Source organism: Vreelandella sp. 162(4c), assembly GCF_058152265.1.
Map to the genome: position 1 here is coordinate 3,324,658 of NZ_CM176981.1, position 56,076 is coordinate 3,380,733.

Annotated in this window: 51 protein-coding genes and 1 riboswitch (2 of these 52 cut by a window edge); of the genes, 26 read left to right on the top strand and 25 right to left on the bottom strand. The window is 54.6% G+C overall.

The window, feature by feature from the left end; all coding sequences use genetic code 11:
* The 3 genes in view from AC4EYZ_RS15280 to AC4EYZ_RS15290 are tightly spaced (at most 22 nt apart) and all read left to right on the top strand, a layout consistent with a single transcriptional unit that may run on beyond the window.
* Positions 1–590, top strand: partial view of an amino acid ABC transporter permease gene (locus AC4EYZ_RS15280; RefSeq protein WP_022521643.1) — the 3' portion only. The gene continues 52 nt to the left of window position 1, outside the view; only the last 590 of its 642 coding nucleotides appear in the window; its start codon lies off the left edge, out of view; the stop codon is at positions 588–590.
* 22 nt (positions 591–612) lie between these two features.
* Complete coding sequence (locus tag AC4EYZ_RS15285; RefSeq protein ID WP_022521644.1) at positions 613–1,278, top strand: amino acid ABC transporter permease; 666 nt, start codon at positions 613–615, stop codon at positions 1,276–1,278.
* The gene (locus tag AC4EYZ_RS15290; RefSeq protein ID WP_180089723.1) at positions 1,271–2,038 is read left to right on the top strand and encodes an amino acid ABC transporter ATP-binding protein; all 768 of its coding nucleotides are present in this window, start codon (positions 1,271–1,273) and stop codon (positions 2,036–2,038) included. The genes AC4EYZ_RS15285 and AC4EYZ_RS15290 overlap by 8 nt, the downstream gene beginning before the upstream one ends.
* 29 nt (positions 2,039–2,067) lie before the next feature.
* Here the strand turns inward: AC4EYZ_RS15290 and AC4EYZ_RS15295 are convergent, their stop codons facing one another.
* The 7 genes from AC4EYZ_RS15295 to AC4EYZ_RS15325 all read right to left on the bottom strand — a co-directional run bounded on the left by AC4EYZ_RS15295 (position 2,068) and on the right by AC4EYZ_RS15325 (position 10,225).
* Positions 2,068–2,829, bottom strand: a complete 762-nt coding sequence (locus AC4EYZ_RS15295; protein ID WP_474191508.1) for a M15 family metallopeptidase — start codon at positions 2,827–2,829, stop codon at positions 2,068–2,070.
* A gap of 49 nt (positions 2,830–2,878) precedes the next feature.
* Positions 2,879–4,153 carry a TRAP transporter large permease gene (locus AC4EYZ_RS15300; protein WP_474191507.1) on the bottom strand — a complete coding sequence of 425 codons (1,275 nt, stop codon included), beginning with the start codon at positions 4,151–4,153 and terminating at the stop codon, positions 2,879–2,881.
* Entirely contained in the window at positions 4,150–4,641 is a 492-nt protein-coding gene (locus AC4EYZ_RS15305; protein WP_051051763.1) for a TRAP transporter small permease, read from the bottom strand. The genes AC4EYZ_RS15300 and AC4EYZ_RS15305 overlap by 4 nt, the downstream gene beginning before the upstream one ends.
* A 113-nt stretch (positions 4,642–4,754) precedes the next feature.
* Positions 4,755–5,789 (bottom strand): TRAP transporter substrate-binding protein DctP, encoded by a 1,035-nt coding sequence (gene dctP, locus AC4EYZ_RS15310; RefSeq protein WP_009285955.1) that lies wholly within the window; start codon positions 5,787–5,789, stop codon positions 4,755–4,757.
* Positions 5,790–5,915: 126 nt separating this feature from the next.
* Positions 5,916–6,842, bottom strand: a complete 927-nt coding sequence (locus tag AC4EYZ_RS15315) for a LysR family transcriptional regulator (protein WP_141440578.1) — start codon at positions 6,840–6,842, stop codon at positions 5,916–5,918.
* Positions 6,843–6,909: 67 nt separating this feature from the next.
* Positions 6,910–8,172, bottom strand: coding sequence for a D-amino acid dehydrogenase (locus tag AC4EYZ_RS15320; protein WP_474191506.1), 1,263 nt, complete (start codon positions 8,170–8,172; stop codon positions 6,910–6,912).
* Positions 8,173–8,333: 161 nt separating this feature from the next.
* Positions 8,334–8,435, bottom strand: a riboswitch (glycine riboswitch).
* 116 nt (positions 8,436–8,551) lie between these two features.
* Positions 8,552–10,225 carry an isovaleryl-CoA dehydrogenase gene (locus AC4EYZ_RS15325; protein WP_474191505.1) on the bottom strand — a complete coding sequence of 558 codons (1,674 nt, stop codon included), beginning with the start codon at positions 10,223–10,225 and terminating at the stop codon, positions 8,552–8,554.
* A gap of 227 nt (positions 10,226–10,452) precedes the next feature.
* Here AC4EYZ_RS15325 and AC4EYZ_RS15330 point away from each other — a divergent pair, with 227 nt between their 5' ends.
* From AC4EYZ_RS15330 to AC4EYZ_RS15340, 3 genes are all read left to right on the top strand, one after another.
* Complete coding sequence (locus tag AC4EYZ_RS15330; protein WP_342584111.1) at positions 10,453–10,746, top strand: hypothetical protein; 294 nt, start codon at positions 10,453–10,455, stop codon at positions 10,744–10,746.
* 21 nt (positions 10,747–10,767) lie between these two features.
* Complete coding sequence (locus AC4EYZ_RS15335; protein WP_474191504.1) at positions 10,768–11,064, top strand: YciI family protein; 297 nt, start codon at positions 10,768–10,770, stop codon at positions 11,062–11,064.
* 203 nt (positions 11,065–11,267) lie between these two features.
* Positions 11,268–11,795 (top strand): HPP family protein, encoded by a 528-nt coding sequence (locus AC4EYZ_RS15340; RefSeq protein WP_474191503.1) that lies wholly within the window; start codon positions 11,268–11,270, stop codon positions 11,793–11,795.
* A gap of 2 nt (positions 11,796–11,797) precedes the next feature.
* Here the strand turns inward: AC4EYZ_RS15340 and AC4EYZ_RS15345 are convergent, their stop codons facing one another.
* Positions 11,798–12,370: a gamma-glutamylcyclotransferase gene (locus AC4EYZ_RS15345; RefSeq protein ID WP_009285951.1), complete on the bottom strand. Its 573-nt coding sequence runs from the start codon at positions 12,368–12,370 to the stop codon at positions 11,798–11,800.
* Positions 12,371–12,500: 130 nt separating this feature from the next.
* On the opposite strand from AC4EYZ_RS15345, the gene AC4EYZ_RS15350 reads away from it, so the two are divergent.
* Positions 12,501–13,355, top strand: coding sequence for a sirohydrochlorin chelatase (locus tag AC4EYZ_RS15350; RefSeq protein WP_474191502.1), 855 nt, complete (start codon positions 12,501–12,503; stop codon positions 13,353–13,355).
* Positions 13,356–13,469: 114 nt separating this feature from the next.
* On the top strand, positions 13,470–15,059 hold the full coding sequence (locus tag AC4EYZ_RS15355) for an ABC-F family ATPase (protein ID WP_022521655.1): 1,590 nt from the start codon (positions 13,470–13,472) through the stop codon (positions 15,057–15,059).
* 30 nt (positions 15,060–15,089) lie between these two features.
* On the opposite strand, the gene AC4EYZ_RS15360 is transcribed toward AC4EYZ_RS15355, so the two are convergent.
* Both AC4EYZ_RS15360 and AC4EYZ_RS15365 read right to left on the bottom strand, forming a co-directional pair.
* Entirely contained in the window at positions 15,090–15,692 is a 603-nt protein-coding gene (locus tag AC4EYZ_RS15360; protein WP_039857361.1) for a cell division protein ZipA C-terminal FtsZ-binding domain-containing protein, read from the bottom strand.
* 40 nt (positions 15,693–15,732) lie between these two features.
* Positions 15,733–15,996 carry a TspO/MBR family protein gene (locus tag AC4EYZ_RS15365; RefSeq protein ID WP_231500588.1) on the bottom strand — a complete coding sequence of 88 codons (264 nt, stop codon included), beginning with the start codon at positions 15,994–15,996 and terminating at the stop codon, positions 15,733–15,735.
* 216 nt (positions 15,997–16,212) lie between these two features.
* Between AC4EYZ_RS15365 and AC4EYZ_RS15370 the strand changes: the two genes are divergently transcribed.
* Positions 16,213–17,058 carry a helix-turn-helix transcriptional regulator gene (locus tag AC4EYZ_RS15370; RefSeq protein WP_022521658.1) on the top strand — a complete coding sequence of 282 codons (846 nt, stop codon included), beginning with the start codon at positions 16,213–16,215 and terminating at the stop codon, positions 17,056–17,058.
* Positions 17,059–17,062: 4 nt separating this feature from the next.
* Here the strand turns inward: AC4EYZ_RS15370 and AC4EYZ_RS15375 are convergent, their stop codons facing one another.
* Positions 17,063–18,562, bottom strand: a complete 1,500-nt coding sequence (locus AC4EYZ_RS15375) for an aldehyde dehydrogenase (RefSeq protein ID WP_474191501.1) — start codon at positions 18,560–18,562, stop codon at positions 17,063–17,065.
* A complete protein-coding gene (locus AC4EYZ_RS15380) occupies positions 18,559–19,806 on the bottom strand; it encodes a M20 family metallo-hydrolase (RefSeq protein WP_490203863.1) in 1,248 nt (415 codons plus the stop codon). Before AC4EYZ_RS15380 ends, AC4EYZ_RS15375 begins: the two co-directional genes overlap by 4 nt.
* Positions 19,807–19,960: 154 nt before the next feature.
* Here AC4EYZ_RS15380 and AC4EYZ_RS15385 point away from each other — a divergent pair, with 154 nt between their 5' ends.
* The 3 genes from AC4EYZ_RS15385 to aguA all read left to right on the top strand — a co-directional run bounded on the left by AC4EYZ_RS15385 (position 19,961) and on the right by aguA (position 23,915).
* Positions 19,961–21,367: an aminotransferase gene (locus AC4EYZ_RS15385; RefSeq protein ID WP_223828091.1), complete on the top strand. Its 1,407-nt coding sequence runs from the start codon at positions 19,961–19,963 to the stop codon at positions 21,365–21,367.
* 74 nt (positions 21,368–21,441) lie between these two features.
* Positions 21,442–22,788, top strand: a complete 1,347-nt coding sequence (locus AC4EYZ_RS15390; RefSeq protein WP_027957093.1) for a Na+/H+ antiporter NhaC family protein — start codon at positions 21,442–21,444, stop codon at positions 22,786–22,788.
* Positions 22,785–23,915: an agmatine deiminase gene (gene aguA / locus AC4EYZ_RS15395; RefSeq protein ID WP_474192427.1), complete on the top strand. Its 1,131-nt coding sequence runs from the start codon at positions 22,785–22,787 to the stop codon at positions 23,913–23,915. The genes AC4EYZ_RS15390 and aguA overlap by 4 nt, the downstream gene beginning before the upstream one ends.
* 69 nt (positions 23,916–23,984) lie before the next feature.
* Here the strand turns inward: aguA and AC4EYZ_RS15400 are convergent, their stop codons facing one another.
* On the bottom strand, positions 23,985–25,103 hold the full coding sequence (locus tag AC4EYZ_RS15400) for an alkene reductase (protein ID WP_474192426.1): 1,119 nt from the start codon (positions 25,101–25,103) through the stop codon (positions 23,985–23,987).
* 182 nt (positions 25,104–25,285) lie between these two features.
* On the opposite strand from AC4EYZ_RS15400, the gene AC4EYZ_RS15405 reads away from it, so the two are divergent.
* Positions 25,286–26,041 carry a FadR/GntR family transcriptional regulator gene (locus tag AC4EYZ_RS15405; protein ID WP_027957091.1) on the top strand — a complete coding sequence of 252 codons (756 nt, stop codon included), beginning with the start codon at positions 25,286–25,288 and terminating at the stop codon, positions 26,039–26,041.
* A 20-nt stretch (positions 26,042–26,061) separates the two neighbouring features.
* Here AC4EYZ_RS15405 and AC4EYZ_RS15410 read toward each other — a convergent pair whose 3' ends face one another.
* The 5 genes from AC4EYZ_RS15410 to AC4EYZ_RS15430 form a co-directional block, all read right to left on the bottom strand.
* A complete protein-coding gene (locus AC4EYZ_RS15410) occupies positions 26,062–27,321 on the bottom strand; it encodes an allantoate amidohydrolase (RefSeq protein ID WP_083868645.1) in 1,260 nt (419 codons plus the stop codon).
* 52 nt (positions 27,322–27,373) lie between these two features.
* On the bottom strand, positions 27,374–28,075 hold the full coding sequence (locus tag AC4EYZ_RS15415) for a DUF1028 domain-containing protein (RefSeq protein WP_027957089.1): 702 nt from the start codon (positions 28,073–28,075) through the stop codon (positions 27,374–27,376).
* Between the two features lie 18 nt (positions 28,076–28,093).
* Positions 28,094–29,488 carry a YfcC family protein gene (locus AC4EYZ_RS15420; RefSeq protein ID WP_022521668.1) on the bottom strand — a complete coding sequence of 465 codons (1,395 nt, stop codon included), beginning with the start codon at positions 29,486–29,488 and terminating at the stop codon, positions 28,094–28,096.
* 172 nt (positions 29,489–29,660) lie between these two features.
* Positions 29,661–30,032, bottom strand: a complete 372-nt coding sequence (locus AC4EYZ_RS15425; RefSeq protein ID WP_027957087.1) for a hypothetical protein — start codon at positions 30,030–30,032, stop codon at positions 29,661–29,663.
* 161 nt (positions 30,033–30,193) lie between these two features.
* Positions 30,194–31,381 (bottom strand): M24 family metallopeptidase, encoded by a 1,188-nt coding sequence (locus AC4EYZ_RS15430; protein ID WP_027957086.1) that lies wholly within the window; start codon positions 31,379–31,381, stop codon positions 30,194–30,196.
* A 366-nt stretch (positions 31,382–31,747) separates the two neighbouring features.
* On the opposite strand from AC4EYZ_RS15430, the gene AC4EYZ_RS15435 reads away from it, so the two are divergent.
* The gene (locus AC4EYZ_RS15435) at positions 31,748–33,040 is read left to right on the top strand and encodes an NAD(P)/FAD-dependent oxidoreductase (RefSeq protein ID WP_009285941.1); all 1,293 of its coding nucleotides are present in this window, start codon (positions 31,748–31,750) and stop codon (positions 33,038–33,040) included.
* A 197-nt stretch (positions 33,041–33,237) separates the two neighbouring features.
* Here the strand turns inward: AC4EYZ_RS15435 and AC4EYZ_RS15440 are convergent, their stop codons facing one another.
* Positions 33,238–34,626 carry a glutamine synthetase family protein gene (locus tag AC4EYZ_RS15440; protein ID WP_027957085.1) on the bottom strand — a complete coding sequence of 463 codons (1,389 nt, stop codon included), beginning with the start codon at positions 34,624–34,626 and terminating at the stop codon, positions 33,238–33,240.
* Between the two features lie 266 nt (positions 34,627–34,892).
* Here AC4EYZ_RS15440 and AC4EYZ_RS15445 point away from each other — a divergent pair, with 266 nt between their 5' ends.
* The 5 genes from AC4EYZ_RS15445 (at position 34,893) to AC4EYZ_RS15465 (ending at position 41,002) form a co-directional block, all read left to right on the top strand.
* The gene (locus AC4EYZ_RS15445) at positions 34,893–35,699 is read left to right on the top strand and encodes a gamma-glutamyl-gamma-aminobutyrate hydrolase family protein (protein ID WP_035538738.1); all 807 of its coding nucleotides are present in this window, start codon (positions 34,893–34,895) and stop codon (positions 35,697–35,699) included.
* A 35-nt stretch (positions 35,700–35,734) separates the two neighbouring features.
* Positions 35,735–37,111: an aspartate aminotransferase family protein gene (locus AC4EYZ_RS15450; RefSeq protein WP_027957084.1), complete on the top strand. Its 1,377-nt coding sequence runs from the start codon at positions 35,735–35,737 to the stop codon at positions 37,109–37,111.
* Positions 37,111–38,610: an aldehyde dehydrogenase gene (locus tag AC4EYZ_RS15455; RefSeq protein ID WP_027957083.1), complete on the top strand. Its 1,500-nt coding sequence runs from the start codon at positions 37,111–37,113 to the stop codon at positions 38,608–38,610. Before AC4EYZ_RS15450 ends, AC4EYZ_RS15455 begins: the two co-directional genes overlap by 1 nt.
* Before the next feature lie 222 nt (positions 38,611–38,832).
* Positions 38,833–40,287 carry a Na+/H+ antiporter NhaC gene (gene nhaC / locus AC4EYZ_RS15460; protein WP_027957082.1) on the top strand — a complete coding sequence of 485 codons (1,455 nt, stop codon included), beginning with the start codon at positions 38,833–38,835 and terminating at the stop codon, positions 40,285–40,287.
* A gap of 163 nt (positions 40,288–40,450) precedes the next feature.
* On the top strand, positions 40,451–41,002 hold the full coding sequence (locus AC4EYZ_RS15465; RefSeq protein ID WP_027957081.1) for a cupin domain-containing protein: 552 nt from the start codon (positions 40,451–40,453) through the stop codon (positions 41,000–41,002).
* Positions 41,003–41,076: 74 nt separating this feature from the next.
* Here the strand turns inward: AC4EYZ_RS15465 and AC4EYZ_RS15470 are convergent, their stop codons facing one another.
* From AC4EYZ_RS15470 to AC4EYZ_RS15480, 3 genes are all read right to left on the bottom strand, one after another.
* Complete coding sequence (locus tag AC4EYZ_RS15470) at positions 41,077–41,817, bottom strand: sulfite exporter TauE/SafE family protein (protein ID WP_027957080.1); 741 nt, start codon at positions 41,815–41,817, stop codon at positions 41,077–41,079.
* Positions 41,818–41,828: 11 nt separating this feature from the next.
* A complete protein-coding gene (locus AC4EYZ_RS15475; protein WP_027957079.1) occupies positions 41,829–42,509 on the bottom strand; it encodes a transglycosylase SLT domain-containing protein in 681 nt (226 codons plus the stop codon).
* Between the two features lie 87 nt (positions 42,510–42,596).
* The gene (locus AC4EYZ_RS15480) at positions 42,597–44,015 is read right to left on the bottom strand and encodes an aminotransferase-like domain-containing protein (protein ID WP_027957078.1); all 1,419 of its coding nucleotides are present in this window, start codon (positions 44,013–44,015) and stop codon (positions 42,597–42,599) included.
* A 278-nt stretch (positions 44,016–44,293) separates the two neighbouring features.
* Here AC4EYZ_RS15480 and AC4EYZ_RS15485 point away from each other — a divergent pair, with 278 nt between their 5' ends.
* From AC4EYZ_RS15485 to gabT, 3 genes are read left to right on the top strand one after another with little or no spacing between them, the layout of a single operon-like run.
* Positions 44,294–45,709: an APC family permease gene (locus AC4EYZ_RS15485; protein WP_474192079.1), complete on the top strand. Its 1,416-nt coding sequence runs from the start codon at positions 44,294–44,296 to the stop codon at positions 45,707–45,709.
* Between the two features lie 45 nt (positions 45,710–45,754).
* Positions 45,755–47,206, top strand: a complete 1,452-nt coding sequence (locus AC4EYZ_RS15490) for an NAD-dependent succinate-semialdehyde dehydrogenase (RefSeq protein ID WP_027957076.1) — start codon at positions 45,755–45,757, stop codon at positions 47,204–47,206.
* A gap of 11 nt (positions 47,207–47,217) precedes the next feature.
* On the top strand, positions 47,218–48,489 hold the full coding sequence (gene gabT, locus AC4EYZ_RS15495; RefSeq protein ID WP_027957075.1) for a 4-aminobutyrate--2-oxoglutarate transaminase: 1,272 nt from the start codon (positions 47,218–47,220) through the stop codon (positions 48,487–48,489).
* Positions 48,490–48,594: 105 nt separating this feature from the next.
* Here gabT and AC4EYZ_RS15500 read toward each other — a convergent pair whose 3' ends face one another.
* Both AC4EYZ_RS15500 and AC4EYZ_RS15505 read right to left on the bottom strand, forming a co-directional pair.
* Positions 48,595–49,395: an AraC family transcriptional regulator gene (locus tag AC4EYZ_RS15500; protein WP_141440580.1), complete on the bottom strand. Its 801-nt coding sequence runs from the start codon at positions 49,393–49,395 to the stop codon at positions 48,595–48,597.
* Positions 49,396–49,834: 439 nt separating this feature from the next.
* Positions 49,835–50,557, bottom strand: a complete 723-nt coding sequence (locus AC4EYZ_RS15505; RefSeq protein WP_051051757.1) for an AzlC family ABC transporter permease — start codon at positions 50,555–50,557, stop codon at positions 49,835–49,837.
* 514 nt (positions 50,558–51,071) lie between these two features.
* On the opposite strand from AC4EYZ_RS15505, the gene hmuQ reads away from it, so the two are divergent.
* Positions 51,072–51,374, top strand: coding sequence for a heme-degrading protein HmuQ (hmuQ, locus tag AC4EYZ_RS15510; protein ID WP_022521683.1), 303 nt, complete (start codon positions 51,072–51,074; stop codon positions 51,372–51,374).
* Positions 51,375–51,433: 59 nt separating this feature from the next.
* Here hmuQ and menA read toward each other — a convergent pair whose 3' ends face one another.
* Positions 51,434–52,360, bottom strand: coding sequence for a 1,4-dihydroxy-2-naphthoate octaprenyltransferase (menA, locus tag AC4EYZ_RS15515; protein WP_027957071.1), 927 nt, complete (start codon positions 52,358–52,360; stop codon positions 51,434–51,436).
* 142 nt (positions 52,361–52,502) lie between these two features.
* Between menA and AC4EYZ_RS15520 the strand changes: the two genes are divergently transcribed.
* The 3 genes in view from AC4EYZ_RS15520 to menD are tightly spaced (at most 28 nt apart) and all read left to right on the top strand, a layout consistent with a single transcriptional unit that may run on beyond the window.
* On the top strand, positions 52,503–52,997 hold the full coding sequence (locus AC4EYZ_RS15520; RefSeq protein ID WP_027957070.1) for a DoxX family protein: 495 nt from the start codon (positions 52,503–52,505) through the stop codon (positions 52,995–52,997).
* A 28-nt stretch (positions 52,998–53,025) separates the two neighbouring features.
* On the top strand, positions 53,026–54,351 hold the full coding sequence (locus AC4EYZ_RS15525; RefSeq protein ID WP_051430585.1) for an isochorismate synthase: 1,326 nt from the start codon (positions 53,026–53,028) through the stop codon (positions 54,349–54,351).
* Positions 54,352–54,356: 5 nt separating this feature from the next.
* Positions 54,357–56,076: the 5' portion of a 2-succinyl-5-enolpyruvyl-6-hydroxy-3-cyclohexene-1-carboxylic-acid synthase gene (menD, locus tag AC4EYZ_RS15530; protein WP_490203864.1), read on the top strand. 29 nt of this gene lie beyond the right edge of the window; the window shows 1,720 of its 1,749 coding nt (coding positions 1–1,720); it begins with the start codon at positions 54,357–54,359; its stop codon lies off the right edge, out of view.

Here is a 56,076-nt window from a genome sequence, read left to right on the forward strand (position 1 = left end):
GGATATCCGGCATCTCCATTGCCATCGGTGTGGTAATGGGGCTTTTGATTGCATTGCTTAGGGTGGCCAAAATTCCCGTTTTGCATCAATTGCTAGGCGTCTACATTAGCTTGGCGCGGGCAACGCCGCTGGTGACGCTGGTGCTGTTTATCTTCTTAACCGCGCCGACCATGGGCGTTAACCTCAACCGCAATGTGGCCGGTATTATCGCGTTAACCCTCAATACCACTGCTTTTAACGCTGAAATCTGGCGCTCTGCCTTTAACAACTTCTCCAAAGAGCAGCGTGAAGCGGCCCTGGCCATCGGTATGACACCGTGGGTCTATTTCCGCCGTATTATGCTGCCGCAAATCACCATTACCAGCCTGCCGGGCTTGGTGAATGAGATGTCGTTTCTGATTAAAGGCAGCCCGGCCATTGCGGTCATCGGAGTCGTCGACCTGACCCGTGTGACCAACCGTATTTCGGCGGTGACCTACGACCCACTGCCACCCATTTTAGCGGCTGCGGCGCTGTATATGCTGATTATCAGTCTGTTGGTGTGGTTTCAACGTGTGGCTGAGCGTAAAGCCAGCCGGCTGGCCGTTTAAGGTGGTCGTTTAGGGAGTCTCTATGAGCAACTGGGAAATTCTTTGGTCGTCGTACGATGTGTTTTTAAGTGGTTTTTATAACACCTTAAAGCTATTTGGTTTATCCGCTGTCTTGGCTTTTTTAATGGGCAGCGCCATGGTGTTTTTATTGGAGGGTTCCCGCCCACGGTTAAAGGTTCCGCTGCGGATTTTTATCGATGGCATGCGTATGCTGCCATTTTTGATCCTGGCCTACCTGCTGTATTACGGCTTACCTAGTGCAGGCATCCGCATGAGTGCCTGGACGGCCGGGATTATCGCCCTGGTGATCTACCATGGCGCATACTTCGCGGAGATTCTGCGCGGCTGCCGCGCTACCTTCGCCCAAGGGCAGGTAGAGGCAGCAATCGCCCAAGGGTTCTCGCAGCCCCAAATGTTTATGCGCATTATCTTGCCGCAGCTGATTTTGAAAACCCGCGGCTTATTGGGTAATCAGTTGATTATCCTACTCAAAGACACCGCCTTTCTGGTGATCATCACCGTGCGCGAACTCACCGCGGCGGCGAGCAGCCTGTCGAGCACCTACTTCATTCCCATGGAAGCGTTCATCGTGGTGATCGGCTTCTACTGGCTGATCAGTATTGGTTTAGAACTATTTATCAAAATGATTGGCCGTTTTGGCGCCAAGCGAGGATTCGAAAATGCCTGAGACCGCCGCTGTTAGTATTCGTAACCTTTCCAAAAGCTTCGATGGCACCGAAGTGCTGCGGGATGTATCGCTGGAAGTTCAGCCCGGCGAAGTGGTGAGTATTTTGGGCTCATCGGGTTCGGGTAAATCTACCCTGCTACGCTGCATCAACTGGCTTGAGCAACCCGACCGGGGCGACATCCGTATTGCCGGTGATCGCATCGGCGTGAGCGACTCAGGAAAACCCATGTCGCGCCGTGAGCTGGCAGGCATGCGCGCGCGCTTGGGCATGGTGTTCCAAGGCTTTAACCTCTGGCCTCATTTAAGCGTGCTGCGCAATGTCACCGAGGCGCCTATTCATGTTCAGGGGCTAAGCAAAACCGAGGCTGACGAGCGGGCCATGGCGCTGCTCGAAAAAGTCGGCATGGCCGATAAACGCGAACAATACCCCTACACCCTCTCCGGCGGGCAAAAGCAGCGGGTGGCGATTGCGCGGGCACTCGCCATGCAGCCTAAGGTGATGCTGTTCGATGAGCCCACTTCAGCCCTCGACCCAGAGCTGGTGGGGGAAGTGCTTGGGGTGATCAAAGACCTCTCCAAAGAAGGCTACACCATGGTGCTGGTGACCCACGAAATGGAGTTCGCCCGGGCAGTCTCCGATCAAGTGGTCTTTCTCGACAAAGGCATCATCATTGAAAAATCCCACCCCAGCGAGTTCTTTGAGAACCCTAAAACCGACCGAGTACGGCGCTTTCTGGAACTTGAAGCGCCTGCGGTGTGAGCACACTGAATCTGGCGCTGGCTAGATCATTACCCCAACTGCCTGCGCCAGCGGTTCTCTATGGTATCCAGCTCTGCCGGGCCGTAGTGCGCATGATCATGCGGCCCGTAGTAGGCCCATAATTGATCGCCGTAATCAAAGTGCCACCACTCGCTGGGCAGGTTGGTGAAGCCTTGCTGCTGCAGGGTGCGATAGAGCAGGCGGCGGTTATCCCGCGCCTTATATTGCTGCGGGGTAAGCATTTCCAGCTTTTCGAAATAGTCGCTATGGGAGGCGGGGAGCGCTTCATCAAACAAGGTGCCCATATCCAGTGGCAGGCCATCGGCATCACAAAGCGTGACATCGACGGCGCCGCCGGTGAGGTGCGGGCTGGGGGCTAAAGGATCGCGGCTGGGTACCGATACGAATTCTCTTGTACGCTCCAATAGCTCCGCTTCGCTGAGATCTGGATGGTGGTGGTGGATGGCTTCATGCAGGGTATCAAACAAGTACTGCTGCACCCGCCATGGCCGCCAGCCATCCAGTACGATCAACCCGATACCCTCGGGTAAGCTACGTGCCGCAGCAAGTAGCGCCCGATAAACCCCCTCACGAACGAAACACTCCGGCACCGCTCCCGGAATACCCAGCCGAGCATAGGCGGGGAACACGCTGACCGGTGCCGGGGCGAGGCTCATCGGTACCAGGCGCTCGCCGTTATCTTCAATAGGCGCGCGGCGCAGCTGTTCCCAGCAGGGCGCTGAATGGCTGGGTATAGGCGGCAAGGCCTTCAATAGTGTGCTCAAAGGCATTATGTTATCCAAGCAGAGTGTTATCCAAGCTGGTTATTAAAACTGGTTGTCAAAACTGAGTAGGCAGCCACAGCGTCAGCGATGGAAAAAGGATGAGTAGAATAAGCACCGCAATTGCCGTCAGTACAAAGGGCCAAATGGTTCTGAATAGCGACACTATCTCAAGCCGACTAACCGCGGCGGCCACGAACACACAGGCGCCCAGCGGTGGCGTGATCAATGCAATGGTAATGTTCAGTGTGATGATGACGCCCAGATGAATGGGGTCTATACCCGCCATCATAGCCACCGGCGCAAAGATCGGCGTCAGTAGCATCAATGCCGACACCTCCTCCATAAACATGCCCGTGATGAAGGTGATCGCACTAAGCAGCAATAAAATAACCACGCTATTGTCCACGTAGGGTGATAGCAGGGATACAAACTGCGCAGGTACTTGCGCATAGGAGAGCAGCCAGCTAATCGTCGCCGAGGCCGCCATGATGAGAAAAATCGCCGAGGTTAAGCGTGCCGTATCAAGGATGGCTTGCCAGCACTCTTTAAAGCGTAACCCTCCCAGGACAAAGCCACATAAGGCCACATACAGCGCTGTCAACGCGCCCGATTCTGTAGGCGTCACAAAGCCCAGCACGATGCCAGCAACAATAATAAAGGGAGCGATAAGCGCGGGCAGAGCGGCCGCGAAGGCTATGCCAAGTTGGCCGATTGAGGGCAACTGGCCACTTTTGGGTAATCGGTGGCGCCAGGCATACCAGGCGTTCATGCCCATAAAGGCAACCCCCAGCAGCAGACCTGGTACTACGCCCGCCAGAAATAGATCGCCTACTGAGGTGTTGGTCAGTGAGGCGTAGAGGATCATAAAGATACTGGGTGGAATAATCGGGCCGATCAGCGAGCTACCGGCGGTCAACCCAGCGGCAAAAGCCCTTGAGTAGCCCTCCTTTTCCATGGCAGGTACTAACAGCGACCCCAGTGCCGAGGTATCCGCCACCGCTGAGCCATTGACGCCTGCGAAGAAAACGCTCGACACCACGTTGACGTGGCCCATACCGCCCCGCAAGTGCCCCACTATCAGGCGGGCGAATCCCATCAAGCGCTCGGTTAAGCCGCTGACGTTCATCAGGTTGCCAGCGAAGATGAATAACGGAATAGCCATCAAGGAGAACACATTGATACCGCCAAAGAATTGCTGGGGCAGCATACGTGGAATCATCGAGGGGTCGACAAACATAAAGCCCACTATCGCGGTGGTCAGCAGTGCGATGAACAGAGGAAGCCCAAGCAGAACATGGCCGAGGAAAACCGCCAACATAGTCACAATCATAAGGTGTCCTCGACAGTTTTAAGTGGCGCGGGGCCATAGAGAAGCGCATGCCAAGCCAGTAATAAAAAGCCAACGGGTAGCGAGAGGAGGGGCACCGTGCGGCTAATGCCAAGCCCTGAGGTGGTAAACATGCTGACCGAGAGTGCATAGCGATAGCTGACCCAGGCACCCCCCGCTGCAATCAGCAGGGTGAGTAGCCACTGGTACACGTTCAGCAAACGCGCGAGAGGGGGTGGCAGTAGCTTCTCCAACAGACCAACGCGCATGTGACCCCCTTCCGACCAGACGGTGCCAGCCGCGAGCATCACGGTGGCGATAATCAAAAATCGCGATATCTCATCTGTCCAAATAGGGGCACCACCGGCGATGTAGCGGGCAAACACCCCATACAATATGGCCGCAACATTGAGGCATAGCAGCGCGCCCGCCAGGGTTAGGGACACCGGGCGGCTGATCGCCAGTAGACGGGATCGAAGCGTATTAAACATGGCAGCCTTCCAGGAAGCACAGAAACGTTAAGCACTAGAACATTCAGTACTGGGATATTAAGTACTGGAAATTAGGGGGCCGGTAAGGTACCAGCCCCTGTTGTTAACAGCCGTTAGTCGAGCAGTTCGCTCATGCCTGCATCTTCCAGGGCCATATCGATCCAGCGTTGCTCGATATCACGTTCTTCGAGCCACTCAAGATAGGCGGGCTGGCCAATGTCGCGGAAAGCGGTGAGCTCCTCTTCAGAAGGGCGAATCACTTCCATACCTTGCTCTTCCAGGTAGGCGATACGTGCCTCAACCTGTTCCTCGTTGTGCTCACGGGCATTGTGATTAGCTTCGGAGACGGCCTCCATAAAGGTGCTGCGAAGCTCATCGTCCCAACCTGCGATCATGTCGCTATTGCCCACCAGGAACTGATCGGAGTATTGGATATTGGCTAGGGTCAGGTAGTCCTGCACTTCGTAGAGGCTGCCCAGGATGATATACATCGGCGGGTTCATCTGGCCGTCGGCCACTCCTGTACGCAGTCCCATGTAGGTCTCTGTCCAGGGAATGGGAGTACCGGAGGCACCGAAGGATTCATAGAGGGCTACCTGGCTGGGATCCATGGCCCGGAAACGCAGCCCTTCGAAGTCGTCCGGGTGGCTGATAGGCCGTTCATTGTTGGTGAATGCCAGGAAGCCCCCCTCTTCGACGACCGCCAGCATATCGATACCGGCACGCTCCTGCAGAGCATTGCTGACTTCCTGCCAATACTCTCCTTCATCGAAGAAGCTACGCGCCGCCGCAAAGTCGTCGAACAGAAACGGAATAGCGCTGACGAAGATCTCATCAACGAGAGGAGAGACGCCTGCAAATGACGCCACGTTGAGCATGGGCGTATTCATGGTTTGTTCCATGCGCTCCTCTTCATCACCCAGCATGCTATTCGGGTAGAGCTCAAGCTGTATCTCACCGTCAGTTTTTTCGTCTACCAACGTTTTAAGGTTCTCTGCAAAGACGTGGACAGCATTCTTTTCGGGATCTGGGGCACCGTTGTAACTCAGATTAATGGTGGTGGCTGCAAGAGTGTTTCCTGCCATCATGGCAGAGCCAATCAGGCAAGCCGAGATGAGTCGTTTGGGTGAAAAGTGCTGAGTAAACATCGTAAGTCTCCTGGTTTATTGTCGTGAGCTATGAGGCGCTAAGGGCGCGTTATTGGATTTATAAGGAGTGCTTACTAGAAGACTATGTATTGAGGTGTTGACTATGCAATACCTAAACTGTGGCTTTTATTGCAACAGTCGTGGTGCATCGGCGGAGAAAAAGCGCATGCCTTTGTGCAAATGATCGATGCAAGTGATTGAGGCGACCGGGAGTTCCTGCCCTTTCAGGCTAACAATTTGTGCCCGCGTACCGTTCATCACCGGGTACTGCATGGGTAGTGTGAAGATCTCTCCGCGCTCAATCTCATCCGCTACGGTGAGTTCGGGCATAAACGTAACGCCGATGCCTGAGCGGACGAAATTCTTTAACACCGAAACAGAGTTGGTGTGCAGGCGTGCTTCAAGATGAATGCGCTCCTGGTGGGCCACCATATTGACCATTTGCCGCATACCAAAAGGATTGTCCATTAACGCCAGGGGCCACCCCTTTAAGTCATGCAGGGTTACCGGGCGGTTAAGATCATTTAGTGGGTGATTGGGGGGCACAATCACATCGAGCGGCTGGCGCGTTTCCACGTGGCAGAAAAGTTGCGGGTCTACCGGCGGTGCATAAAGTAGCGCTATATCCACTTCACGATCTTTGAGTAACGACATCGCTTCGTTGACACCCGCCATGCGAATTTCGACATTGATACCGGAAAACGCTGACATAAAAGTGCCTAACGGTGCGGCGATCAGGTCAGCGATAAACCCTTCTCCCACGGCAATACGAACTTCCCCTTTCGTTAGGCTTTGAAGTGCCATTAGCTGGGAGAGCACCGCTTCTTCTGAAGCCCGCTGGGCATGAAAATGGTGCACCAGTAGCTGGCCCGCTGCGGTTGCGCGCATCCCTCTTCCGTGCCGCTCGCATAGCTGGGTATCCAACTCTTCTTCTAGTGCTTTTAGTTGGCGGCTAACGGCAGAAGCATCGACATTCAGGTGGGCCGCGGCACGCCTGAGCGAGCCGCGGCGAATCACTTCATTGAGGTAGGTTAATGCACGCTGGTTAAGCATAAAACACGCCTGTGGTGGAGTGTTTTATATCTTACCGGAAGCCTGCCCGGACATGTCACGGTTGGGATTAGATTAGCGGTTGGGTGGCTTGCTGAGAGTGGGCGTTTTTATCCTCTACCGCATCTGCGAGCATATCCGCGGTGATGGCAGAGAGGGTCCAGCCCAGGTGGCCGTGGCCGGTGTTGTAAAACACTGTGGGTAATTTTCCGCGGCCGACTTTGGGCAGCATGTTAGGGAGCATCGGGCGCAGGCCTGCCCAAGGTACTACGCGGCGAGTGCTGACGCCGGGGAAGCACTCTTCCACCCAGCGGATTAGCGGGCGGATACGGTTGTCGCGGATATCGCGATTAAAGCCGTTAAACTCAGCGGTGCCCGCAATACGGAAGCGGTCATCGCCCAGGCGGCTGGTCACTAACTTGGTCTCATCATCGAGCAGGCTAACGGTGGGCGCTGCCTGTTGGGAGGCAGCGTCATCGAGCTGCACGGTGATCGAGTAGCCTTTGACCGGGTAGATATTGACCCGATCGCCTAGCTTGGCAGCCAGAGCACGGCTGCCCACCCCGGCGCATACCACCACGCTATCAAAGGTTTCGCGCACCGGGTCACCGTCAGCCTCGCCTTCAAGCGTGGCGGTGATCCAGGCGTGCTGTTGATCGGCGCCGATATCCTGGACGCTGTGACCATATTTAAGCGTTACGCCGCGGCGCGCGGCGGCTTGAGCCAGGCTGTGGGTAAACTTATGGATATCGCCGGTGGCATCGCTTTCGGTATAGAAGCCGCCGTAGTAGCTGCCCGCCAGAGTGGGCTCAATGGCGCGCATCTCATCGGGGGAGACTGCTTGGCGCTCTAGTCCGCCTTTGCTAAGCAGTTGCGATACCTTGGCGGCGTGGTCATAGCCCGCTTTATCGCGGTAGATATGCAAAATCCCTTTCTGCTTGAGGTCAAAATCGATCTGCTCGTCTTTTGCCCACTGAAACAGGTGCTCTCGGGCGGCAATGGCCAGGCGGGCGGTTTCGGTAGTGTTGGCAGCGTAGCGGGGGATCGAGGCGATAAACTCGCCAAACCAGCTGAGCTTGTGCCAGCTTGGGCGGGGATTAACCAGTAGCGGGGCGTCGTTTCTGAGCATCCAGCGCAGACCCTTGATCACGGTTGGCCAGTGGTTCCACACTTCGGCGTTGGAGGCCGAGAGCTGACCGCCGTTGGCGAATGAGGTCTCCATGGCGGCGTAACGATGCTTTTCAAAGACGGTGACGTCATAGCCACGTTTGGCCAGGGCGTAGGCGCTGGTAATGCCGGTGATACCACCACCGATAACAGCAATACGTTGCATAACTCTCTCCGGGTTGTATGAGCGTCGGGAATACCACCTAACGGCGTAGCTGTTGGCGTACCCCTTCCGTCATGGAACCTGAGAGATTCACGCATCCGTTGGGTGCGCTTGCTCCTTCGGTGGGCTGAGTGACGCAGTCATCAGCCGCTCTTCGGAAAGTTAAGGTAATAGCGGTCCGGTTGCCTGAGAGTTTCCGGGGCTGTTGCTCCTTCGGCGCTGGCGTCATCGACGAGTGATGCACCAAGCTCTCCCACTATCACGTTGTTGCTGGCTTTTAATGTAAATAGTTTTTTAATGTGATTAGTTTTACGCGATCAGTTTTAGCATGGAAGACGACCATAGTCGTGAACGCTTATTCCAAGGACTCACTCCAAGGGTTTTATTCCACGGGCCGGGCACGCTGGATGATTGCCGCGCAATCCAGCCCGGTGGGTAGCGTGCCTGTATTGAGGCCACTGCGGTCGGCAAGGCGACCAGCGCAGAATGCATCGGCCACATAAGCGGGGGCGTGCTGAACCAGCAGGGCGCCCTGTAACGCTAGGGCCATGCCGTCCGCCAACTGGCGGGCGCGGTACTGGAGCGTTTGAGTATCCTGCATCTGCCGCTGTAATTGGTGGATAAAACGGTCAAGATGCCCATTGGCGCCCTGTGAAAGGCCGAGTTCGGCGAAGTAGGCGTCGAGCACTTCGGGCTGTTTTTCAATCGCGCGCAGGATATCCAAGCACTGCACATTTCCGCTGCCTTCCCAAATGGCGTTGATGGGCGACTCGCGAAACAGGCGCGCCATTATGTGGGTCTCCATGACGCCGCTTCCACCAATCACCTCCATTGCCTCGTATGCGTGGTGGGGCGTGCGCTTACATATCCAGTACTTGCCCACAGGGGTGGCGATTCGCGAAAGCAGGCGCTCATGCTCGTTGTCCTGATGATCCATGGCGCGGGCCATGCGCAGCATTAAGGTGGTGGCGGCTTCGCTCTCAATGGCCAAGTCAGCGAGTACGTTCTGCATCAGCGGCTGTTCGATGAGCCGCGCCCCAAAGGCATGGCGATGAGAAGCGTGGTGAATGGCCTGGGCGGTGGCTTGGCGCATTCCGGCAGCTGAACCAATCATGCAGTCGTAGCGGGTCATGGCGACCATCTCGATGATGGTGCGCACGCCGCGGCCTTCATCGCCCACCATCCAGGCAAAGGCGCCCCGCAGCTCGGTCTCGCTGGAAGCATTCGATACATTGCCCATTTTACGTTTTAGCTGTTGTATATGAAGCGGGTTCTTACTGCCGTCGGGCCGCCAGCGTGGCAGCAAGAAACAGCTCAAGCCGCCGGGCGCCTGGGCGAGTACCAGAAATGCATCGCACATTGGCGCCGAGACAAACCACTTATGCCCCACCAGCTCAAAAGCTTCTCCCGGCCCGCCTTGATCAATCGGGTAGGCGCGGGTGGTGTTCAAACGCACATCGGAGCCACCCTGCTTTTCGGTCATTGCCATGCCCAGAGTGAGGCCCTGTTTCTCGAAATAGGGGACGTTGCGCGGGTCGTAATGTGGGGCGGTGATTTTATCGCCCCAGCTCTCAAGCAGGCTGGGTTGATGGCGCAGTGCGGGCAGGGCTGCAAAGGTCATGGTAATCGGGCAGCCATGGCCCGCTTCTACCTGGGCCTGTAAAAAGTAGTTGGCGGCCCGATAAACATGCGCACCGGGCCGAGGGGTTCGCCAGGGGCTAGCATGCAAGCCGTGCTCTATCGCCGTTTGCATAAGCTGATGATAGGCGGGATGAAACTCGATCAAATCGACCCGATGGCCTTGCCGGTCGTGGGTCACTAACTGGGGGGAGTAACGGTTGGCCTCAACCCCCAAAGCAATCGCCTCAGCGGAGCCTGCCCACTGGCCAAACGCCTTGAGTGGGGCATCGTCGTCAGACCCGCTTTCACGGTTAACGCCTTCCTGAAGAGCGCGATCAGCTGTGTAGCTATTGTAGCTTTCCAGCGGTGGCGGCTGGTTTTCCACCTGATGGGTATTAGCTTGGAGTTGATCGGCCAGGGGGTAATGATGGTTCATGGCAGGCTCCTAGCGTGTAACGACGATAAGGGTGATTGTTTAAACGAACGTTTTACAACTCATATATTTTGGAGCGCTTATGAGAGCATAGTTGCTGGACGGAAAAGTCGCTAAAAACGGAGGGCGAAGAGGGGAGGGATGGATCCTGCTTTGCTCAGTCAGCGTATTTAACCGACAATGCCGCTTATCCTTCTCAGTCACGGGTACTATCGATGCAAGCAAACGCGATGCAGACAAACGGCTTTTTTGACGAAATTGGCGAAACTATCGGCGAAGCTATCCGCGTGGTGGTTGAGTTTCTGCTGGGCATTTTCACCAACTTCTTCGGTGCGTTCGGCGATTTCATCGATGGCCTGACGCGTTCGCTGGGGATCAGTGATTCCTTTTTCAGCATTGCTGTCTTAGTGATTGGGCTGCTGATTCTGTGGGGCGGTTTGCGCGCGTTTCTGCGTGGCTCGCTAATCGGCGGTATTGTACGTACCGTATTGGGGCTGTTTATTCTTTCGTGGTTGATGATGTAGGCACACTGAGAGGAGGAGTAGATGAAGCAGTTTGCGTTGGTCGCCTATGATTACACCGATGAGGGTGCCTTAAACCGCCGCTTGGCTTGTCGCGAGCCGCACCTGGAAGGACTGCGTAGTCTCTATCGGTCGGGTAATTTCGTAAGTGGTGGGGTAGTGCTGAACGATGAAGGTAAAATGATCGGTTCAAATGCACATTTCAGATTTGCTACTCGAGAAGATTTAGAGGCTTGGCTGGCGCAAGAGCCTTATATGACTGAGCGTGTCTGGGAACAGGTCGATATACGCGAAGTTAAGCTGTTTGATCCCTCTATATAGTATGACGAACGAGCTCGGGTATTGTTTATAAAAAATGTCATAAAATAATGCCCCCGTTCCTCTCCTTGGTTAACACCCCATACACTGATGATGAGCAATCGTGTTGCCCTTGAGTCAGTTTCATCAGGGGCATGATAGATTGTCATTTGCTTATTTGGTGCATTTTGGCATCATTTGCACTCATTTTGTGCAAAGCGAGTGCAATGAAAACTTATCTTGGCAAGATGCGGGGGCAGCCAGTCAAGCGTGCCCGGGTAGGCTGGCAGGATGCTTTTTGGTCATGGGTCGGGGCCTTTACCGGTATGGCGGTCATTTGCTGGTTAAGCTCGGCGTGGCTGTCACAACAACTGCTCATCGTAGGCTCCTTCGGTGCAACCTCGGTGCTCATCTACGCAGCACCTGAAAGCCCTTTTGCCCAGCCCAGCCATGTACTCTTTGGCAGCGTGCTCTCCGCGGGTATTGGCGTTGCTTGCTACCAACTGCTGGGAGCGATACCCCTCTCAATGGCTCTGGCCGTATCACTGTCGGTGTTGGGTATGCAGCTAACCCATACGGTTCACCCACCGGGAGCCGCGGCGGCTCTGATTGCGGTAGGCGGGGGTGCCAGCGTTCATCAACTGGGGTGGTGGTATCCTCTTTTGCCAATCGGAGCGGGCAGTATAGTGATGCTGGTAATCGCCATATTGGTCAATAACCTTGCCCGTCACCGCCGTTATCCGCGCTACTGGTAATGTTAAAATTGGCTCAGCTGTTGTTCCAGAGCAAAGATATGGGCATCTTTGGCGCCTAGTTCCCGCAGCGCCACGGCGAGGTTGACCAAGTAGTCGCGGTTGGGGCCGCTGGGCCCATGGGCGTTGGCAATTTGCTGGGCGATCTCATCAAGCGGCGCGTCGCCCAAAAAGGCCGGATTGTCATCGCTGGCCAGATAAATAAGCCCTTCGCTCTGTTCTGTTCCGTTGCCTTTCTCGTCCATAAACGTCAGCGGTACTTTTTCCCGCAAATAGCCGTTCTTCTCCCGCACATCCAACGGCGCGAGCACTTCCGGGGCAATGCGGTAGGCCATGCCGTGGCAAATCGAATCTTTGGCGCGGATCAGCGTTGCCACCCGCCCAGGCGCTTCAGGCGTGCCGCGGTGATCATGGGAGCCCTGCCAAAATCGCCGCTCCCAGCCGTGTATATACGCCGGGCGGCGCTCCAGGTAGGCAAAGTCAGCCTTCCAAATCAGTGAGCCGTAGCCGAATAGCCATATCGCCGCATGGCCTTCGAAGAAGTTTCTTTGCTGGTTAAGTGCAGTGGTATCAAGCATCGGTATCAGGCAGCGTTTTTAAGGCACATTTTTCAAGTAACATGGGGGCCAACGACGGTGTAAAACCACCATCTTAACATGTCACGGTTGATCACCCACACGATTGCCAAGACCACGACTGGAGGCAGCCATGCGCGCGATTTTTCTGGTGGATAACGGCTCGCTACGAGCGCAGGCAACGCTGAATTTACGCCGCGTGGCGGCTTCGCTTAGCGGGCTTGTAGGCGAAACCGTGCAGGCGGCCTCGTTGCTGCACTCCAATAAGATTCCTGCGGATGAGGTGGGAGGTATTCCCGCCACTACCCTTGGCCCCGCCGCTGAACGCTGTGCCGAACAGGGGGCAACGGAGATTATCGTGCTACCGTTCTTTTTTGGCCCCAGCAAAGCGCTGACGGGTTATCTGCCCGAGCGCATGGCCACGCTGCAGGAGCGCTTTCCCCACGTTAAGGTGCGGGTAGCCCAGCCCTTAGTGGATGAGTTCGGCGATAACGACCTGCGTTTAGCCCATCTGCTGGCCGATAACGTGCGCGACAAGCTTCGCCCAGGTACTAAACCGCATGTGGCGCTGGTGGATCACGGCAGCCCGATTCCTGAGGTTACCGCCGTACGCAACCGCCTGGCGGGGCAGCTTAGCGTGCTGCTAGCCGATGACGTAGCGTGTGTTGCCGCTGCCTCCATGGAGCGGCGCGAGGGCGATGAGTACCGCTTTAATGAGCCACTGCTGGAAAACTTGCTGGCGCTACCCGAGTTTAAGATAGGCTCGGTGATCCTGGCGATGCTGTTTCTTTCGCCGGGGCGCCACGCCGGGGAGGGCGGCGATATTGCCGAGATTTGTGCAGCGGCTGAACAGCAGTATCCAGGGCTTTTCGTTACCACGACGAAGCTGGTGGGGGAGCATCAAGGGATCGTTGATATATTGCACTCGCGGCTGCGCCAAGCGCTTGATGATGAACGCTTTCTACTCGATATCCCGGCAATCGCCTGACGCCACTAGGGTTTGATGGGTGAATACACGCCTAATAGCGCGTAGAATCGCGAGCCTTTCTATTCGTTGTAAGCTGTCGTCGTTACTGACAATGCGCTAACCAGGGCTCCTTTTGTGATCGCTACCGCCAATATCACCATGCAGTTTGGGGCCAAGCCCCTGTTTGAAAATGTCTCCGTTAAATTCAATAACGGCAACCGTTACGGCCTGATTGGCGCGAACGGCTGCGGCAAATCCACCTTTATGAAAATTCTCGGTGGCGATTTGGAGCCCACTTCCGGCCAGGTGATGCTGGATAGCAGTACACGGCTGGGTAAGCTGCGTCAGGATCAGTTTGCGTTTGAAAACGAGCGGGTGATCGATACCGTGATCATGGGCAATGTAGAGCTCTGGTCGGTCGCCGCTGAGCGTGAACGCATTTACTCCCTGGCAGAGATGAGCGAAGAGGACGGCATGGCCGTCGCTGACCTGGAAGTGCGCTTCGCCGAGCTGGACGGCTACACCGCCGAGCCCCGCGCAGGCGAACTGCTGCTAGGCCTGGGCATTCCCATTGAGCAACACACGGGCCCGATGAGCGAAGTCTCTCCCGGCTGGAAGCTGCGCGTGCTGCTCGCCCAGGCGCTATTCGCTGACCCGGATGTACTGTTGCTGGATGAGCCGACCAACCACCTGGATATCAACACCATCCGCTGGCTGGAAGATATTCTTAAAGCGCGCAGCAGCACCATGATCATCATCTCCCACGACCGACACTTCCTGAACAGCGTTTGTACCCATATGGCGGATCTGGATTACGGTGAAATCACCCTGTTCCCGGGTAACTACGATGATTACATGACCGCCGCCACCGCTGTTCGCGAGCGTCAGCACTCGGATAACGCCAAGAAAAAGGCCCAGATTGCCGAGCTGCAGCAGTTCGTGAGCCGCTTCTCCGCTAACGCCTCGAAAGCTAAGCAGGCTACGTCTAGAGCGCGTCAAATCGATAAAATCAAACTGGAAGATATCAAGCCTTCCAGCCGCGTAAGCCCCTTTATCCGCTTTGATCAGGCGAAGAAAATCCACCGTAATGCCGTCAACGTGGACGGCATTACCAAGAGCTATGAGGGCGACAAGCCGCTGTTCGAGCGTCTTTCCATGACCGTGGAAGCCGGTGAGCGCATTGCTATTATCGGCCCCAACGGCATCGGCAAAACCACGCTGCTGAAAACCCTGGCGGGCGAGTTACACCCCGACGCGGGCGAAGTGAAGTGGACCGAAGCCGCTGAAGTGGGGGTTTTTGCTCAGGATCACAGCGACGACTTTGCCGTCGATGCCACGTTGTTTGAGTGGATGTCAGCATGGACTCAAGGTGGCGAGCAGGTGGTTCGCGGTGCTCTGGGGCGGATGCTGTTTTCCAGCGACGATATTGGAAAATCGGTGAAGGTCATTTCCGGTGGCGAGCAGGGGCGTATGCTGTTTGGTAAGTTAATCCTTACTCAGCCCAATGTAATGCTGATGGATGAGCCGACTAACCACCTGGATATGGAGTCTATCGAGGCGTTGAACCTGGCCCTGGAGAACTACCCCGGCACGCTGATGTTTGTGAGCCACGACCGCGAGTTCGTCTCGTCACTGGCCACGCGCATTATTGATATGCAGCCGGAAGGCATTGTCGATTTCAGCGGCAGCTACGATGACTACCTACGCAGCCAGGGAGTCGTGTGACGTTGTTTTTGTCAGCATAGCTCTGTAAATCTATTCGCCGATAATTTGCTCAAAGGTGCTGTCGGTGGCGAGTTCGCGCTCGTCATTGAGCATTTTGCCGCTAAACACCGTCTGCATCTCTTTGGCGAGTTCTACGTAGACATGCATTTGTTGATTACGTCGCTTACGTAGCGGTGGTTTCACTAATAAGCTAATACCCTTGATGGGCTCATGGGTTTCCCCGCGCAGCAGGTCAGGCATTTCCCCGGGTGGAAAGGCGTTGGCAATAGTGACTGGGTTGGAAGGCTGTTGGCCGTCGATTAAAAATATCTTCTTGAGCGCGTCGTAGTGAGCGTCTTTCTCCCGTAGCCACTGGGTAAGGCGCTCGTCTGAATCTTCACTGGGTTGATCAAAGATTATAAAAAGCGAATGCTGCTTCACTTTTTTAGTTTGCTTTGAGGGTGCAGGGGTGTCAGGTTCTTGAGCTTTTTCAGAGTTGTCTGCTTGTACCGGACGAGGCGCAGCGGCTTTCGCTTTCGCTGCGCGCCGTCGGCGGCGCCAGGGCACAATGACATATATAAATATCGCTGTTGCCATTGCGCCTAATACCAGCGATGCGAAGGCGAGTACTATTATAGTAGTGGTGCGATCCATACTCTCAGAATCCTTTTTTTAATCAGCGCTCAGGCTTTATTTAGCCGACGACAGTTTGTTTACGCCCAAAGAACAGCCACGACCACGCGGCATTGACCATAAGCTGCAGCGCGTAAGCCGCTAAGCTTGCTGAGCGCCATACTGAGTCATCCGCCATATAAATACGCCAAGCGACGATAGCCATCAACAAATACAGTATGCCCCAAGCGAAGGGGAAAGCGATATTCGGTGGTGTCCAGCTTGGCTTACTTAGTTCGCGGAACCAACCATCAGGCCGAAAGCGCGCACCCAGTCGTGGCGGCAAGGCCGACGAGCAGTAGAGACACCAGCAGCGCTAATAGCGAAGCAAGCATTCATTACCTGTATGTTCAAACGAAAGAATCAATAGCCTAGCAGCGTTTATCCAAGAGGCTCAACACAAAGTAATCACGAGCCGTAATGAGTCAATTGTATTGCCTGAGTTTACCGTGTTCGCGCAAGGCAGTATTGTTTTGTCAAACAACCTAATGAAGCGCTACTCATGAAATACTGCTCAACAACCGATGATATCGATAGTACCTTTCTGGCAAGTGCGGGAAGTGCAGCTTGGCATCGGCATATGGCGAGCTTGGTACGCTCATCGGGACAGCGCGATTTCCCCGTTCGTCTGGAGCAAGTGCTGCGCGCGCTAACCGGTTTCGATACGATTCTGATCAATACCTACAAAGGGCGTCATAGACCACTACTGATTCACGACGATTACCCGTCAGAAAATCGCCCTCAAGCGATAGATCGCTACCTCAGCGGTGCGTATTTATTGGATCCTTTTTTTACCGCCATGAGTGGTGGCCTGGATAGCGGTGTGCACCGGTTGCGGGAGCTAGCCCCTGATCGTTTTGAATCCAGTGATTACTATGCTCACTATTATCGTGCGTTAGGATTAGCGGATGAGGTTGGCCTCTTCGCACGTGTGGGGGATGATGTCTTGATGGTGGTATCGCTGGGCTTTCAGGCAGAGGCTCCCTTGAAACGACGTGCGTTGCAGGTGTTGAAGAATGTAGTGCCGATGATCGAAACCTTGTTGATGGAGTTCTGGAAGTGGCAGGGCGTCCTCTTCCAGCCGACATTGGAAAAGGACGCCCCGGTGGAAGCTGCCTTCGTAAGCTTTGGCCGAGAGGTTTTAACGGCACGTGAACAGGAAATCGTTCGTCTGTTGCTCGCGGGGCACTCCACCAAATCGGCGGCCCGGGAACTGGATATCAGCGATGGCACTGTGAAGGTACACCGCAAGCATATTTACCAGCGTCTGGATGTCTCCAGTCAATCGCAGTTGTTCCAGCTATTTCTTGAACACGTGGCTCTCATTTCCCGGCAGTTGAGAGGTTAAGGTGCTAGGTTTGTAGCGCCATCCAGATGGTTTTGATCTCGGTATACTCGTCAAGCGAGTGAAGCGATTTATCCCGTCCATTACCGGATTGCTTAACCCCACCGAACGGCACTGTCATGTCCGGGCCTGCCCAGTTGTTAACGTAGACTTGCCCGGAGTGCAGCTTGCGTGAGACGCGCATAATACGATCAATGTCCTGGCTCCAGACGGCGGCAGCCAAGCCGTAGTCGCTGTCGTTGGCAAGTGCCAAGGCCTCTTCTTCGGTATCGAAGCCAAACACCGACAGCACCGGCCCGAAGATCTCTTCGCGACCTATGGTCATGGCTGGGGTGACATCGTCAAACACGGTAGGGGGAATAAAGAGTCCAGGGCCATCTAACGGCTGCCCGCCCGAGCGTAGCGTGGCGCCCTCTTCCTGCCCCTGACGGATATAATCAAGCACTCGTTGGTATTGAGTGTCATCCACCATCGCCCCCATAAAGCTTTGCGGGTCGAGTGGATCGCCTGGTTGCATGGCAGCCGCAGCGTCCACCACTTTCTCGACGAAAGCGTGGCGAATGCTGTTTTCCACCAATAGCCGCGAGCCAGCGATACAGACTTCACCTTGGTTATGAAAAATCGCCGCGGCCGCGTGCTGAGCTGCGGCGTCTAGATTTTTGCAGTCGGCAAAGATGATGTTGGGGCTTTTGCCACCGCACTCCAGATAAACGCGTTTCAAATTGGATTGGCCTGCGTACTGCATGAGCTGTTTGCCCACGGGAGTGGAACCGGTAAAGGCGAGGCAGTCGACCTGCATCGACAGGGCCAGCGCTTTACCCACGGTATGGCCATAGCCGGGGAGCACTTGAAACACCCCAGCGGGTAGGCCTGCTTGTTGGCTTAGCTGGGCAAGGCATAGCGCCGATAGCGGCGACTTTTCTGACGGTTTGAGAATAACGCTGTTACCTGCCGCCAATGCCGGTGCAATCTTCCAGGCGGTCATCATCAATGGGAAGTTCCAGGGTACGATGGAGACCACCACCCCGAGTGGCTCGCGCACAATCAAGCCGAGGTGATGTTCTCCCGTCGGCGCCACCTCGCCATAAAGCTTATCGATACTTTCGGCGGTATAACGCAGGCAGCCGATGGCACCGTCAATATCCCCCAGCGCACTGGTAATCGGTTTCCCCATATCCAGAGTGTCTAGCAGGGCAAGCTCGTGTCTATGGGCCTGCATTAACGCCGCCAGGTCAAGCAGCGTGGCTTTGCGCTGACCTGGGGCGAGTCGCGACCACTCTCCCCGATCAAAGGCCTGCCGAGCTGCGCGGGTAGCGAGCTCGGCATCAGCGTCATCACAGCTGGCGACCTCAGCCAACACTTCGCCGGTGGCTGGGTTCACCGTGGATAGTGTGGCTCCACGCTGTGCATCGACAAAGGTGTCGTTGATATAGGCACGGGTTTCAAAGGAGAGTTTTTTCGCCAGTGCTTGCCACTCGGCTAGGTTCGTGGGGGAAGTTGTGCTCATTGGGTAGCCTCAAGGTAGTTAGCGTTATGCAGTAGCGCGTCGCACAGCACCTGGGTGCCAAGTGCACACTGCTCTGGTGTTGAGTACTCGGCTTCGTTATGGCTGATGCCATCGCGGCAGGGAATAAAGATCATCGCGGTGGGCGCCACCCGTGATACATACACCGCATCATGGCCCGCCCCACTGAGCATACGGCGGTAAGCAATGCCGCGTGCCTTTGTGGCCTGCTCGATGGACGCAATGCACTGCTCGTTGAAGGCCACTACTGGGGAGTTCCAGAGGCGTTGCGGCGTTACTTTGACACCAAAGGCCTCTACCAAGGCCTCTAGCTCGCTATAGAAGCGAGCCTCCAGCGCGTCTAGCTGATCATCGTGCACATGACGGAGGTCGACAGTCATGGTGACCTGGGCGGGAATCACGTTGCGAGAAGGCGTATCGATCTCCAGGCAGCCAAAGGTCACCTTGCTGTCACCGCTGGTGTCGGTGGCGGCGATGGCGTATAGCCGATCAATGAGCCGGGCGGCAGCGGCCAGGGCGTCGTGACGATATGCCATGGGGGTGGTGCCCGCATGGGCAGCGTTGCCTTCAATCGTCAGGTCAAACCAGCGCATCCCTTGCACCCCAGTGACTACACCGATATCTAAGCCCTCCTCTTCAAGTACCGGCCCCTGTTCGATATGCAGTTCCAGAAAACTGGCTAACCGAGGCTCGCCAATAGGCAGGCTTCCCTTTATGCCTGTCTCCTCAAGGGCCTGTCCAAAACTAATCCCTTGTTCGTCCTGGCGAGCTAGGGTCTTCTCCACAGTAAACACCCCCGCATAGGTGCCGGAAGCCATCATCGCGGGGGCAAAACGGCTGCCTTCCTCGTTCGTCCAAACGATCAGCTCAAGGGGGCGCTCGGTAACGATTTGCTGGTCGTGCAGGGTGCGAAACACTTCCAGACCCGCGAGAACCCCCAGCACGCCGTCGAAACGACCGCCTTTGGGCTGTGTATCCAGGTGGCTGCCGACAGCGGCGGGCTCCAGGTCGTCACGTGCACCGGGTCGGCGGAAAAAAAGGTTCCCCACGGCATCACTGCGAACATGGCAGCCAATATCGGCGCACCACTCGATCAACTGCTGCCGACCGGCGGTATCTTCGGGTGTCAATGCCAAGCGGTTGCTGCCGCCATTGGGGGTAGCGCCGATCTCTGCCATGGCCATTAAACTTGACCACAATCGCTGGCCATCAATGGACACTTGCATGGCGTGTCTCCTGTTGTGTTTGTTGGGTTAAGGAGATCCACCATAGGAGGCCTTTCGCGCAGCCGATATACCCCAATGGGGATATATTCCCGACACTGTTTTCCCCGCTAGCCTGTGAAGTCACCTCAACAACGGCTTCCTAATAAGCGAGGGTATGACGATGACTCAACAGCAGGCGAAAGGCTCTTACGACGCGCAAGACCTTTGGCAAAAAGATAAAAATCACTTTATCCATCCCTTTACCGACTTCAGTGTGTTCCACGAAAATGGCTGTGACTTAATTACCGACAGTGATGGTATCTATGTCGAAGATGCACACGGCAACCGCTTTATCGATGGGATTGCCGGCCTGTGGTGTGTCAATGTGGGCCACGGCCGTGCCGAAATTGGCCAGGCGATGGCCGAGCAAGCCACACGCATGGCCTACTTTTCCACTTTTAACAATCTCTCCAATGCCCCGGCCACCGAGCTGGCGGCCAAGCTCGCAGAGCTTGCGCCTGCCCACTTGAACCATGTGTTTTATAGCTGCGGCGGGTCAACGGCAAACGATGCCACCATCCGGCTTGTGCATTACTACTTCAATCGCTTGGGCAAGCCTTCGAAAAAGCGGATATTGTCGCGCACCAACGCCTACCACGGCACCACCTACATGGCGGCGAGCCTGACCGGTATCGCCAGCAATAACTGGCAGTTCGATACGCTTGATCTGGTGACCCATCTGAGCGAAGCCAACTGCTATCGCCGTCCAGAGGGGATGAGTGAGGCCGAGTATTGTGATCACTTGGCCGACGAACTCGAACAAACCATTGACCGGCTAGGAGCGGATAACATAGCGGCCTTTATTGCTGAGCCCATCATGGGCGCGGGGGGCGTGTTGATGGCACCACAGGGCTACCATTCCCGCGTGCAGGCCATATGCCGTGCCAACGATATTCTGTTTATTGCTGATGAAGTGGTGACGGGCTTTGGACGTTTAGGGCACTTCTTTGCCTCAGAAGCCGTGTTTGAAACCCAGCCTGATATTATCAATGTGGCGAAAGGGCTTTCGTCTGGGTATGCCCCATTAGGTGCAACGCTGATATCTGACGCCCTGTATGCGGTGCTAAGTACTCCTCAAGGCCCCGGCGGAGTATTGAGCACCGGCTTCACCTATTCTGGGCATCCCGTGAGCTGTGCTGCAGCGCTTAAAAATATCGAAATCATTGAGCGCGAAGGCATTTGTGAGAATGTTCGCGAAGTTGGCCCCTATCTTGAATCCAAGCTCAAAACGCTCGCCTCTCATGAAACGGTAGGTGATATACGTGGCAGTCATTTCATGATGGCGATTGAAAATGTGGCTAATAAAACAACCAAAGAATTACTCCCCGTTGACGCGCGCGTAGGTGACCGCGTGGCCGCTGAAGCACAGAAACGTGGTTTGATTATTCGGCCGGTTGGTCATCTCAATATCATCTCGCCGCCCCTGATCTGGACGCGTCAAGTAGTCGACGACGTCGTTGCTATTCTCGACGAAGCGTTTGCCGCCACCACGCGCTCACTTAAAGCGGATGGTTACCTATAAACACTGCTATTCGGGACGGGCGTTAGCGCCCGTCTTCAGTAGTGACCTACGACAACGATAAAGGGGAATAACCAATGGAAGAGTATGGAGTTTTAAGCCTTATACCCACGTTAGTGGTTTTAGTCATGGCGATTATTACCAAGCGCACGATTGAGTCCCTTCTGGCAGGAGCGCTGGTAGGCTTATTAATGTTTCAACCCCTCAATGTCATTACCCAAGGGTCGGATATACTGCTATCGGTATTGGGTAATGACACGGTGACGTGGATTATTCTGGTGTGCGGGCTATTTGGTAGCTTGATTGCCTTGCTGGTAAAAACCGGAGGGGTGTTAAGCTTTGGTGATGCCGTTACCCGACGCATCCATACCCGCCGACAAAGCTTGTTAGCTACCTGGGGGCTGGGACTAATAATTTTTGTCGATGACTATCTCAATGCGCTGACCATTAGCGCTTCCATGAAGAAAATCACTGATCGCTTTAACATATCCCGTGAGAAGTTGGCCTATATCGTTGACTCCACTGCAGCGCCGATCTGTATTCTCGTACCGTTTTCCACCTGGGCTGTGTTCTTTGCAGGTTTGCTGGAAGAGAACAATGTCGCTGGTAACGGCATGGAGCTGTACATCCAAGCCATACCGTTTATGTTTTACGCCTGGATAGCGGCGGCGCTGGTGCCCCTGGTGGCACTGGGCATTATCCCCAACCTTGGCCCGATGCGAGCAGCGGAGGCCCGCGCTGAAGCTGGCCAGCCGCAACCAGATGGCGCTGACGACAGCGCGCTGGAAATAGAAGATACAGGCAAAAAACGCCCTCATCTGCTCAATTTTCTGCTTCCCATTGCGACGCTGATTTTCTTCACTTGGTATTTTGAGATTGATGTGTTGCGCGGCGTGATTGTGGCGCTTGCAGTGACGCTAGTGCTTATCGCGGTGCAACGGCTATTAAGCTTTAACGATACGTTTGATACCGCGCTAGATGGTTTCAAAGCCATGATTATGCCACTCGGCACTCTGGTGGCTGGGTTTGTGCTTAAGGAGGTCAATGACCTGCTTGGCTTAACCAACTATGTGATCGAGAGCGTTCAGCCTTTAATGACCGCGGGTATGCTACCGTCGGTTGTCTTCGTCACCATGGCCTTTCTCGCTTTTGCGACCGCCTCCTTCTGGGGACTGTTTGCCGTGGCGATGCCTATCGTATTACCGCTTGCCAGTAGTATGGATGCGCATATGCCGCTCGTGGTGGGGGCTTTAATCTCCGCCAGTGCCTTTGGCAGCCACGCCTGCTTTTACGGTGATTCTACCGTTCTTTCTGCCCAAGGGGCGGGGTGTACGCCAATGGCCCATGCGTTAACGCAACTTCCCTATGTCTTAATAGCCGCTGCCGTGGCAACGGGCTTCTTTATAGTGGTGGGGAATATATGAAACACGCGCCGACCTTTCCTACAACGGCCACCGAACCTCTGGCGCGTGAGCTAACACCCAAAGCATTGGGCTTTTCAATGCCGGCGGAGTTTGCGCCTCATGCAGCCTGCTGGATGCTGTGGCCACAGCGCCCAGATACATGGCGCTACGGTGCGAAGCCCGCTCAGCAAGCCTTTGTGGATGTGGCTGTGGCGATTGCTGAGAGCGAGACGGTCTTCGTGGGTGTCAACGATGAGCAGTATGAAAATGCCCGTAATCAGTTGCCTGCGCATATTCGGGTGGTTGAGTTGTCCAGCAATGATGCTTGGATGCGCGATGTTGGCCCCACCTTCATTACCCATCCCGATGGGCGACTCGCCATGGTGGACTGGGAGTTCAATGCCTGGGGCGGGTTGAAGGAGGGGCTCTACTTCCCATGGGACAAAGACAAGCGGGTTCGTTGTAAAATCAGTGAGATGCTGGGTATTCAACGATTCGAGGCCCCGCTCGTATTAGAAGGAGGAGCCATTCATGTGGATGGTGAAGGTACGCTCATCACCACGGAAGAGTGCTTGCTGAATCCTAATCGTAATCCGGAGATGAGCCGCGCCACGATCGAACACTGGCTGCAGGAGTATTTAGGTGTCAGTCACATCATCTGGTTACCGCGTGGCTGTTATCTCGACGAGACCGATGGCCACGTTGACAACCTGTGCTGCTTTATTGCGCCAGGCCATGTTGCGCTAACGTGGTGTGAGGATGAGCAAGATCCCCAGGGCGCTATTTGCCGGGAAGCCTTGCGTGTGCTGGAAAACGCCACGGATGCTCAAGGCAGGCGGCTCACTATTCATAAACTGCCCCAGCCAGGCCCGCTCCATATTGCCGACGATGAAGCCAGTGGGATTGATCGCCTGAACAGCTCGCATCCCCGCTTACCTGGGGATCGCATGGCAGGCTCTTACGTCAACTTTTATATAAGTAACTCGGTCATTGTAATGCCCTTGCTGGATTCTCGTTACGATGAACAGGCCAAAGGCATTCTATCCCGGTTATTTCCCACGAAGAGGGTGATCGGCGTTACGGCAAGGGAAATACTGCTTGGTGGTGGGAACATTCACTGCATCACTCAGCAGCAACCACTCGTATAGCGTTTCGCAGGAAAACGCCCTGTTCAGTCACAAGCTGAACAGGGCGCGGGGGAAAGCTACATTTGGCTGTTACTGGATGCGGTCATAGCCGTTATCCATAAACGGATAATCGGTGTAGCCTTTCTCGTCGCCGCCGTAAAAGGTTTCGTGGTTGGGCTCGGTAAGCGGAGCGTCAACCCGGAAGCGCTCCGGCAAGTCGGGGTTGGCAATATAGGGGCGGCCAAAGGCCACGGCGTCGGCAGTGTTGTCGCCGATACGCGCTTCTGCATGCTCTGCATCGTAATTGCCGCAGTAGATCAGGCTGCCACTAAAGCGCTCACGCATCTGCTCACGGAAACCGGCAGGGAAGGTGATATCGCCACCGGCCCAGTTGGGTTCGTTCAGGTGCAGGTAGGCAAGGCCACGCTTGGAAAGCTGTTCGGCCATGTAGAACGCCATCGCTTCAGGTTCGTCGTCGGTCAAGCCAAACAGTTCGATAAACGGCGTCATGCGGATGCCCACTCGATCAGCGCCATAGACATCAATCACTGCATCGACCACTTCCAGCGGGAAGCGCGCACGATTTTCCAGCGAACCGCCGTACTGGTCGGTACGCTGATTGGTGCCGGTCGCCAGGAACTGGTTAAGCAGATAAGCGTTCGCCGCGTGTACTTCGACCATATCGAAACCAGCGCGCTTGGCGCGTTCGGCCGCTTGGCGATAGTCGGCAACAATGCCTGGGATCTCGTCGGTTTCCAGCGCACGTGGCGTGCTGGTGGGGTGCTGACCCGCGGTGCCATCTTCAAACTCTACGAAACACTGGGCGCCTTCGCCTTTCAAGGCACTCGGTGCTACCGGCTGTTGGCCGTCAGGTTGAACCATTTCGTGAGAAACTCGCCCAACGTGCCACAGTTGCAGAGCAATACGGCCACCTTTGGCGTGTACTGCGTCAACAACGCCTTTCCAGCCTGTTTCCTGCTCATCCGTCCAAATACCGGGTGTATACACGTAGCCACGGGCAGTGGGAGATATGTTGGTGGCTTCGCTGATGATCAGTCCCGCTCCTGCGCGCTGGCCATAGTAAGCTTCCTGAATTTCACCCGGTACGCTATCGGGTGTACGCGCGCGTGTCAGTGGCGCCATAACAACCCGGTTAGGAATCGATAGGCTACCCAGTTGGAGGGGAGTAAACAGTGTTTCGAAAGCCATCAATTAAGCTCCTTTTGAATGCTTCGATGAAATAGTACGCACAAGAATAGACCAGTTTACTAGTTAGTGCCAGCCAGATATTTTTAAACGTATTTATGCGCTAGATAACCTTTTATGTGGCATCCAAACTCGCGATCTCTCTGGTACTCTTGCTGCTTATTACCAAGGATGTTGTTGATAGCATGTTAAAAAACGCCCCTCAGCGCCGCCCTTATCAGGTGGCGGAAACCATTAAATGCTGGATCGTGGACAGGCACCTAAAGCCGGGTGACCGGCTACCTAGCGAGTCGGAACTGATGGAGACCCTGCAGGTGTCGAAAGGGACAGTGCGCGAGAGTACGCGAGTACTGGAAGCCCAGGGGTTGGTCGAAACTCGCACAGGGCCCGGAGGCGGCGCTTTTGTGCGTGAGATGAGCGAGGCCAAAGCGGTATCGCTATTAAGTAATTACCTGTTTTTCAAAGAGATATCAATCAAGGATATCTACCAGATACGCTTGGCGTTAGAGCCTGAACTAGCCGCTTCGTTAGCCGGTAAAGTGGCTGCCAGTGATATGGTGCGTTTACGTGAAAGCCTGCATAGTTACGCAGACCCTGCGGACGATAGTGAGACTGAGCGTCAGCAACATCTTGATTCGCTGCATTTCCACCTAATGCTCGCTGAACTGGCCGGTGGCAATCAACTGCTGACATTTATTATCCGCTTCACCATACAGGTGCTCTCAGATCTGACGATTTATCACCGTCTCTATGAGCCAGTTACCCACGATTTAGGGCAGACTGGCTGTCGTTATCATGCAGAAATTTTGGATGCCATTGAGCTTGGCGATGCCGAAAGCGCCTATAACATCATGCGCGAGCATATGCTTGATGCCCAACAAGTGATGAATCAGCAGGAGGCTCAGGTGCGCCGAGGCTTTTTACCTGAGCCACTAGCGTAACGGGCTGAGGGCGGAAAACGCTATGGACGTGGCAGCTGCTGTAAAAATGCCATGATCACTCGCGTCGCGACTTCGCCGTCTTCGGCGGTAATAGCTTCGTCTGGGTGGTGGCTAAGCCCATCTTTACAGCGTACAAACAGCATGCCGATATCGGTTAATGCCTGCATCGCTAAGCCATCATGCCCAGCGCCGCTAAACATTCGCTCTGCCGGTTGGCCAACCTGGGTGCACGCCTGTTCGAGGGCGGTCATCATCCAGTCTGCACAGGCCACCGCATCGGCGCTGTAAGTGTTTTCAATATTAATGGTTAATCCGCGGCGAGTGGCGACTTCCGTTAAGGCGGCTGTTACGACGTCTCGCCCTTGCTGGCGAATGCTCGCTTTGGGTGAGCGCAGCTCTATCGTGAACGTTACCTGAGCAGGTATAACGTTGACCGCATTGGGGTGGACATCGAGCCTGCCCACCACGCCGACCAACTCATCGGTATTCTGCAGTACGCTATCGATGGCAAGCACCATTTCCGCCGCGCCGACTAGCGCGTCATGACGTATGCCCATCGGTGTAGTGCCTGCGTGTCCGGCCTTGCCGCTTAGCGTGACTTGGTGGCGTTCAATGCCTGTTAAAGCCGTAACGATCCCCACGGCATGATCGCGCTGTTCCAGGATTGGCCCTTGTTCAATATGTACTTCTAAAAATCCCAAGGTGTTGGCAGGGTCGCGGGCGGTAGCGGGGATATCCTCAGGTGTGCAACCGAAGGCTATTAATGCCTCTCGCAGAGAGATTCCCTCGGCATCCTGGGCTTCCAGTTGGTCAGGTGTCACGCTCCCGGCCAGCGCTTTACTGCCGACCAGCGTGGTAGGGAAGCGAACGCCCTCTTCGTCGCCAAACGCGACCACTTCTATCCCGAATGGCAGCGTCACGCCTTCGCGTTTAAGTGCCTCCAAGGCCAATAGCGGTAGGGCCACGCCCAGCATGCCGTCGTATTTGCCGCCTTCTATCACTGAATCTTGATGAGATCCCATAATGAAGGTTTTCTCACCCGCTTGAGCCTTGGGGCAGCGACCCACAAGATTGCCTGCGGCATCCAGTTGGGGAGTAAGCCCCGCGTGTTCCATCCAGCGACTGATTAACGGCAGTACCTGACGATGCGCCTGGGAGCAGAACAGTCGCGTGACACCGGGGCCTGGCTCAGAGTATTGGGCAGCTTCGTCCAGGCGTTCAATCAATGCCGTTCCCAGTTCGCCTTGGTTAAAAGCAGTGTGAGCAACCGTGTTGATCATAAACTCTCCAATAGGTGCTGGCAGAGGGGCCAGCAAAAGAGTAGAAATGCTTTTAGCGCAGCGGCAGTTGACGCCAAAAGGCTTGAAAGTTCTCGGCCATAAACTCATCGACTAACGCCCGCAATGCGCCGACGACGTCCTCCGACCAGTCGATGCGCAAATCGATAGGCGCTTGATGAAAAGATTCGATACGCAGCGCGGCCGAGCGCGCACCGCGCTTATCGCCACCCGCTGATAGAGCAGCATCAAGAGCATCAATCAGATGCGTAAGCAGATGTTGGTCGTGATGAATAGGGAAGCGGGGCGACTCGTCGCGCTGAATGGCAGCGCTGCTATTAGTGGCGCTAAGGCGTAAAAATTGCTCTGCAAAAATCCTCACGACCTCGGTGCTCTGCAGCATATTCCCAGCGGCAGCGACGCTAGGGAAGCAGGTTTCAGCCACTTCAGGCATATTCTCTGCACCTGAATGTACTGATGTGCGGCCCTGAGAATCCATCACCAAGCATTGGCGGAACCCTGAGTCGCTGTCCTCGCTAACGGCGGCTCTAAGCGCCTGCCGGGCGCTGGCGCCCGCGGCAAGTGCTTCGTATATCCGAGCTGGGTACCACGGGTTGGTAAAGCGCCCTTGGGTGGCGCATGCCCCAATGCCTCGCCAACAGTGATGTACATAGCCTCCCACCGCCACTCCGCCTGTAGCGGTGATGGTAGCGACGGTGCCCGTGTCAGGATTGCAATGAACAAGTGAAAGCGTCATCGCGGTTTCCTATGTTGTTCAGTAACCCACGAGATGGCCAATCACCAACCCTACCCAGGCTAATACATACACCAACGCCATAAAGGGCATAATCGCCTTCAACCACTGGGCGTATGAGACGCGCCCCAACGCCAGCATGGCGAGTGTGCCGCCAGACGTGGGAACAATCAGGTTCGTTAAGCCGTCACCGACTTGGAATGCAGTGATCATCAGTTGACGGCTCATACCCACAAGATCCGCCACTGGAATCAGAATGGGCATTGTCACCAGTGCCTGACCAGAACCGGAAGGGATAAAGAGGTTGATAATACCCTGCACCACACTGGCCATAATCGCGGAAAATATTGACGGAATGCCGTCGATCATAGCGCTCAGCGAGTTAACGATGGTGTCAATAATCACTGCTTGCTCAAGGATGACCTGAATAGAGGCTGCCACCCCGATCACCAGCGCGCCTGCGGTCACGCTGGCTGCGCCCTCCATCATCTGTTTAACAATGCCGTTCGCCGATAGGCCGTTTAAGGCGCCAATGATGATCGCCAGCAGCAGGAACGTGCCTGCAATTTCATTGATATACCAACCGCGAGTGAACACGCCAATGAGCATAGCGACTAGTCCACCCACAAACACGACCATCGTAAGAATGTTGCGTTTGGTGAGAGAGTATTCGCTAAGCGGCTTGCTCAGTGCTTCCGCGTTATCCGGCTCTTCAAACTCCATTTTGACGACGCGTTTGCAGATATACAGCGAGAGCAGTGCAAGTGACGAAAGCACCAGCAACGTACGTAGCCAAGCGCCAGAGAAGGTCGGCAGTTCCGCGATCCCTTGAGCAACCCCCACGGTATAGGGATTGATGGGCGAGAGCGCAAAACCAATCCCAATACCACCAACGGCCATAGCGGTACCCACCAAACTGGAGCAGCCAATGGCGCTGGCGATGAGAACCGCAATGGGGACTAATGCAATGTTGTTTTCAAACCCGACGGCGACACCAAAAAAGCCGTAGATAAAGGTACCGACGACAATAATCACGTTACGCCGCTCAACGCCAACACGATTAACCGCTACGCCGATCGCGTTCTCTAACGCGCCGGTCTTTTGCAGAATATGAAACAGACCACCGGCGATAAAGACGATAAATAAATACTGCGAGGCGGAGATAAGCCCTTCAGGAATCGCCACAAAAATATTGAAGAGTGGGATGTTGGCAACGTCTTCCAAGTAGGCAAAAGAGCCCGGCACCACCACCGTTCGGCCATCTTGGGTAACACGTTCAAACTCACCAGCGGGGATAATGAAGGTCAGAAAATAGGTAGCAACCAGAATAATAAAGATTAGCACCATGGGGTCGGGAACCGCCTGATACCACTTTTTACGCGAGCCAGAGGCTGCCGCGGTTTGTTGTTCAGCCATGAGGATACCCTGTCTTGTGATGTGTCTCAGCGTTGACGCTCGTTGGCGCCTCACCTTGAATTTATCATGATAAATAGCAGGGTCAAGCAAGGCTGAATTTTCAAACGCCAGGAACGCGCCGATTAGACCGATTTGGAGGCCTTAATCGCACGCTTGTTTGTGGAAAAGGGAATTAACGTCGTTGCCAAGGCCAGCGCCGTTTGGCAGGAGTGTCGATCTGCTGGAGCGCACTAGAGAGTGGCAACATAATGGCACCCAGTTGGCGATAGCAGATCGCGCTGCTGAGCACCCCTGGGCACTGTTTGAGTAGCAGCTCGCACTGTTGCGAGGCGATATAGAGCTGTTCGGTGACGGCTGGGGCAAACAGCGGCTTGGACTGTTGGCAGCAGCGAGTGAGCTCCCGCGACAGCATGGAAAGCATGCTGGTATCCATCCAGCAGGGCAGCGGGTCTTCCAGGCGGCCGGCAATAGAATGCTGCACCGCTTCAAAAGAAGTGCGCAAAAATATGACCGTTTGGCGAAGTTGCCGCTGCTCGCTAGTCATTCCACTGCTCCCTCACGCTGGTTGCTTCCTGTGGGCATAATGTGGGCATAGACCCGACCATCTACTATTTGAAGTAAAGAGAGTGTTTCTCATTTGCATCTTTATTGACGATAGCGCTACTCCATCGACCTGTCAATGCTATGGCTATAAGGCGCAGTAGCTTATGAGCCCGCCTCAAACAGCTGCCAGTCGTTATTGGTCAGTGGTTTTGCTCCATTTTCAGTCACCACCACGGTGTCGCTTATGCCAACGCCCCACTGGCCGGGCACCCGCAGGCAGAGTGGCAGGTGAAACACCATGTTGGTTTCAAAAGTGCGGGCCTGCCCTTTGGCGATAAAGCCGGTGCCCTCCACCCAGCTAGGCGGAAACTGAGCGCCCACGGCATAGCCAAAGACACCGGAGAAAAAATACTGGTCACGCTGGGGAGCGAGTAGGGCATCAGCCGCCTGGGCCGCGGCATCAAAGGTATTGCCTGGACGCATGGCGTCGCAGAGCGCTTCAAACAGTGAGCGGCAAAGATCCCGAGTGGCGGAGAGAGCCGGGTTTGGAGCACCCGTCACGGCAGTGCGCATCATGGGTGCCGTATAGCGTTGATAGGCGGCGCCGAACTCTAGGAAAACCGGCTCGTTAGGCTGTATGACACGCCGCTTATGATTAACGTGAATCACCCCAATTCGGTGCCCGCTAGTCACAATTGGCTGGAGGCTCATAAACTCGCTGCCGTTTTCAAGCAGCGCTTTGGCGCCCACGGCGGCAATATCGTTATCGGTCATGCCGGGGCGAATACTCTGTATCGCGGTCTCTAACCCGAGAGCGGTGATTCGTGCGCTCTCTTGCAGCATTTCAAGCTCGGCGGGGCTTTTTACGATCCTAATCGCATCGACCACTGTGCCTGCTTCGCTAAAACGCTCACGGCTAATAGTCTGCATCAGCGCATCGATCACTCCAAAACGCAGCCCGCTGCTCCAGCCATCAATACCAATTTTCGAGCAAGGAGAAAGCAGGTCTGCCAACGGTGTGATGATTTCATCCAGGTTTTCCCAGCGGTAGCCGATGATCTCATCAACCCGCGCGGTGACCACTGCCGCACCGGTTTCAATTGAGGCGACTTGCAGCACTAGCCGCGCTTGGGTGCAAACCAAGCAGGCATGCACCGAGACTTCAAAAGTGTGATAGCCGGTGAGGTAATTGATATCGGCGGGGTCGGTAAGCAGTAGCGCGTCTAATCCATGCTCTGCCATACCCTTGCGCACCTTCTCCAGGCGCACCTGGTATTCGGCAGCGGGAAAAGGCAGCTCACTTTGGGCGAGCGTTTCCGCAAGGGCTGTGCGGTAGTGGTGGTAATCCATAGCGACCTCCATTAATAGGTAAGGTCAGTATAGGCACCTGCTTTAAGCTCGCTTTTATCTGCCTCAACGCTAGCGGGTGAGCAGGAAAGTCTCCTGCGAAAAGTAGAAAACGGCGCAACCGGTTAGCTTGAAAGCTCGCCTTCATAAGGGCTGTATATAAGGGGCGGTATATAAACGTGAGGTAACTTTTTCTAGTGTAATGGTCGTGCCTTTTTTATGAGTGAGTGTTGCTATTTTAATAACATTTTTTGAAGGGGAAAAAAGTGTTTTTCCTCTACAGTCCCTTTATATGCTGATGCTTGCGCATTGTTGCAGCGATCTATATGATCAGATTGGTTAAAATAATCAACAAAAGGAAGGTGGTAAATGCAACCTCAAGCTTCTTCTGGTCATGTGGCTTCCTACTATGCGGCATCGTCAAACTCCACATCACACAGGCCCACATTGGAGAGGGATGTGGAGTGTGATGTCTGTGTCGTAGGGGCTGGGTTTACGGGTATCTCAGCAGCGCTGCATTTGGCGGAACGCGGTCACCGAGTGGTGGTGCTGGAAAGTGTGGCGATAGGCTTCGGAGCTTCCGGTCGCAATGGTGGGCAGATCGTTAATAGCTATAGCCGTGATATGGATGTTATCGAAAAACAGAACGGCGCTGAAACCGCCCGAGCGCTGGGGGCTATGGCATTCGAGGGTAACCAAATTATCCGTCAGCGCATTGAAAAGTATCAGATCAACTGCGACCTAAAAGAGGGCAACCTTTTTGCCGCCTGTAATAAGAAACAGTGGGAAGGCTTAAAGGATCAAAAAAGCTTATGGGAACGCTATGGTCATCAGGAGCTTGAGCTGCTGGAAGGCGAAGAGGTCAAGCGAGAGATAGGCAGCGAACGCTATGTGGGCGCCTTGGTGGATCACTCTGGTGGGCATTTGCATCCCCTCAATCTGGTGCTGGGGCAGGCGGCGGCGCTGGAGTCGTTGGGTGGAAAGATTTTTGAACATTCCCCCGTGACAAACGTGGAACACGGCGAACCGGTAATACTGCATACCCCCAAGGGCCGAGTGACCGCTCAGCGGGTGGTCATGGCTGGCAATGCCTATTTGCAAGGGTTGCTACCCAAGCTGGAAAGCAAAGCGATGCCTTGCGGCACCCAGATCATTACCACTGAGCCGCTGTCTGCAGAGTTGGCCGCACGATTACTGCCTAACGATAAAGCGGTCGAGGATTGTAATTACCTCTTGGATTACTATCGCTTAACCGCCGATAACCGTTTGCTGTATGGCGGAGGCGTGAACTATGGCGGGCAAGAGCCCACCAGTATCGAGGCGGCTATTCGGCCAAAAATGCTATCTACCTTCCCAGAGCTTGACGATGTTCGCGTCGATTACGCCTGGAGCGGAAACTTCTTGCTAACACTCAACCGCCTGCCGCAATTTGGCCGCATTAATAGCAACGTTTACTACGCGCAGGGGTATTCTGGCCATGGGGTAACGTGCTCCCATCTGGCTGGCAAGTTAGTGGCAGAAACGATTAGTGGTGAAGAAGCGCGTTTTGAAGCCTTTGCGCAGATTTCCCACCTGCCCATGCCCGGTGGGCGTCTGTTACGTGTGCCGCTTTCCGCGATGGGAGCATGGTTCTACGCCATGCGTGACCGGTTGGCGGTTTAGGGCCTGTTGATCAGTTTGATGATGGTTTGAAAGTGGGCTGGCGGATATGTTCGTCAGCCCGTTTTTATTTGCCGCGGATGCTCACGGATAACACGGAATAAAAAGCTAATAGAAGGGCAGGATAGGAGGGTAAAGCTGGCAAAAATAACAAGAGAGGCGGCGAGCGCCTCTCTCTGTTCTATCAGCGGTCTAACAACTCATACGTGGCGCAGGTACCAGTCGTACTCCATGGCGCTGACTTCACGCATGGTGTCGGCGCGCTCTGCTTGGCGGTTGGCAATGAATACGTTAATGAAGTCTTCGCCAAGTTGTTCAGCGAGTACGCGGCTGTTGCCCAGCAAGTGCAGCGCATGAGCCCAGCTGTTAGTTAACTGAGGTGCAATTTGCTCATAGGCGTTGCCGATGATGGGTTCGGTAGGTGCAATCTGCTGGTTTAGGCCATGGTGGATGGATGCCAGCACGGTGGCCAGTAAAAGGTAGGGATTTACGTCGGCACCCGCTACACGATGCTCTATTCGTCGGGCTTCTTTTGGGCCAGCGGGAACGCGTATTGCCACGGAGCGGTTGTCGTAACCCCAGGTAGGTGCCATGGGCACATAGAGCCCTTCCTGAAAACGGCGGAAAGAATTGAGATTGGGAGCCAACAGTGCCATGGAGTCTGGCATCAGTTCCAACAGCCCTCCTACAGCGTGTTGCAGTGCTGTGCTCTCCAGCGGGTCGTCGCCGTTTTCGGCAAAGACATTATGCCCGTTGCTATCTACCAGACTGACGTGAACATGGGTGCCGCTACCGGCTTCTAGACCGTAAGGCTTGGCCATAAAGGTAGCCTCAAAGCCATGCTTTAAGGCAACGCCCTTGATCAGTCGCTTGAGCAGCACCGAGTGGTCGCAGGCATTTAACGCATCATCCGTATGAATCAGGTTGGCTTCAAACTGACCTGGTGCGCACTCTTTCAATACCGTATCCAACGGCAACCCCTGCGCCTGGGCGGCACACTGCAAGTCATTGATAAATCCAGCGTACTCGTCTAGCTCCAGCATCGAATAAAGCTGGCTTTGAGTAGCCCGCTCGCCGCTGGAAGGGGATTGAGGTGGCTGAATCAAGTTTCCTTCGTCGCGTAAACGATCGACCAGATAAAACTCTAGTTCAAGGGCGACGACGGGGGTTAAGCCACGGTTGGAGAACTGCTCGAGAATACGCCGCAGTATTTGGCGAGGATCGGCAAAAAACGGCGAGCCATCCATTTCCTCCATGGTCATCAATAGCTGGCCATACTGGTTGTTATCCATCCAGGTGACCGGGTTGAGTGTGCCGGGAATGGCGCGACATACGCGGTCACCGTCACCGCTGGAAAGCCCAAGCCCGGTCTCTTCCACGGTGTTGCCATTGATGTCCAACGCAAATACTGAAGCCGGCAGATAAATGCCTTTTTCAAACACTTTGGCGAGGTTGTCGCAAGGAATACGCTTCCCTCGGATGACACCGTTAAGGTCGCTGATCAACAGGTCAATAGTGGTGATGTCTGGGTGCCGGTCGAGAAAGTCCGAAGCTACGTTTTGAGCGTCTGTGTCATTGGCAGAGGACATACGTTGTACCTTATTTTTATGCCGTGTTAGTTGTGTTTCTGCTAACAGTATCCTTGCGGTGTCGATCGTTTCTGTCAATTATTTAATAACAAAAATCGTATAAATATTTATGCTCCGTGATGTATTTATTTATTTATTGTATTTTTATCAGTTGTTTAGCGTATTTTTTGGCAAAAAAGTCATTTTGCGCTTGGAAAATAAAACGAGCCACGCTATGTTGAGGTGAGTGTTGAATAAAACATAACAACCGACAAAGTGTATTGACTATGCAAGCAACGCATTCTTCGCGCCCCCTGGTGGGTGTTATCGCCTGCTGCCGAGAGGTGGAAGGTCATCCAGCTCAGATAGTGACCGATAAATTCCTACAGGCGCTCTACCACTACGACGTCACGCCGGTGATTCTTCCTGTGTTAGCCGCCGATATGTTAACGCCTGATCAGCGTGCCGAGCAGGCCATCGCTCTGTTGGGCAGCCTGGATGGCTTGATGCTAACCGGCAGTTACACCAACGTCGCTCCTAATCGCTATGGTGCCGAGCGCGCCCCAGAGAATACCCGCGATGACGCACGGCGCGATGAAGCGGCGCTTTGCTGGGTGCATGAGGCGTTACGTCAGGCGTTGCCTTTATTTGGCATTTGTCGAGGCTTTCAGGAAATGAACGTCGCCCTGGGGGGCACGCTTCACCAAGCCGTACAAACGCTACCAGGCATGCTCGATCATCGTGAGCCGCCCGCTGATGACATGGCGGGTCATTATGCACCCTCCCATACGGTAAAAATTCGCGCTAATGGTGCCCTGGCGGCGCTCTATCGCGGCGAGCATGCTGAGGTGAATTCACTGCACCAGCAGGGGATTGATCAGCTTGCGTCGGGGCTGGAAGCAGAAGCCTGGGCACCTGATGGGTTAGTCGAAGCGGTCTCCGTGCGCGGCGCCGCCGCGTTCGCACTAGCTGTTCAGTGGCATCCGGAGTGGCGCCCTAAAGAACACCCTTTCTATGATGCACTCTTTCAGGGCTTTGCGACGGCCTGCCGTCAGCATCGCACCCAACGCGCCGCCCAGCTTGCTGCCGGCTGAACGCTTGTTGCAACGATTTGAGCAGGAACTGACCTATGCAGACCCAGGATTACCAGGCGTTGGATCGCCAACATCACCTTCATCCATTCACCGACTTTAAATCGCTCGGCGCAGAGGGTAGCCGCATCATCACTCATGCCGATGGGGTATACATTTACGACAGCCAGGGCAATCGTATTCTTGATGCTATGGCGGGACTTTGGTGCGTCAATCTCGGTTACGGGCGTCAGGAGTTGGTTGAGGCAGCCACCGAGCAGATGCAGCAGCTGCCGTATTACAACAACTTCTTTAAAACCACCCACCCACCGGCAGTGAAGCTGGCCGCCAAGCTAAGTGAGTTGGCTCCCGAGCATATCAATCATGTGTTCTTCACTGGATCCGGTTCCGAAGCCAACGATACCGTGCTGCGCATGGTGCGCCGCTATTGGGCAATCAAAGGCAAGCCGGAAAAGCAATGGATCATCTCGCGTGACAATGGTTATCACGGCTCTACCGTTGCAGGCATGAGCCTTGGCGGCATGGCGCCGATGCACGATCAAGGCGGCCCTTGTGTGCCGGGCATTACCCATATTGGCCAGCCTTACTGGTTTGGCGAAGGGCGCGACATGAGTCAGGAGGCCTTCGGCAAGCAGTGTGCCCAAGCGCTAGAAGAGCAAATCCTGTTATTGGGTGAAGACAACGTAGCCGCCTTTATTGCCGAACCGGTGCAGGGCGCAGGCGGTGCAATTATTCCACCGGACAGCTATTGGCCTGCGGTGAAAGAGGTGTTGGCTAAGTACGATATTTTGCTGATTGCCGACGAAGTCATTTGCGGCTTCGGGCGTTTAGGCGAGTGGTTTGGCAGTACTCACTATGGGCTAACACCTGACCTGATGCCGATTGCCAAGGGGTTGTCGTCGGGCTATCTGCCCATTGGCGCGGTGCTGGTGGGAGACCGCGTGGCCGATACATTGATTGCAGAAGGCGGTGAGTTTTTCCACGGCTTTACTTACTCCGGCCACCCGGTCTGTGCGGCTGTTGCGCTTAAAAACCTTGAGCTGCTGGAAAGTGAGCAGGTGGTCGACAACGTTCGCAATGACCTGGGCCCTTATCTGGCGAAACGTTGGCAGGAGTTGGCGGAACATCCGTTAGTTGGTGAAGCTCGCTCGCTAGGCCTGATTGGGGCACTTGAGCTGGTTGCTGACAAGACGACCGGTGTGCGCTTCGATAAATCCCTTTCCGTAGGCAATCTGTGCCGTGATTTGTGTTTCGAAAGCGGGCTAGTGATGCGCTCAGTGGGCGACACCATGGTGATGTCCCCGCCGCTCATCATCACGCACAGTGAAATTGATGAACTGGTGAGCAAAGCGCGTTTGGCACTGGACAAAACAGCCGAAAAGCTGGCGATAACACACCCCATGGAGAGTGCATAATGGCGGCAGATAACACGAAAACCCTAGCCGACTGGCAAGCAAAAGCAGCGTCACTGAGCTTTGAAACGCGCGCTTTTATCAATGGCGAGTTTGTGGCTGCCGCAGATGGCAGCACACTGACCAGTATCAACCCTGCCTCCAGAAATGTTCTTGCTGAAGTGGCCAGCTGCGATGCACAAGATGCTGAGCGCGCGACGCAAGCGGCCCGTGCAACCTTTGAAAGCGGTGTCTGGTCACGTTGCCACCCGTGTAAGCGCAAGCGAGTGCTGCTGCGCCTCGCGGATTTGGTAGAGACGCACCGCGATGAGTTGGCGTTACTCGATACGCTCGATATGGGTAAGCCGATTTCCAGCTCGCTAGGGGATTTGGCAGGCACTGTAGCGTGCTTACGCTATCAGGCGGAATGTATCGACAAGCTTTATGGCGAAGTGGCACCCACTGGAGATCGTGCGCTAGGGTTGGTGCTACGCGAGCCAATGGGGGTCGTGGCGGCTATTGTGCCATGGAATTTTCCACTGATGATGACGTCCTGGAAGATTGCCCCGGCACTGGCCGCGGGCAACAGCGTGATTCTCAAACCGTCGGAAAAATCGCCTTTGTCGGCGCTGCGCTTGGCGCATCTTGCCCAGGAAGCCGGTATTCCTGACGGCGTATTTCAGGTTTTACCCGGTTACGGCCATACGGTGGGCAAAGCTCTGGCGCTCTCCATGCAGGTAGATTGTCTGGCGTTTACCGGCTCCACGGCTGTGGGTAAACAGCTCATGCAGTACGCTGGACAATCCAACCTGAAACGCGTGTTTCTAGAGTGCGGTGGCAAAAGCCCTAATATCGTTTTCGCTGACTGCCAATATCTCGATGCCGTCGCCCAAAGCGCTGCGGAAGCTATTTTCCACAACCAAGGCGAAGTCTGTATTGCCGGTTCGCGACTGTTGGTGGAAAACAGTATTCGCAAGGATTTTGTGGCCCGCGTGGTGAAAGCTGCTGAGCACATGCAGCCAGGAGACCCGCTCGACCCGGATAGCTTTATGGGCGCCATGGTCGATGAAGCGCAGTACCAACGGGTACTTGATTATATTCGCCAGGGCGAGAGCGAAGGCGCCACGCTGAAGCTAAGGGGCGAAGCCAGCGATTCCAATGGGTATTTCCTGGCGCCGACGGTTTTCGATGATGTTACTCCCGATATGCGCATTGGCCGCGAAGAAATCTTTGGCCCAGTACTGAGTGTGTTCGGTTTCGACAGCGAAGAGCAAGCGATTGCACTTGCGAATGATAGTGACTTTGGACTCGCTGCTGGTGTTTGGAGCCAGGATATTGACCGCATTATGCGGGTCTCGCGGCGTCTGCAATCCGGCCAGGTATATGTGAATAACTGGGCGGGTATCGATCAGACAGTGCCTTTCGGCGGCGTGAAGCAGTCGGGCAATGGGCGCGATAAATCGCTTCACGCGCAGGAGAAATACTGCGAAGTGAAGACGGTGTGGATGTCGCTAAGCGTTTGAACCATCGAAGTTCGTAACGAGCTTCGCCTGGGTACTTCACTCTTTATTGATTCGATTCAATAGCGCTAGGTGTCACGGCAAATGCCGTGCCCCCTCGCCGAGGGGGCCTTGTGCCTGAAAAACCAATAAAAACAAGCATAACAATGATCGGAGTCGCCATCACTGCAATGATTTCCTAACGGAAATACGACGACCAATAATCAAACATTAAGTGAGAACATTATGTCGACTGACCACACTGCTAAGGAAGACCAAGAAACTCCCCGCCCAAGTTTAAAAGCGACCATGATACCGATTGTGTTTATGGCGGCATCATTGGGCGTATTTATTGGTTACTTCGAGACGGATCCGCACTTGCCACTTTTTTTGAGTGCGATTGTAGCGACGATAGTGGCTATTGCGACGGGTAGCCGCTGGAAGCATCTCGAAGCGGGTATTTTACGTTCCATAGGCCTGACCACACAGGCGATTGTGATTCTAATCATTATCGGCACCATTATTGGCTACTGGATTGCCGGTGGGATTGTGCCCACCATGATCTATTACGGGCTGAGCATTTTGGCACCAGACTACTTTTTGGTTGCGGCGTGCTTGATCTGCTGTTTGGTATCGTTGGCTGGTGGTAACGCCTGGACGGCGGCAGGCACTATTGGTATCGCCCTGATGGGCGTCGGTGAAGGGCTAGGCCTTAATCCGGCGATGGTAGCAGGTGCTGTGATCTCTGGGGTTTATTTTGGCGACAAGATTTCTCCGCTTTCCGAAACTACCAACATGGCGCCAGGTGTGGTCAGTGTCGACCTGTTTGAACACATTCGCTATATGCTCTACACCACGGTTCCGGCGCTCGCGGTGGCGCTAGTGCTTTACACCATTATTGGCCTGAACATGACGCCTTCAGGTGATGGTGCGGCACAAGTAGCCGAGTTGCAGCAGAGTCTAGATGAACTGTTTATGATCAGTCCCTGGCTGCTGCTGGTGCCTGCGGCAGTTATCGTGATGATGGTCAAGAAGGTGCCGGCCATTCCTGCCCTTTCTGTTGGTTCGCTGATGGGTATTGTTTGCGCGATTGTGGTTCAGGGCGTACCTCTAGGTGATAGCTTTACTATTTTTGTGGAAGGCTACGCGGTAGACACTGGAAACGCCACGGTGGACGACCTGCTGACCAACGGCGGTGTTAGCGCCATGATGTGGACTGTTTCGCTGATCATTATCGCGATGAGCTTTGGCGGGATTCTTGAGTCGGCGGGGTTCTTTCGTACCATCGTGGAAAGTCTGCTCAAACTGGCCAAGACCACTGGCAGCCTGATTGCTACTACAGTGGCGACATCGATGGCCGCTAACGTAGTGGGTTGCGATCAGTATCTAAGTATTATTCTTCCTGCCCGCATGTATGCCAGCGAGTACAAGCGTCGCTCGCTGAAACTGAAAAACCTGTCTCGCACGGTAGAAGATGCTGGCACCATGACGTCGCCTCTGGTGCCTTGGAATACCTGTGGTGCCTTTATGTTTGCCACGCTGGGCGTCAGTGCTTTCAGTTACGCGCCTTATGCCTTTCTAGCGCTGCTTAGTCCGTTATTTGCCATTCTTTACGGCTTTACCGGCTTCCGAATTGCTTACGAAGACGAGCCGCAAGAGGCTGAAGTGGTCGTGGGATTGGCTGATGCTCGAAGTACTTGAGCTGACCACGACGATGCACACCGACTAAGCGAATTATCTTTTGTAGAAAGCGATCATTTAATTAAGTTTTTGCCCCACAGCCGTGGGGTTTTTTTTGCGCTATTATGTGCCCGTCAATAGACCAACAACGTAATTTACTTATTGATAGGGAGTGAAAAAAAGCATGTCGGATGACGTGGGTGCGAGCTTGCGCTCCTTGCGCAAGCAGCGAGGGATTTCACAACGTGAACTAGCAAAGTTGTGTGGGGTTACCCACTCAAGTCTTTCGCTAATAGAGCAAGGAAAAGTTAGCCCATCCGTCAGTTCCCTGAAGAAAATCCTAAACGCCTTCTCTATGAGCGTCGGTGATTTTTTTACGATGGATCTGGATAGTCAGGAGCAGGTGTTCTATTCGGCGGATGATTTGGTTGATATTGCCTCTGGTGATATTTCCTTCAAGCTTGTCGGGGCAAATCGTCCTAACCGTGCTTTGGCTTTTATGGTTGAGCGATACTTACCGGGTGCTGATACTGGGCAAGCCATGATTACTCACTATGGTGAAGAGGCTGGTGTTGTCGTGGAAGGTGAGATTGAAATCATTGTTGGAAGTAATACGAGGCGCTTAGGGCCAGGTGAATCATACTATTTCAAGACAAGCACTCCGCACCGTTTCAGAAACATTGGCGATGTTCCCTGCAAAATAATTAGCTGTGCTACGCCAGGTAAGGCGTTCTGATATTACTGGTTTGTATTGTGCGGCAATTGTCGCAGTAAAGATGTCGTGCAAATCGTTTGGGCACGGCCTCAACGCTAGCGGGTGAGCAGGAAGATCCCCTGAAAAAAGTAGAAGACCCCAATACCGGTCACGATCCAGCGCGTCCAGGTGCGGAAGTTGGCATCGGTGAGACGGTGTAAAATGCGGTTGCCGGTATGGGTGCCAAAGATTGCAAACGGCGCCGCTAGCAGCACAAGGCCCCATTCGCCGGTACTAAGCGCCATGGCGGCGCCGAGATAGAAGATGATTTTAATGCTGTGCGCCACTACCTGAATCATTGCCTTGGTCGCCACGACTTGGCGACGATCCATGCGTGAGCGCACAAAGAATATATCGATTAGCGGCCCGGAAACCCCTGCGGCTATCGTCAAACCACCAGAGGCGATGCCGCAGCACAGTGCGTGGCTGGCGCGGTTGGCATCCAGGTGAAACCAGCGCTTGGGCAGCCATACCAAAATCGGCATTAGGCCAATCAAAATAGAGACGCTGGCGGCATTGGGGCTGTAGTTGAACAGCAGAAGCAGGCCCGCGGCGCTTAGTACACCCAGCGTCATAAAAGCGACGATAGGCCAGACAATATAGCGTCGCGATAGCCATGCTCGCGACCCATTCGCGGTGAGCTGTATAACGCCGTGCACCGCCATCGCCGTGCCCGCGGGAAAGATCAGCAGCAGAAACCATAGCAGTACCAATCCGCCCGCCATACCAAACACCCCGGAGAGCATCGAGGTAAAAAACACCACGCTAACCAGGGCAGCACCCATCCATAGTGACATCGTCAGCTTCCTTAACTACGACAGAATGGCCAGATCTGGTAAAACTTGCGGCATTGAAACTCCGCTTCGCAAGCATTGAGCTGGGCTTGGTAACGGTTAGCGCGAGCAGCTACTTGTCTCCCCGCACTCAATACCTGTGGTTTGCCGCGGTAAGAACCCCGCTGGTAGCCCCCCGCGCCTTCGTGATAGGCGTAGTAGAGGTGCTCGGGATTACTGAGCGATATGCCCGCCTGCTGCTGGGAACGACGGTTGTACCAGCCAATAAAGTCCGTGGCGTGTTTCATATGAGTACGCCGGGCAAACAGGCTGCCCGCTTGATCCTCATACTCCCCCCAAACGGGGTCTTGGGCCTGGGCGTAGCCTTTGGCAGAAGAGGGCCGGGGGCCGGGGATAAAGCCTAGATAGTACTTGCGATCCGGGCGGATATGGCTACGAAACGAAGACTCCTGCTGAATAAACGCCATCTGGGTGGCGATCGGTGTGCCCCACTTCTCCTCTGATTCCTGGGCGTAGTCGTACCAACTGGGCTGCTCGCGGAAGATCTCGCAGATATTGCTTTGATCCTGAGGCGGGTTGGGCGCAAAGGTGGCGCAGCCCGAGAGCAGGAGCACAAGACTTAGTGATGCCCAGAGGCGAAGCCTAGCGAAAGCAGCCGAAGAGGCGACGATGAAATTATCAACAGGGTGACGCATAAAAGTCCTTGTGTGTAAACCGTTCAAAGCTTGTGGATAAGGTGTTGAGAAACACTTCCTTCCTTACCTGTGCACTATTAATAACGCCTAGCGCAGCAGTGCTTCCAGGCTGCGACGCAGGCGCTGTGCTTCACGCACCAGCGTTTCCCCTGATAGCATGCCGACGCCCATTACTAAGCCGACGCGCGGATCGGTTGGTGCACACACTGGGCTTAATGGACGCACAATTAAATGCTCTTTCAGCAGTGACTGAGCGATTCCCACATCGTTAACGCCCGGCTCAAACTCGACGCAAAGGCTAATAGCACTGCTCGGTGGCGAAACGCTGCGCACCTGCGGCAGCGAATGTAGTTGATCATGCAGCACCTGTTGGCGCCCTAGGTAGTCGCGTTGAATGCGCCGACACCAGGCATCCAAATCACCATCAAAAATAAATTGTGCTAGTACGGCCTGATCCAGCATGCGTCCTTCGCGGAATAGTTCACTGCGCAAGCGGTTCATTGGCCCCGCTAAATGACGCGGTACCACTAAATAGCCTAAGCGCAGTCCTGGAAACATCATCTTGGAAAACGAGCCCACCAGCAAGTGGCGCTCCGAGTGCGGGTCAAAGAGCAGATTGGAGTGGTCGTCGCGGTTAAACTCGTAATCATCTTCGACAATATACGCGGGCGCTAGGGCATCGCATAAGCGCTGTTTATCCACCGCACTGGTAGGCACGCTGAGCGGGTAATGGTGCGAGCCGGTCAAGTAGGCCAGCTTGACCGGGCCAGGAGCAGGCGGAAGCATGTGCCCCTGACCTGGCAGCCACGCCACCGGTTCGATTTCCAAACCTGCGGCGGTAAAGACGTTGCGCGCTCCCCAGTAGCAGGGCGACTCCATGGCAACAGTGTTGCCCACATCAGCCAACGCCACGGCGCATAGCTCAATGCCGTTATGGGTACCGTCAGTGATGATGATCTGTTCCGTGTCGCAACTAATATTGCGCCAGCGCGCCAGAAAATCGCGTATCGCGCGCTTTAATGGGCCGTAGCCACCGGTGGAGTAGGAGAGCAGCAGGGCGTTTTGCGGCACCGTTACGCTGGCGTAGAGCTGCCGCCATTTACGCATCGGGAACTGGGCGATATCGGGAATACCCGGCACGAAGGCACCGCTTTGAATCATGCTCGCGCCGGGGCCATCCAGAACCCGTTGGGCGCGAGAGGAGAGCTGTGCATTGCCACGCAGGGGAGGGCTTGGCGTAATTGGGCGGCACGTCCAGGTGCCTTGGCCATGGGCGGTTTTAAGCAGTGCTTCTTCGAGTAGCGTATGGATCGCCAGCGCCAGGGTTTGGCGGGCAACGCCAAGGGCATCCGCCAACTGGCGATGAGAGGGCAGCCGCAGCCCGGCAGGCCACTGTTGGGTAATGGCTTGTCGCAATGCCTGCTCAATACGCACCTGCTTACTCAATCGCTCCGGTTGGAGTGCATAAAGCTGTACAAGTTGGTGCACGACCTCCTTACGATCCATTTGGACACCCCTTAATCCCGCTTAACCCGCTAACGGCGGGCACTTAGACGAAAGCCGTATGAAAATAGTGCACCCTTTCGGTGCGTATGAAAAGTGGTCTAGTCGAACGCAAAAGTGGTGCGTTCGCGTTTTCTCTCCCGCCTGCTAGCGTGTGGCTATCCTGTTTGGCGAAACCGTTTAAAACATGCCTATTCAAAGAGAGGCTGTTAAAACAGGATCAGGATACTGCGCCCCTGAGCGCCTACGACAACATCCAATAACTCGCAGGACAATTTCAAATGACCACATCCTCATCACAACAGGAAGGGCTCGTCCGGGTACTCGCCCGTGGCGATGTATTAGCGCTGGCCTTCGGTGCCATGATCGGTTGGGGCTGGATTGTACTCACCGGTACCGCCATTCAATCCGCTGGCAGCCTAGGCGCCATTATAGCGTTTATTATCGGCGGTTTAGCGATTGTCTTGGTTGGCCTTACCTATGCGGAGCTTGCCGCTGCGATGCCCAAAGTGGGTGGCGAGCACGTCTACAGCTACCGCGCCTTGGGCCACTTACCTTCTTTCTTGTGCACCTGGGCGATTATTCTAGGCTACCTAAGCGTGGTGGCCTTTGAAGCGGTAGCACTTCCCACGGTGATTGAACATCTGGCGCCCAACTATGCCGTTGGTCATCTGTGGACGATTGCCGGGTGGGAAGTTAAAGCCACCTGGGTAGCGGTAGGTGTAGGTGGCTCGTTGGTCATGATGATCATCAATTACTTCGGTGTGACCACCGCGGCCCTGCTGCAAAAGATAGTGACTGGGTTAATTCTGCTGGTGGGGGTCATGTTTGTCACCGGTTCGCTGTTTGAAGGTGAAACCATCAATATGATGCCGCTCTTCACCCAGGCCGACACCGGCGTGTTCGCAGGCATTGTAGCGGTGCTGGTCATGGTGCCGTTTCTGTTTGTGGGTTTTGACGTTATCCCCCAGGCCGCTGAAGAGATCAATCTGCCCTATAAGGCCATCGGCAAAGTGCTGATGATGTCGGTGATTCTGGCGGTGGTGTGGTATGCGCTGATTATTCTGGCGACCAGCCTGGCGCTCAACAGCACTGAACTGGCGGCCAGTTCACTGAGTGTGCCGGACGCCATGGGAAGCCTGTTTAACGCCGCGTGGGCCAGCAACTTAATGGTCATGGCGGGTATTGCGGGCATTATTACTAGTTGGAACGCCTTCTATATCGGCGGTTCCCGGGCAATCTATGCCCTCGCTAAAGCAGGCATGCTACCTGCGCCGTTTGCCAAGCTGCATCCTCGCTACAGAACCCCTACTAATGCCATCTTTATGATGGGCTTTCTCTCCTGTTTGGCGCCCTTCTTTGGCCGCCCAGCATTGGTGTGGATCGTTAATGCGGGTGGCTTGGGCATCGTATTGGCCTACCTGTTTGTGGCGATCTCCTTTGTGGTGCTACGGGTGCGCGAGCCGGATATGCCCCGCCCATTCAAGGTAAGTAACGGCAAGCTGTGCGGCACCCTCGCTATCATTCTTTCTTTCGGTATGGCGTGCCTCTACCTGCCCGGTAGCCCGGCGGCACTGAGCGTCGCGGAGTGGACTATCTTTGCTGGCTGGGCGGTGCTGGGCATCGTGCTTTACGTGCATGCGCTGCGCACCTACGGGCGTGACTACAGCGATCGCCATATGCAAGTGGATCTGTAAGCCGTCCTACGAGATTTCTGGACTTAAGCTTTTTAGGAGCAACGTATGAGCTTTATCGAACAGTGGTTGCACGATGCGGTTCCAGCCCTGGTGGGTGGCGAGTGGCGTACAGGTCAACAAACCTTTGCGGTGGATAACCCCGCCACCGGTGAAACCATTGCCCGGGTGGCGGATATGGGCGCCGATGATACCCGTGACGCCGTGGCCGCCGCCTACAACGCTGGCGCTGCCTGGCGGGCCACACCGGTCAAGCAGCGCTCGGCACTGCTACGGCGCTGGTTTGAGCTTATTAACGAACACGCCGACGACCTGGCCCGTCTGATGACCCTGGAGCAGGGCAAGCCGCTGACGGAAGCCAAAGGCGAAGTCACCTACGGTGCGTCGTTTATCGAGTTCTTCGCCGAAGAAGCCAAGCGTATGGCAGGAGAAACCCTACCAAGTCATGGCGCGGACAAACGCTTATTGGTTCTGCGCGAGCCGGTAGGTGTGGTGGCGGCAATTACCCCATGGAACTTCCCGCTGGCGATGATTACCCGCAAGTGCGCCCCGGCCCTGGCGGCGGGCTGCACCGTGGTGATCAAGCCCGCCGAAGCCACGCCGCTCACCGCGCTTGCCGCCGCTTACCTGGCGCTGGAAGCGGGCCTGCCTGCAGGCACCATTAACGTGATTACTGCCTCAAAACCGGCAGCGGTGGGTGAGGTGCTCACCACGGATTCACGGGTGCGCAAAGTCTCGTTTACCGGCTCCACCCCGGTGGGTAAGCACTTGCTTGCCCAGTGCGCCAGTACAGTGAAGAAGGCCGCCATGGAGCTGGGGGGCAACGCGCCGTTTATCGTGTTTGACGACGCCGATGTAGATGCCGCTGTTGATGGCGCAATCGCCTCCAAATTCCGCAACGCTGGGCAAACCTGCGTATGCACCAATCGCTTCCTGGTGCAGGACGGCATTTACGATACGTTTGTCAGCAAGCTCACCGAGCGAGTGAACGCACTGAAGGTTGGCGATGGCCTGGCGGATGGCAGCATTATCGGCCCGCTGATTAACCAAGCAGCGGTAGATAAAGTGCAGCGCCATGTGGACGACGCAGTGAACCAGGGTGCTCGGCTGCTCTGCGGTGGTAAGCCTCACGCCGCAGGCGAGCGCTTCTTCACTCCCACGGTGCTGGCGGATGTGACCACCAAGATGGCCGTGGCCGACGAAGAGACCTTCGGCCCGGTCGCGCCGGTGTTTCGCTTCCAGCGCGATGAAGAAGCCATTGCCATGGCCAACGATACACCCTTTGGCCTGGCGGCTTACTTCTACGCTACGGATTACCGCCGCATCTGGCGCACCATGGAGCAGCTGGAGTACGGCATGGTCGGTGTGAATGAAGGGCTGATCTCCACCGAGTTGGCGCCGTTTGGCGGCGTTAAAGAGTCCGGGTTGGGTCGCGAAGGCTCCCACCACGGTCTTGATGAATTTACTGAACTTAAATATGTCTGCGTTGGCGGTTTATAAGGAAAGCTATGATGACTAACCAAGAATTGAACGACCTGAAAAACCGCTACGTGGCCAACGGTGCTGCCACGCCGACAACCCAGTTTGCCGAGCGCGCTGAAAATGCTGAGCTGTGGGATGCCGACGGCAACCGCTGGATCGATTTCGCGGGCGGTATTGGTGTGCTGAACCTGGGCCACCGCCACCCGAAAATCGTCGCCGCCGTTGAAGCGCAGCTCAAGAAAGTTATGCACACCAGCGCCGCGGTCATTTCCTACGCGCCCTATGTGCAGCTGTGCCAAAAGCTCTGCGAACTAAGCCCGGTGCGCGGCCCTGAGCGCAAAGCGATGCTGGTCAACACCGGTGCCGAAGCGCTGGAAAACGCCGTGAAGATTGCCCGCGCTGCCACTGGCCGCACCGGCATTATTACCTTCGACGGCGCTTTCCACGGACGCACCATGATGACCCTGGCCATGACCGGCAAGGTGCTACCGTACAAGAACGACTTCGGCCCGATGCCGGGCGACGTGTTCCGCGCCCCATTCCCGAATCCGCTGCACGGCATCAGCGAAGAAGCGTCTTTGGATGCCATTCGCACGCTGTTCAAAACCGATATCGCCCCGCACCGTACAGCGGCCATCGTGATTGAGCCGGTTCAAGGTGAAGGCGGCTTCTATATTGCGTCACCGGATTACCTTAAAGCGCTGCGCGCGCTGTGCGACGAGCACGGCATTCTACTGATCGCCGATGAAGTGCAGTCCGGCTTCGCCCGCACCGGCAAGCTATTTGCCCTCGAACATAGCGACATCGAAGCGGATATTCTCACCACCGCCAAAAGCCTCGCTAACGGCATGCCGCTGTCGGCTGTTGTGGGTACCGCCAAGGTAATGGACGCCTCCGGCCCCAACTCGCTAGGCGGCACCTACAGCGGCAATCCGCTCTCCTGCGCGGCAGCGCTGGCGGTTATCGAGGTGATCGAAGAGGAAAATATTCTTGAGCGCAGCGAGCAGATGGGCAAGATGCTCGCGGAGCGTTTTGCTGTTTGGGAAGAGCGATTCCCCGCCGTTGCCCACGGCCGCCAGCTAGGCGCCATGGCAGCGTTCGAATTGCTCGATAGCGAAGGAAAACCCGATACAGCGCTAACCGGTGCGCTCTGTGCCAAAGCCCGCGAGAAAGGCCTGATCCTTCTGTCATGTGGCTTCTACGGCAACAGCATCCGGATTCTGGTACCGCTGACGGTATCTCCTGCGGTGTTGGAAGAAGGGCTCAGCATTATCGAGCAGTCCCTGGAAGCGCTTAGCTAATACTCTTCTAAGCATCACAAAGCCCGCCCTCGTCAAACAGTGAAAGCTGTTGGCGAGAGCGGGTTTTTATTTCATGGCGGGGAAAGTTTTGGGGTTGCAGTGTGATTATGAGCCACTACCCCTACAGTTTTGTTTAAACCTAGATAACCAATGAGTGGGAGTAAGACCGAAGGCTTTCTTGAAGTGATTTGTCATATGGCTCTGGTCATTGAAACCAGCTGAAACTGAGGCGTACGACAACGAATAACCCTGGGTCAAATAGCGTTTTACGAACGCAAGACGCCGCATGGTCAAGTAACGGTATGGGCTTGTTCCATATAATGCCCTGAAATCTCTTGATAAACTCCACTTTTCACGGCCGCTCACCAACGCTAAATCATCAAGTGTGATATGAGAATCCAATGAATCGTGGATATATTCTCTAGCCTTTTCTGCAGCGTTATAGTCGTATGCCACCCTACCTCTTTTGTGACCGGCAACAGCAGAGAGAACATTGGCTAGTTCGAAGACGATATCTTCCCCTTCAAGCTGCTCATGAGCAGTTTGGAGGTCATTCATAAGAAATTCTGTGGCGGCATAAAGCCGAGGGTCTGTGCTAACGCCACCCTTTATGTAGGGTAAGGTGCGGCCACCAAGCACCGCTTGAAGAGCAAAGGGTTCAATATACATGATGCGGTAGTGGAAGCCGTCATTCGTACCAGCCTCACCGTCGTGGAGTTCATCAGGATGAATCACAATGGTATTGCCCGGCAAGCTAGTTCTTTTTTCACCTCGGTAATTGAAGCAATGAACCCCTGCAAGGGTTCTACCTACAGCATACGTATCGTGCCGATGCGGCTCGAAGGCAACGCCAGAAAAAAAGGCTTCAAATCTTTCTATCTGGGTATTAAAAAAAGAATTTAGCATAGGCGGTAAGGTATCGGCTTCTGTCTGAATGCAGGGTTATCATGCAGCGGAATATATGAATAAGTAAAGCTAGTTAGCCAGTTTTGACAGTTTATATAGCCTGTCCTTGAAGCGCTCTCGTATTGCAGGCTATTCAGCTCAATACGTAATATAGAGTGGTGGCGACGACTGTCGTTAGGATCAGTCCACTTTTTAATATAACTGCCAATATGCCTACTGCAATAAAAGAAAAAATAGATAGGTTAAGCCCGTTAGCCATCTCTGGTATCACGATGTAAGTGATGAAACAAATAAAAATAGAAGTAGGCAATATTTCCTCAATTAGATACTGGGCTTTTGCGCCGAAGTTAATCGTGAACAAAGAGGGCAGAACTCTTATCATGACACTTGTAAGTAGAAGAGCCAAAATCACCAAAAAATTATCTACCATATTTGTTCCTCAATATTTTCTATTCAGTAGATAGGAGATAGTGGATAATAGAATGATGGAGGGGATCCAAAAGTAGATGCCACCAAGGGTGTAATAGAAAAGCCCGCTTATTAAAAAGCCTAACGTTGCCTTTGGAACAGTTATCAAACCACTTTTATAAGGTCGGTTTTGAAGATACGAGATGGCAAGAAAAAGAAGCACCAAGCTCGCAGGAATACTGGCATTGATGTCGTCAGGTAAAAGGTTGGGAAACAGCCCAGCTATAATGCCGCCTGCTACCCCAAAGAGTATCCAGGACAAGAAAATGGTGAAGCGAATTATCAGCATGGCTCTTTGGTTATGTCCCTGCTCAATAGCGTACGCTTCGTCGCCGAGTACATGGGACGCAAAAACCTTAAGCAACTTGTTTTTTGGTAATTTTTTTGAGCATGAAAGCGAAATTGCAAAATATCGGCTATTGATCATAGTGGTAACGAAAGCAATAGTTAAAAAACTGGCCCCAGACTCAGAGAGAGGTAGAGCGGCAAACTGCCCGCTCCCAGAAAAGCCTAGTAGGCTTACGAGAAAAATTTCGACAATGCTCCAGTCTGCTTTGTAAGCAGTAAAGCCGAATAGCATGCTAACAGGTGCTATTGCAAAGATGGCCGTTAATAGCAGCGGAAGCAGAACCCGATACTCTGCTGTATTTGAAGCAGAGAGCACTTTTTTGGTGTTTAAATATTTATTCATCATTGCCAATCACTTTTTCCCAAAATGTGAATTTTTTAGTTATGGCTAATGGGCTTACAGCAGAACATTGAAGCTAGCTGCTATGCTGGAAGCGTATGAGAAAAGTTGATAAGCGTATTGTAAGATCGTGCAGGTTTGTTGAGAGCGGAGTGAGTCTAGCCGTTATGGTTTTTCAATATTTTGTTTTCGTGCGTTGGCTTGGGCATCGCTGGCTGGCGAGTTTATCCACAATCACTTGGCTGGCTTCTTTGGTCGGGTTCAATGGCGAATACGGGCAACGTGGGGCCCGCCGCGGCTGCGTTAGCAAACGGCGCGTGATCATGAATGCGTACTCGCGTTTGAACCAAACGACCTGGATAGGTGCCTTAGCCATTAATAATACTGATACCTGACGGTTGAGAGCTATTCGCCGCTAAGCCTATTCGCCACTATGCCATGACGTTACCATCAAGGTAGCGTTTGCGTAATCAATCCAGCAGGATCAACTCTGCAGGAACAAACCAGTAGGAGAGTAACGATGTATATCGCGATGAACCGTTTTCGGATTGCCCCAGGCCGCGAAGAGGATTTTTTAGAGGTGTGGCGTAACCGCGACTCTCACTTGGATGAAGTGCCGGGCTTTAAACAGTTCAAGATGCTGCAGGGTGAAAGCCAGGAAGATCACACCGTGTTTATCTCCCACAGCGTGTGGGAGTCGGAAGAAGCCTTCCGCGCCTGGACTAAGTCAGATGCGTTCCGGAAGGCCCATGCCAATGCCAAGTCACCCGAAGGTATTTATCTTGGCCCACCAAAGTTTGAAGGTTATGAGGTGGTGCTGTAAGGCGTGTACGGCTAAACGAAGCAGGTTATCAGCGGGGTGGTTGCCCCGCTTTGAGGGCTTTAAAACAATGCCAAGCCAATAGAGAGCAGTACGCTATAAAGCAGCGTTGAAATGGCCGTTTTCTTCAGCATATTGGTCAAAATCTCGCCATTACGGGTATGGCTCAAAGTTCTGGCCGCGTCAGTTAGAGGTTTGGCCACCAGCAGGCAGCTCCATCCCTCCCACGGTACCGGCAGTACAACTAAATAGATCAAGGTGAGTAGCAGCGCGATGCCCAGCAGCGCCCAGTGGTAGCTAATCGCCTTAGTGCGGCCTAACCGCACCGCCAGGGTGATTTTGCCATTGCGTGCATCGCTCTCTATATCGCGCACGTTATTCACATTGAGCACGGCGGTGGCCAGCAGGCCGCAGGCGGCGGCAGGTAGAAATGGTAGCCAGCTTAACTGCTGTACATGCAGATAGTAGGTGCCCAAGACGCCAAGCAGACCAAAAAACATAAAGACCGCAATGTCCCCAAACCCTCGGTAGCCATAAGGGGTGCCACCTAGACCAACGGTATAGGTCACTGCTGCCAACAGGGCCGCAGCCCCTAAGAGAATGAAGATGAGGATTTGCCCCCACTGATTTCCAAACGCGGCGACTAGCAGTAACAGCCCCAGTAACGCGGCAAACGTTGCCGCAATGATCATTCCCGTGCGCATTTTTTCCGCGCTAAGCAAGCCAGAAGAGACCGCTCTTGCAGGCCCTATACGCTGTTCGTCATCAGCACCCGATGCAGCATCACCGTAATCGTTGGCTAAATTAGACAGCACTTGAAGCGCAATGGCGGTCAGTAGGGCAAGCACAAGCACTGCCATATTAAGAGCATCCACACTCGCGGCTAGCCCAGTACCTAGCAGAATGGAAGCACACGCTAGCGGTAGCGTTCGGGGGCGAGCGGCTAACACCCAGGCTTGGTAGTGGCGGCGCTTACTATTTTGATCCATTCCGTTGATATTCCTGTTGACCGTTTTCATTTAATAAACATTCGGCAATGTATGATTAAGTGCGGAAAAGTAGATCTAAGTCAAAATATGCCGCGTCATCTTGTCCCACACTGCAAGCACCCCTTGAGTAGGAGTTTACGCGATGATTGGCGACTTATTTAGACATAACAAATATATGGCGGTAGTTTGGTTACTGCTACGGCTCTATTTAGGCATCACCTGGCTAACCTTAGGCATCGGTAAAATGACCGGTGGCTTTAACGCCGAGGGCTTCTTAAGCAATGCTGTCGCCAACCCTGTGATGCGCGAGGGAAGCGCGGTTTATCCTAATTATGTCGCCTTTCTAGAGAATTTTGCGTTGCCCAATGCGGATGTCATTAATTTCATTATACCGCTGGGAGAAGTGTTAGTTGGTCTGGGTTTGATCGTTGGTGTGCTGACCTCGTTTGCTGCATTTTTCGCCATCGTGATGAACATGTCGTTTTTGATGGCAGGCACGGTGTCCACTAATCCATGGATGATTGCGCTGACTTTCTTGTTGCTGGTGGCGGGTGCCAATGCGGGGCGGTTGGGTGGCGATCGGTGGGTGCTGCCCTATATGAAAAAAAAGCTAGGCTTGAAGTACGCTGGTAGTTAATTGAAAACGCGGGTCTAACAGGCGAATTATGCACGTTACACACCCTATTGAAGCACTCAAACATCAGCTTGATGCGCTTCGTCATACGGATAAAAAAGGGTTTATGCGCCTAAATACGCCCTGTCAGGTCGGTAACCTGATGGGGTGGTTAAACGTGCAAAGCGTTTATCCCCGTCTCTATTGGCAATCCCGTGATGCTGGCGCCGTTGAGTATGCTGCGCTAGGGGTTGTTAGGGCGTTTGATTCGCTAGCCGCGCTGCAGGCCGACCTTGCCACACTGGCCGATAGTGGTGGCGAGCAGCCGGACTACTTCGGGGGCATGGCCTTCGACCCCGGTACGCCAGGGTGGGAGCACTTTCCGGGCTGCCACTTTTTGCTGCCGCGTATAGAGCTTAGGCGCCAGCAAGCGGGGGTGATGTTATCACTCAATCTGCGCTTTGATGATTGCTGCCCAGAGGCCGAGATAGCCCAGGCTCGTGCCTGTTTGGCTGCGCTGGAAGAGGAGCAACGGCTGCCTTGTTGGCTGCCGAATGTTTATCAGCGTGAAGACTATCCTGCGCAGAAAGAGTGGGCGGCGTCGGTAGAGCAGGTCACCCATCCTGATCACCTGAGTCACACACCCAAGGTGGTGCTCTCACGGGAGACGTGCCTAACCACACCTGAAACGCCCAGCCCTTGGGCGCTGCTAGCACGCTGGCAGGCCGGTGCCGCCGACTGTTTTCACTTTGGCGTCCAATTTACTCCCCATGAAGCCTTTATCGGCTGCCCGCCGGAACGGCTCTACAAGCGTAAAGGTAGGCATTTAATGACCGAGGCGCTGGCGGGTACCACACGTCGTGGGCAGGATACCCAGCAAGATCAAGCGCTTGCCGATGAACTGCTGGCCGATAAGAAAAACAGTCTGGAAAACCAGTGCGTATATCAGCAGCTTTTGACCCAGTTTGAGCCGCTCTCTTCTCACGTCCAGATGGGCGAGGCGCATATTGTTAAGCTGCGCTCGGTGCAACATATCCGTCGTCTGATTCACGCCGAGTTGCACCGAGACGTCACCGACCAGCAGTTGCTGGCAGTGCTGCCGCCTACCCCAGCGGTAGGCGGTGTTCCCCGCAAGTCGGCACTGGCATTTATTCGCCAACATGAGCGCCATCGACGCGGTTGGTATGCGGGCGTTTTCGGCCGAATCAGTCACACCAGCAGCGATCTGGCGGTGGCCATTCGCTGCGCCCATATCGGCCCAGAAACAATTCGCCTTTATGCCGGTGCAGGCATTGTGGCAGGCTCACAGCCAGACGAGGAGTGGCACGAACTGGATACGAAAATTGCTGACATTATGTCGCTGCTTGGGATGGGATAACGTAGATGACAGCACTGACATCGGACGGTTTTGTGAAGAGTGGTTTTATGGAAGAGTACGCCACCTTTAATCATGTATGGGCGGCACTAATGCTGGAGGAACTCTACCGCTTAGGCGTGCGCGACGCAGTGCTGGCGCCGGGCTCCCGTTCATCGCCTTTGACTATGTCCGCCAGCGAGCATGCCGGGCTGCGCTGCCACTGCCATTTTGACGAGCGTGGACTGGGGTTTATGGCGCTGGGCATTGCCCGGGGCAGTCAGCACCCGGTCGTTATTATCACTACCTCAGGCACCGCCGTGGCCAACCTTTACCCGGCGGTGGTGGAAGCCAAATTGCTCGGCGTCCCGCTTATTGTACTCTCTGCCGACCGCCCCATTGAACTGCTGGGTAACGGCAGCAATCAGGCGATTGACCAACGGGATATTTTCTCCCGCCACACCATTGTTCACCACGACCTGCCGCCGCCGGATGCTGAGATAAAAGCAGCGTTTCTACTCAGTACTGTTGATCAAGCTGTTGATCAGCAACGCCGTATGCCCGGGCCGATTCACATTAATTGCCGTTATCGCGAACCGCTTTACCCCGGCAACTGCCTGGTGGATACCGGTGATTATCTCGCCCCGCTAAGGGACTGGCTGACGACTTCAAAACCGTGGAGTGATTGGTCATTCAGTACTGCGGTTCCAGCGCTCAACAACGAGTGGGTAACGTTTGCCCAGCAGCGTGGCCTGATTGTGGTTGGCAGGGTTGATGACTCCCAGCAGGCGCAGCAGATTGTTGAGCTATCCAAGCAGTTGGGTTGGCCGCTACTGGCCGACATACAGAGCCAAATTCATTTTGACCCTCAAAATCTGATTCACTTTGATCTAGCGCTGCATGATGAGCGTTTCTGCGCTGAACTCGCCAAAGCCGAGGTACTGCTGCAGTTTGGTGGTCGGTTAATTTCGAAACGGCTAACGCAATTTATTGCCCAACAACCGTGGCAGGATGCCTGGTTGGTTGATCCGCTGCCCCAGCGGTTGGATCCCGACTACTGTGTTAAGCGCCGTTTGATATGCTCGCCCGCCGACTTTATAGCCGCTTTGCCAACGATACCTGAACAACCTCCCTGCCATCAGCTGGCCAGCCTCCAACGACGCACTAGTCAGCTTGTGGAAGAGCGCTGTACAGCATTCTCAGAGGTGGGAGTTTGTCACCTTTTAGCGCAGGTGGCTGAAGGGCAGTTGTTTATAGGCAATAGCCTGCCCGCGCGGCTAATGAATATGCTGGGTACGCATCGCCAAACGCCGGTACGGGTATTTGCCAATCGCGGGGCTTCCGGTATTGATGGTCTTATTGCCACGGCTTACGGCCTCAGTTGCACATGCTCAGAGCCGACTACTATTGTGCTGGGGGATACCAGCGCACTGCATGATCTCAACAGCTTGGCGCTGTTAAAGCAGGCCACGCAGCCTCTGGTGGTGGTTATCCTCAATAACGATGGTGGCAGTATTTTCCATATGCTGCCGGTGCCTAAAGAAGACGATCTGCTGGAGCGCTATTATCGCCAGCCCCATGGCTTACACTTCGAGCATGCGGCGAAGATGTTTGGACTTGGCTACTTCGCGCCAGAGTCACTGGATGCCTTTATGGCGGCCTACACTCAGGCCCTGCAGGCGGGCGTTACCTTGATCGAGATTAACGTGCCCCATCAGCAAGTAGCTGATGATCTCAAGCATCTTGGCG

Bases quoted from the DNA above. Each gene is read 5' to 3' on its own strand.
- nhaC (WP_027957082.1), top strand. From the start codon at position 38,833: ATGTCGACTGACCACACTGCTAAGGAAGACCAAGAAACTCCCCGCCCA.
- AC4EYZ_RS15500 (WP_141440580.1), bottom strand. From the start codon at position 49,395: ATGCTAAATTCTTTTTTTAATACCCAGATAGAAAGATTTGAAGCCTTT.
- hmuQ (WP_022521683.1), top strand. From the start codon at position 51,072: ATGTATATCGCGATGAACCGTTTTCGGATTGCCCCAGGCCGCGAAGAG.
- AC4EYZ_RS15315 (WP_141440578.1), bottom strand. From the start codon at position 6,842: ATGCTTAACCAGCGTGCATTAACCTACCTCAATGAAGTGATTCGCCGC.
- AC4EYZ_RS15420 (WP_022521668.1), bottom strand. From the start codon at position 29,488: ATGGCTGAACAACAAACCGCGGCAGCCTCTGGCTCGCGTAAAAAGTGG.
- AC4EYZ_RS15405 (WP_027957091.1), top strand. From the start codon at position 25,286: ATGTTAAAAAACGCCCCTCAGCGCCGCCCTTATCAGGTGGCGGAAACC.
- AC4EYZ_RS15505 (WP_051051757.1), bottom strand. From the start codon at position 50,557: ATGATGAATAAATATTTAAACACCAAAAAAGTGCTCTCTGCTTCAAAT.
- AC4EYZ_RS15320 (WP_474191506.1), bottom strand. From the start codon at position 8,172: ATGCAACGTATTGCTGTTATCGGTGGTGGTATCACCGGCATTACCAGC.
- AC4EYZ_RS15295 (WP_474191508.1), bottom strand. From the start codon at position 2,829: ATGCCTTTGAGCACACTATTGAAGGCCTTGCCGCCTATACCCAGCCAT.
- AC4EYZ_RS15400 (WP_474192426.1), bottom strand. From the start codon at position 25,103: ATGGCTTTCGAAACACTGTTTACTCCCCTCCAACTGGGTAGCCTATCG.
- AC4EYZ_RS15300 (WP_474191507.1), bottom strand. From the start codon at position 4,153: ATGATTGTGACTATGTTGGCGGTTTTCCTCGGCCATGTTCTGCTTGGG.
- AC4EYZ_RS15370 (WP_022521658.1), top strand. From the start codon at position 16,213: ATGAAATACTGCTCAACAACCGATGATATCGATAGTACCTTTCTGGCA.
- AC4EYZ_RS15490 (WP_027957076.1), top strand. From the start codon at position 45,755: ATGAGCTTTATCGAACAGTGGTTGCACGATGCGGTTCCAGCCCTGGTG.
- AC4EYZ_RS15350 (WP_474191502.1), top strand. From the start codon at position 12,501: ATGCGCGCGATTTTTCTGGTGGATAACGGCTCGCTACGAGCGCAGGCA.
- gabT (WP_027957075.1), top strand. From the start codon at position 47,218: ATGACTAACCAAGAATTGAACGACCTGAAAAACCGCTACGTGGCCAAC.
- AC4EYZ_RS15375 (WP_474191501.1), bottom strand. From the start codon at position 18,562: ATGAGCACAACTTCCCCCACGAACCTAGCCGAGTGGCAAGCACTGGCG.
- AC4EYZ_RS15520 (WP_027957070.1), top strand. From the start codon at position 52,503: ATGATTGGCGACTTATTTAGACATAACAAATATATGGCGGTAGTTTGG.
- AC4EYZ_RS15390 (WP_027957093.1), top strand. From the start codon at position 21,442: ATGGAAGAGTATGGAGTTTTAAGCCTTATACCCACGTTAGTGGTTTTA.
- AC4EYZ_RS15465 (WP_027957081.1), top strand. From the start codon at position 40,451: ATGTCGGATGACGTGGGTGCGAGCTTGCGCTCCTTGCGCAAGCAGCGA.
- AC4EYZ_RS15360 (WP_039857361.1), bottom strand. From the start codon at position 15,692: ATGGATCGCACCACTACTATAATAGTACTCGCCTTCGCATCGCTGGTA.
- AC4EYZ_RS15335 (WP_474191504.1), top strand. From the start codon at position 10,768: ATGAAGCAGTTTGCGTTGGTCGCCTATGATTACACCGATGAGGGTGCC.
- AC4EYZ_RS15425 (WP_027957087.1), bottom strand. From the start codon at position 30,032: ATGACTAGCGAGCAGCGGCAACTTCGCCAAACGGTCATATTTTTGCGC.
- AC4EYZ_RS15525 (WP_051430585.1), top strand. From the start codon at position 53,026: ATGCACGTTACACACCCTATTGAAGCACTCAAACATCAGCTTGATGCG.
- AC4EYZ_RS15450 (WP_027957084.1), top strand. From the start codon at position 35,735: ATGCAGACCCAGGATTACCAGGCGTTGGATCGCCAACATCACCTTCAT.
- AC4EYZ_RS15480 (WP_027957078.1), bottom strand. From the start codon at position 44,015: ATGGATCGTAAGGAGGTCGTGCACCAACTTGTACAGCTTTATGCACTC.
- menA (WP_027957071.1), bottom strand. From the start codon at position 52,360: ATGGATCAAAATAGTAAGCGCCGCCACTACCAAGCCTGGGTGTTAGCC.
- AC4EYZ_RS15455 (WP_027957083.1), top strand. From the start codon at position 37,111: ATGGCGGCAGATAACACGAAAACCCTAGCCGACTGGCAAGCAAAAGCA.
- AC4EYZ_RS15485 (WP_474192079.1), top strand. From the start codon at position 44,294: ATGACCACATCCTCATCACAACAGGAAGGGCTCGTCCGGGTACTCGCC.
- AC4EYZ_RS15345 (WP_009285951.1), bottom strand. From the start codon at position 12,370: ATGCTTGATACCACTGCACTTAACCAGCAAAGAAACTTCTTCGAAGGC.
- AC4EYZ_RS15285 (WP_022521644.1), top strand. From the start codon at position 613: ATGAGCAACTGGGAAATTCTTTGGTCGTCGTACGATGTGTTTTTAAGT.
- AC4EYZ_RS15385 (WP_223828091.1), top strand. From the start codon at position 19,961: ATGACGATGACTCAACAGCAGGCGAAAGGCTCTTACGACGCGCAAGAC.
- AC4EYZ_RS15290 (WP_180089723.1), top strand. From the start codon at position 1,271: ATGCCTGAGACCGCCGCTGTTAGTATTCGTAACCTTTCCAAAAGCTTC.
- AC4EYZ_RS15380 (WP_490203863.1), bottom strand. From the start codon at position 19,806: ATGCAAGTGTCCATTGATGGCCAGCGATTGTGGTCAAGTTTAATGGCC.
- AC4EYZ_RS15445 (WP_035538738.1), top strand. From the start codon at position 34,893: ATGCAAGCAACGCATTCTTCGCGCCCCCTGGTGGGTGTTATCGCCTGC.
- AC4EYZ_RS15415 (WP_027957089.1), bottom strand. From the start codon at position 28,075: ATGACGCTTTCACTTGTTCATTGCAATCCTGACACGGGCACCGTCGCT.
- AC4EYZ_RS15435 (WP_009285941.1), top strand. From the start codon at position 31,748: ATGCAACCTCAAGCTTCTTCTGGTCATGTGGCTTCCTACTATGCGGCA.
- AC4EYZ_RS15305 (WP_051051763.1), bottom strand. From the start codon at position 4,641: ATGTTTAATACGCTTCGATCCCGTCTACTGGCGATCAGCCGCCCGGTG.
- aguA (WP_474192427.1), top strand. From the start codon at position 22,785: ATGAAACACGCGCCGACCTTTCCTACAACGGCCACCGAACCTCTGGCG.
- AC4EYZ_RS15440 (WP_027957085.1), bottom strand. From the start codon at position 34,626: ATGTCCTCTGCCAATGACACAGACGCTCAAAACGTAGCTTCGGACTTT.
- AC4EYZ_RS15340 (WP_474191503.1), top strand. From the start codon at position 11,268: ATGAAAACTTATCTTGGCAAGATGCGGGGGCAGCCAGTCAAGCGTGCC.
- AC4EYZ_RS15325 (WP_474191505.1), bottom strand. From the start codon at position 10,225: ATGAACCATCATTACCCCCTGGCCGATCAACTCCAAGCTAATACCCAT.
- AC4EYZ_RS15470 (WP_027957080.1), bottom strand. From the start codon at position 41,817: ATGTCACTATGGATGGGTGCTGCCCTGGTTAGCGTGGTGTTTTTTACC.
- AC4EYZ_RS15475 (WP_027957079.1), bottom strand. From the start codon at position 42,509: ATGCGTCACCCTGTTGATAATTTCATCGTCGCCTCTTCGGCTGCTTTC.
- AC4EYZ_RS15430 (WP_027957086.1), bottom strand. From the start codon at position 31,381: ATGGATTACCACCACTACCGCACAGCCCTTGCGGAAACGCTCGCCCAA.
- dctP (WP_009285955.1), bottom strand. From the start codon at position 5,789: ATGTTTACTCAGCACTTTTCACCCAAACGACTCATCTCGGCTTGCCTG.
- AC4EYZ_RS15330 (WP_342584111.1), top strand. From the start codon at position 10,453: ATGCAGACAAACGGCTTTTTTGACGAAATTGGCGAAACTATCGGCGAA.
- AC4EYZ_RS15410 (WP_083868645.1), bottom strand. From the start codon at position 27,321: ATGATCAACACGGTTGCTCACACTGCTTTTAACCAAGGCGAACTGGGA.